Source organism: Leucobacter komagatae (assembly GCF_000834055.1).
GTDB classification, from domain to species: Bacteria; Actinomycetota; Actinomycetes; order Actinomycetales; family Microbacteriaceae; genus Leucobacter; species Leucobacter komagatae_A.
This window is the reverse complement of sequence record NZ_JXSQ01000022.1, coordinates 1-54,240: the sequence shown is the minus strand read 5'-3', so window position 1 is coordinate 54,240 and position 54,240 is coordinate 1. Positions and strand designations below refer to the sequence as shown.

Sequence of the window (54,240 nt, the reverse complement as noted above, 5' to 3'; positions counted from 1 at the left end):
CGGAACACCCCAAGGGGCGCTCACCGTGCGCGGCCTCGCTGTGGAGTTGGCAGTTGTTGCCGGTTCCGGCTCCGCCAAGCGACAACAACTGCCAACTCGGGCGCTGGTGGGCGGGGTGAGCTTCGAGGTTGAGCCGGGGGAGGCCCTCGGTATCGTCGGCGAGTCCGGGTCGGGGAAGAGTCTCACTCTGCGCGCAATCGCCGGGCTCCTACCGCCAAGCACCAGGCAGGCGTCAGGCGAGGTCGCACTCGGCGGCCGTTTTGGCATGGTCTTCCAAGACCCGATGAGCGCGCTCGACCCGCTCACCCGCGTCGGCACCCAGCTGCGCGAGGCCTGCGTCGCCGGGGGCGCGGCGGACGCTTCAGCGCGCGTGCGTGAACTCCTCGCCGATGTGCGGCTCCCCGTCATCGAACGCATTGCCCGCTCCTACCCGCACGAACTCTCGGGCGGCCAACGGCAGCGCATCGTCATCGCCATGGCGCTCGCAGGAAACCCCGCCGTGCTCCTCGCCGACGAGCCGACCACCGCGCTCGACGTGACGGTCCAGCGGGAGGTGCTCGACCTGCTCGGCGCACTGCGGCGCAAGCGCGGGCTGACCCTCGTGCTCGTGAGCCACGACCTCGCGGTCGTCGCCGACGTGTGCGAGCGGGTCGCGGTGATGCGTGACGGGCGGATCGTCGAATCCGGCGAGACCGCTGCGGTGCTCGCGAGCCCGGCTCACCCCTACACGCGCGAGCTGCTGGCCGCGGTGCCGGAGCTCCCCCCGGTGGGAGAACACCCACCGGCGCCCTCCTCGCAGGTCGAGGCGCCAGGTGCAGGCACCCGTGCGCCCGCGCTCGCGGTTCGTGACCTCGCGGTCAGCTACGGCGGCACGGATGCGGTAGCCGGGGTCTCGTTCGAGCTCCGCGGCGCGCTCGGCCTCGTCGGCGAGTCCGGGTCTGGCAAGACGACGATCGCCCGCGCCATCGCCGGGGAGCTCCCAATGTCTGCCGGTGAGGTGGCATTCGCGGGGTCACCGCTGGCGGCTGGCAGTGGATCTCGGCCGCCCCGCCGCACCAAGGCCGAACGCGCCGCGATTCAGCTCATTCCGCAGGACCCTGTCTCCTCGCTCAACCCGCGCCTGCGTGTCGGGTCTGCCATCGCCGAGGTGCTCACGGCTCACGACGCGGCACGTGCGAGCTCGGCAACCACAGCTGCCCGAGTCACCGGACTGCTCGCAGAGGTCGGCCTCGAGGCTGCGCACGCGGACGCCTACCCGCACGAACTCTCCGGGGGACAGCGGCAGCGCGTCGCGATCGCCAGAGCGCTCGCCACGTCCCCGCGCGTGCTCATCGCCGACGAGGCAACGAGCGCGCTTGACGTGTCAGTGCAGGCGGAGATTCTTACGCTCCTCACCCGGCTGCGGATCGAGCGGGGTATCGCCCTGCTCGTCATCTCGCACGACCTTGCCGTGGTCAACGAACTCTGCGACACGGTGGTCGTGTTGCGCGGCGGACGCGTCGTCGAACAGGGGCAGCACGTGCTCACTGCGCCCGCCGCGGACTACACGCGAGCGTTGCTCGCTTCCGTGGTGCGGCTCCCTGGGAGTTCACCCCGTGGCCGTCCGTAGCCCGATCCTGTAGCCTCGGAGCATCTGAGCGCGAAGGAGGGTCAGTGCGTAATACTCGGCAGGCCCTGCAGCGTGGCGAATCGGTTCGTGAGCGCCGGCTTCTGCTTGCCCGAGCGCACGAACGTTTCGTCGCCGACGACGCCCTTGTCGCCGACCCGGAGTCGCGCGAGACCTTCGCTGCCCAAGCGGAGCTGCGGCCCGTCGTACTCGACTCCTGGCTGCGTGCACGGCGCCGCGCAGTCGATCCGAACCGCACGCCGGGGGAGGGGCAGCTCTCGCCCGCGGAGCTTGAAGAACTGCAGCGGTTGCACCCGATCGCGCGCGTGCTGCCCGTGATCAACCGGCTGCTGCTCGACGAAGCAACGCAGGCGGGATTCGTCGTCGCTGTTGGTGATGCGGCCGGGCGGATCCTGTGGATCGATGGCGACCGGAGGCTGCGTGCAAAGGCCGAGAGCATGGGCTTCGCTGTTGGTACGGACTGGTCGGAGGACGCGGTCGGAACGTCGGCTCCTGGCGCAGCGCTGCTGCTCGACGAATCTATCCAGGTGCTCGGCGCCGAACACTACAACCGGGCGGTGCACCAGTGGAGTTGCACAGCGGTTCCCGTCCACGAACCCGAGACCGGTGCGGTCATCGGGGTCATCGATGTGACCGGGGACGACGGCGCAGCAACCCCGCACATCCTTCCCCTCATCGAGGCGACGCGCGCCGCAGTCGAAGCGGAGCTCAAGCTCAACGCCATGCGTGCCGCACTCGAACGTGAGCACGGCCGCGAGCACGGCCGCGAGCGCGGCCACGGTGCCCCGCGGCGGATCACGATGGGCTCAGCCGATCGCGCAGCGCGGCAGGCGGCGCCCAGGCTCATGCTCCTCGGCCGCGACCCGGCCCTCATCGAACACGGCGGGCGCTTTGTGACCGTCGCGCGTCGCCACGCTGAGATCCTCGTCGCCCTCGCGCAGGCCCAGCACGGTTTGAACGCAGCAGCCCTCGCCGAGGCGGTGTACGGCGAGGGGGTCGCCGAACACAGCCTGCGGCCAGAAGTCGTTCGGTTGCGCAAGTGGCTCGCGCAGCAGCGGGTCGGCATCGAGCTGCTGTCGCGGCCATACCGCCTGAGCGGGCCGCTCAGGCTCGACGCCCTCGAAACGCTCGAGGCGCTCGAACGCGGCGCCCATCGGCTCGCGCTCGCCGCATACGAGGGGCCAGTGCTGCACTCCTCCGAGGCGCCAGCGGTTGAGCAGTTGCGCAACGAGGTCGACGCGACGCTACGGGAGTCAATGTTGCAGGCCGCAGCCGTCGAACTGCTCTTTGAGTACGCACACAATTGGGCGTTCGAGGACGCCCAGGTGTGGGAAGCGCTCCTGCACGAGCTGCCCCCGCTCTCACCCAAACGCACGCGCGTCGTCGCAAGACTCGAAGCGATCGCCGCCAGCAACGACCGGTAGCGCGCGCAGCGCGTGCTCCGCAACCTAGATGCAACCTTCCGCGACCTAGTGTTGCCGTACCAGGGCCGGCAACACCAGCCAGGGGACTTCGACAACGACGTCAGAGAGAGGTAGCACCATGACTGTCTACGCATTCCCAGGACAGCCCGATTCGCTCGTGAGCTTCAAAAGCAGGTACGAGCACTACATCGGCGGCGAATGGGTTCCGCCCGTCAAGGGCCAGTACTTCGAGAACATCACCCCGATCACCGGCCAAACCTTCTGCGAGGTCGCGCGCGGCACCGCGGAGGACATCGAGGCCGCCCTCGACGCCGCGCACGCTGCGGCGCCTGCATGGGGCAAGACCAGCCCGGCGGAGCGGTCGCTCGTGCTCAACAAGATCGCCGACCGCATGGAGCAGAACCTCGAGATGATCGCGGTTGCCGAGACGTGGGACAACGGGAAGGCCGTGCGCGAAACCCTCAACGCAGATATCCCGCTCGCCATCGACCACTTCCGCTACTTCGCGGGCGCGATCCGCGCGCAAGAGGGCAACCTTTCGCAGATCGACGAAGACACGGTCGCGTACCACTTCCATGAGCCGCTCGGGGTTGTTGGGCAGATCATCCCCTGGAACTTCCCGATCCTCATGGCTGTCTGGAAGCTCGCCCCGGCGCTCGCCGCAGGCAACGCGATCGTGCTGAAACCGGCCGAGCAGACGCCCGCATCGATCATGGTGCTGTTTGATCTCATCGGCGACCTGCTGCCGCCTGGCGTCGTGAACATCGTGAACGGCTTCGGCGCTGAGGCAGGCAAGCCGCTCGCCTCGAACCCGCGCATCCGCAAGATCGCTTTCACCGGCGAGACGACGACGGGCCGGCTCATCATGCAGTACGCATCGGAGAACATCATTCCGGTGACCCTTGAGCTCGGCGGGAAGAGCCCGAACATCTTCTTCGACGATGTCGCGGCGAAAGACGACGCGTTCTGGGACAAGGCGCAGGAGGGCTTCACAATGTTCGCGCTGAACCAGGGCGAGGTCTGCACCTGCCCGTCGCGCGCGCTCATTCAGGAGTCCTTCGCCGACGACTTCCTCGAGAAGGTTGTTGCGCGCACCGAGCTCATCAAGCGCGGCAACCCGCTCGACACCGACACCATGATCGGTGCGCAGGCGTCGAACGATCAGTTCGAGAAGATCAAGTCGTACCTCGACATCGGCCGCCAGGAGGGCGCGAAGGTGCTCACGGGTGGTGGCGTCGATGACCTCGGCGGCGAGTTCGCTGGCGGCTACTATATTCAGCCAACGATTTTCCGCGGAGACAACTCGATGCGGATCTTCCAGGAGGAGATCTTCGGGCCCGTCGTGTCTGCGACCACGTTCACCGACTTTGACGACGCGATCCGCATCGCCAACGACACCCTGTACGGGCTTGGCGCTGGCGTCTGGAGCCGCGACGGCGGCACCGCGTACCGCGCAGGCCGCGCGATCCAGGCGGGCCGCGTCTGGGTGAACAACTACCACGCGTACCCAGCCCACGCGGCGTTCGGCGGCTACAAGTCGAGCGGCATCGGGCGCGAGAACCACCTGATGATGCTCGACCACTACCAGCAGACGAAGAACCTGCTCTGGAGCTACAGCCAGAACTCGCAGGGATTCTTCTAAACCCGCACGACCCCGGTGGCGGATCCGCGCGCGCCGATCCGCCACCGGGGCTCCCAGCAGTACCAGCAGTACCAGCCGACCTTCGGCACCACCACACCGCTGCAGCGTCGCAGCACTGAGAAAGGAACACCCCCATGACCACATCCACGATGCGCGCCGCCTCTGTGCCGGCGTTCGGCGAGCAGCTCAACCTTGGCGACCAGGCCGTTCCAACGCCAGGGCCCGGGCAGGCACTCGTTCGTGTCCTCACCACCGGCGTGTGCCACACAGACTTGCACGCCGTCGAGGGCGACTGGCCTGTGAAGCCCGCTCCGCCGTTCATCCCGGGGCACGAGGGTGTTGGCTATGTCGAAGCGGTCGGCGATGGCGTCACGAACGTTGCGGTTGGCGACCTGGTCGGCAACGCATGGCTGTGGTCCGCGTGTGGGCACTGTGATCACTGCCGTACGGGGTGGGAGACGCTCTGCGAGCAGCAGCAAAACGGCGGCTACTCGGTCGACGGCTCGTTCGCCGAGTACATGCTCGTGGATGCGACTTATGCTGCGGTGGTGCCGGCTGGTTCGGACCCTGTTGAGGTGGCGCCCGTGCTCTGCGCTGGCGTGACCGTGTACAAGGGCCTAAAGGTGTCTGGCGTGCTGCCCGGCCAGTGGGTCGTCATCTCGGGCATCGGCGGGCTCGGCCACATCGCGGTGCAGTACGCGGTCGCGATGGGGATGCGGGTCGCTGCCGTTGATATCGCTGACGACAAGCTCGCGCTCGCGAAGAAGCACGGCGCCGAAATCACCGTGAACGCGCTCACGGAGGATCCCGTCGAGGCGATCCAGCGTGAAACCGGCGGCACGCACGGCGTGCTCGTCACGGCGGTGCACCCCTCGGCGTTCGGCCAGGCGATCGGGATGACCCGCCGCGGTGGCACGATCGTCTTCAACGGGCTGCCGCCGGGCGACTTCCCCGCCCCGATCTTCGACATTGTGCTCAAGGGGCTGACCATACGTGGCTCGATCGTTGGGACGAGGCAAGACATGATCGAGGCGCTTGATTTCTATGCGCGAGGCCTCATCCACCCGACGGTCGCCGAGCGTCCGCTCGAGGATGTGAACGACGTGCTCGATGAGATGCGCGCCGGCAAGATCGATGGACGTATAGTGCTCAGGCTCGCAAACGCCTAAGCTACGAGGCCCCGGGGATGAACCCCGGGGCCTTTTCCCATTACGACGAAGGAGGGGTTGAACATGACACAGGAACACCGCCGCACGGCTGCCGCGCCCGCGTGCGACCTCACCGACGCTGCGCCGGCCGAGCCGGCTGCGGCCGCCACACCCGAGGTGCCAGGCGCTATCCAGGCGAGGCCCGAGCTTGCTGGCGAGAGCGACAGCCGGCTCGCCTTCACCCCGGATGCGATCGCGCTCATCGACCAGTTGTGGACAATGCATGGCCCGCTCATGTTTCACCAGTCAGGCGGCTGCTGCGACGGTAGCGCTCCCATGTGTTACCAGGAGGGCGAGTTCAAGACCGGCGGGCAAGACCTTTTGCTCGGGACCCTTGAACTCCCGCCGCTCGCAGCCGAGGGCGATCCGCGCGAGATCGGGTTTTGGATGTCACGTGAGCAGTTCGGCGTCTGGTCGCACACCCACCTCACGATTGACGCGGTGCCCGGCCGCGGCTCCGGCTTCTCGCTCGAGGCACCGGAAGGGAAACGCTTCCTGATTCGCTCCAGACTCTTGTAGCGCGCACTGCGTGCCCTTTGATTGCTACGCTTGGGGCAATCGAATGAGCAACGAACGAGGTGCGCTATGGGAGCGATCATGAACTGGCTTGACCGCCTGCTCGATGGGTCGTTGCTCGCCGGCGGGATATTCCTGGTCATCGGCGTGGTCGGCGGCGTGCTGCTACTGCTCTCGCTGGTGCTCGACGGCATCTTTGACGCGTTCGACTTCGGTGACGGGCCGCTGAGCCTCACGACGATCGCCGCGTTCACCGCGATCTTTGGCTTCACGGCTTTCGGCCTCGTCGGAGTGGGGGTCGCGACACCGATCGCGGGGCTTCTCGGCGCGGCGGCCGGGGTCCTTGGCGGGGCTGCGGCCTGGTGGCTGAGCAAGGTCATTCGAAGCGCCGAATCATCAACAGCGGTGACGGGCGACGAGCTCGTCGGGTCCGAAGCCGGCGTCGTGCTCGCGATCCCAGCCGGCGGCCTCGGCGAGGTCGCGCTTGTCCGCCACGGGGAGCGCGTGTCGCTCGCTGCAACCGCGGACGCGGCGATTGCGCGCGGCACCACCGTGCGGATCGTGCAGACGATCACGGCGACGTCGGTGCGCGTCGAAGTCGCTCAGGCTCCCGCCGGAACCGGTACCTAACTTTCAGCGGCATCGCTGGCACTCGCACAACTCAATTTCCTTGGAGGGAACATGTTCTTCATAACCCCAGCGATCGTGGGAGTATTTGGCGCGGTGATCGCGCTCGTGCTCATCGCGCTCGTCATCATCAAGCGGTATCGCATCGCGAAGCCTGACGAGGCGATCATTGTCACAGGTGGCAAGGGCAAAGAGGTAGCTGCCGCGCAGGGCGGGACCACCCGCGACCTCTCCGGCCAGAAGGTCGTGACGGGCGGCGGCGTCTTCGTGCTGCCGTTCGTGCAGAAGTCGTTCACGATCTCGCTGCGGTCGCGCAGGCTCTCGATCACGACCGAGGCGCAGACGACCGACGGTATTACGATGCAGGCGCAGGCTGTCGCGGTCGTGAAGGTCGGCGGCACGCAGGAAATGATCCGCGCGGCAGCTCAGCGCTTCCTCTCGAACTCCGACGAAATCGACGAGTCGACGCAGGAGGTGCTCTCGGGCTCGCTGCGTTCCATCATCGGTGGCCTGACGGTGCTGCAGATCATTCGCGACCGCGCGGTCGTTGCGCAGAGCGTGCTTGAGGCAGCCGAAGAGGCGCTCACGAAGCAGGGCCTCGTGGTCGATACGCTGCAGATCCAGGAGATCCGCGATGGCGCCGACTACATCGCGAACATCGGCCGCCCGGAGGCCGCGAAGGTTCGGCAGCAGGCGGACATCGCCGAGACGAACGCCTACCAGGCCTCGGAGGAAGCGAAGATCGCGGCCGAGAAGGTGCTGCTCGATCGCAACCGCGAGCTGAAGCTCCGCCAGGCCGAGATCCAGGCCGAGACCGACAAGGCAAACGCGCAGGCGCAGGCAGCCGACCCGCTCGAGCAGGCGATCCAGCAGCAGGCCATTGTCGAGCAGCAGCAGATCACCGCGCAGCGCGAGGTGTCGCTGCGAACCGAGAAGCTCAACGCAGATGTGCGTGCCGTTGCCGAGGCTGAGGCGTACCGGCTCGAGGCGCTCGCGAAGGCAGAGGCTGCCGCAGCGGTGTCGGCCGCTGACGGTCGCGCGCAGGCGGTCGAGCGTGAGGGTCTCGCGGCTCGTGCCGCCCGTATCGCCGCGTCTGAGGCGGTCGCGGCGGAGGGCCGGGCAGAGGCCGAGGCCATCCAGGCGAAGGGCACCGCGGAGGCCGTCGCCGTCGAGGCGCGCGCTCGCGCGCTCGAGACGCAGTCGCAGGCCGTGCTCGCGCAGGAGCTCATCCACCGTCTCCCCGAGATCGCGGGCGAGTACGCGCAGGCGATCGCTGGCATCGACAGCATGACCGTCGTGTCGGCTGACGGCACCGCGCGCGTCGCTGGCGACGCGATGGGCAACCTCAAGGGGCTGCTCGAGATGGCACGCGAGACCGTCGGTGTGGATCTCGTTGGCATGCTCAACGGGGTCGTCACGGGAAGTGCAGCTGGCGCAGCAGCAGGCCGCGCCGCGAACACGGACCGTAAGTCCGTCGCTGATGCGTTTGAGCCGGAGACGGCGGACGCTGGCGACCGGCAGGACGCCTCCGCTGGTGTCGCGGCTCACGAGGACGCGGTCGAACGGGCAGCGACTGAGGCAGCGCTCGCTGAGGCTCGACAGAGTCTCGTGAGTGACGGCGACCAGGCGTAGTCGGTACGCGAACGGCGCGGGGCCCTGTGGCGGTGAGCTCAGGCCTCGCGCTGTTGCGTTGACGGGCACGGGGAGGCCTGCGAGCGCCGCAGAGCGCGACAGGGCAGAATAGGGGTATGCGGCGTACCCGGAACACTCAGGAGACTACGGTCCTCCCTGCCAAGGCTTCGCCCCCACTGGTCGGCGCGGAATCCACCCCGTGGGGGCTTCCGCGCGGCGGCGAGCAGGAGGGTGCGCAGGCGCCCCAGCTTGCGCCTGAGGAAATCGTGGTGCGCGTGCGCCGGCACGGCAGGCACCTCACGCTGCCCGTAGCGGTGCTCTTTATTGTGGCGGCAGCCGGTGGCTTCTTTATCGGAACGCTGCCCGAGCTGTGGATGAACGTTGGGGCGGCTGCGCTCGGGGTGTTCCTCGTCGTCTTCGCCGGGATCGGCCCGATCCTTGGCTGGCTTGCGCGCAGGGTTGTCGTGACAACGCGTCGCGTTATTGTGCACCACGGATTCTTCGTGAGACACCGCACGGAGGTGTCGCTCGCGCGAGTTCGCGAGGTGCGCTCAAAGCAGAACCCCATTCAGCGGCTGTGGCGTTCGGGCGATATCGACCTGTATGTCGGGGCCGACGTCACCCGTATCCCCGATGCCCCCGGGCTGAATACGCTGCACGCGGCGCTTCAGGAGCTCTCGGAGCGCAGCTACGACGAGCAGATCCGGGCGAGTGGCTTCGCGGGAGGGCTCGGCCGGTAGGTGCGGACTAGGACGTCCGTGCGATGAGGACGTCGATGAGTTCGCTAGCCAGGCCCACGAGTCGCTCGATCTCAGATTCGTCGCGATCCACCCAGCGGAACTCCGGCTCTCCGACCGGAATGAAGTTCTCGTGGCGCTCCCACACCATCAGCGTGCGCTCGGCGCCGAGCACGTACTGCTGCCACCAGATCTGGCGCAGGTAATTGCGCGGGATGCCGCGCCACTCCTTATTGGTGGTCTTGATTTCCGCGAGCTCGAGCTTTCCGCCAGCGCGCTCGACGACGCCGTCCGGGGTGGCGAGGTGTCTGAGATCCGCCTCGGCATGGAACAGTGCGGAACTCGGCCGGATGCCGTACTCGCGCAGCACCCAGGCAGCGATCTCTGGCTCGCGAGCTTTGCCGTGTTCGGTGTACGCGTTGCCTGAGAACCGGCTGCCGTACATCTTCTCGCGCGCTGCGGTCTCGATCGACCGCGGTGTCGAGAGCTTCGCGACATCGGTTGCGGTGATTCCGCGCGACCGCGCATGCATCCAGGCTGCGCGGTCGGTTCCGTCAGTGACGATGCGAGCTAGCAGTGCTCCTGAGAAGAGCGAGGGGGAAGCTGCTGGGGTTGGCACCGGGCCATTCTCCCACGATCGCATGCTGACGCTCGGATGTTGACCGCGTGGCGGAGAGTGTTGCTGGTGGGAGAATCGACCGAAAATCAAGCCACCGACGCGTGCAAACTCTAGAGTATACACCTGTTGGGCAAAGAATGTGCCCAGCACTCCCCCAGACGAAGCAGGCACTATAGACGCATGGTTGCCGAGACGCTCACGAGACAAGATGGATCAATGGTGCGCGCACTCGTCGTAGACGACGAGGAGTCGATCACGCAACTCATTGCCATGGCCCTTCGCTATGAAGGATGGGATGTACGCAATGCAGCATCGGGTGCTGAGGCACTCGAAGCGATTGCTGAGTTCCAGCCCGATGTAGCGGTCTTCGACATCATGCTTCCCGATTTTGATGGGATGCAACTGCTGTCGAAAGTGCGAGCGAAGGGCGAGGTTTTCCCTGTGCTCTTCCTTACCGCACTCGATTCCGTTGAGGAGCGCGTCGCAGGTCTCACCGCTGGTGGTGACGACTACGTCGTGAAGCCGTTCAGCCTTGAGGAGCTGCTCGCCAGGCTCCGCGGGCTGGTGCGTCGCTCCCAGCTTCGGCTCGCATCGCAGCCGAACCCGATTCTTCGGGTGGGTGATCTCGAGCTCAACGAAGACAGCTACGAGGTGACCCGCTCAGGCGATACGGTCCAGCTGACGAACACCGAGTTCGAGCTGCTGCGCTACCTGATGCGCAACTCCGGTCGTGTGCTGTCAAAGGCGCAGATCCTCGACCGGGTGTGGAGTTACGACTTCGACGGCAAACCGACCGTGGTCGAGCTCTACATCTCCTATCTTCGTCGCAAGATCGATGCTGGTCGCCCCGCGATGATCCACACGGTGCGTGGCGCCGGATACATGCTGAAGCCCGCCGACTAGTTCGGGTTTCGCCCCCGTGGCCGCGATTTTGCCTAGCGGCCAGTAAACACGGGCGCACGCTTCTCGAGGAAAGCCGTAGCAGCCTCGACCGCGTCAGCGGTTCGGCCGCTGAGAACGTTGCGGCGGGCCTCCTCGGCGTTCGCAAGCAGGAAGTCCGGGGTGGTCTCGGTGAGGTTCTGCTTGATGTGCCGCAGGGCAAGCGGTGGTTTCGCCGCGAGCTGTTCCGCGAGGATGAGGGCGCGCGCGAGCAACTCGCTGTCTGAGACGACCCGTGTGACGAGGCCGATGCGCAATGCCTCAGTGGCATCGAGTTTCTCGTTGAGCATGAATAGCTCCTTCGCCTTCGCTTCCCCGAGCAGGCGAGTGAGCAGCCACGTTCCGCCGAAGTCGCCCGACAGCCCGGCGTCGAGAAATGCGGTGCGAAACACCGCAGTGTCCGATGCGATCCTGAGGTCGCACGCGGCGGCGATCGACAGTCCAGCGCCCGCGCACGCGCCACGCACAGCGGCGATTGTGACGAGACGGCTCTCCCTGAGCTGCACCGAGAGCTGCGTGCCTCGGAGGAGCTCGCGCACGCTCGTCTCCAACGCGGCGTCGTTGCCTGAGAAGCCGCCGGCCGCGAACGAGTCGAGGTCACCACCAACGCTGAAGTGCTTGCCTGCGCCAGTGAGTACCAGCACTCGCACCTCGGGGGTCTCGATGAGCTGTTCGACGGCGGTGAGTGCGTCGAGCACGAGCCCGTCGCTGAAAGAGTTGCGCCGCTCCGGGCGGTTCAGGGTGAGTGTCGCGACGGCGCCGCTGACCTCAACGGTCACCGCTGCGCCGACCGCTCGGTCGATCTTCTCTGCCATGGGAAGCTCCTTTGCTTCGAATTGTGGTGTGCGATCGGGCTCCCGTTCTCAGGGTGCCCTGGCAACCTGAGAGTGGGCGGATTGCACCGCGAGCGCAGCGAAGTTTCCGCCCCCGCGAGAGTGTGATAGTATTTCCGATGGCCCAAGACCGCCGGTAGAGTTCGCAAGAACTCCGGAACGCTCACGGATTCCAGCAATGGAAGAGGTGGGGACCAGCGCAGGTACTGAACTCCTTGAAGCGTGACTTTGTTCCGTGAATCTCGAAGCTCCGTGCGTGCGCGCCGGAGCTTTTTCCATTTCCTGGGAGTTGCTTCGTGCGGCACGGCCACCGTGAGGTATTCGCTTCACGGGTACGACAACCAAGGGAGCGCCATGGCTACGAAGGACGCTACGGTCGCCGATCTTCAGAAGCAGTTTGAAGAGTCGGGCGCCGTTCTGCTGACTGAGTACCGCGGACTCACGGTTGCTCAGTTGCAGGAACTCCGCAACAGCATCCGCGAGCACGCGACGTACGCTGTGGCGAAGAACACGCTGACCAAGATTGCGGCTAACAAGGCCGGAATCTCCGCGTTTGACGACGAGCTCGCTGGCCCGTCGGCACTCGCATTCGTGCACGGCGACACTGTCGCTGTCGCGAAGGCGCTGCGTGACTTCGCCAAGGCAAACCCTCTTTTGGTGATCAAGGCTGGCTATTTCGATGGCAAGCCCTTGACCGCCGCTGAGGTAGGCAAGCTTGCCGATCTCGAGAGCCGTGAGGTGCTGTTGGCTAAGGCTGCCGGCGCAATGAAGGCTTCGCTGATCGGTGCTGCACAGCTGTTCAACGCTCTGCCCGCCAAGGCCGCTCGCGGCTTCGGTGCGCTGCAGGAGAAGCAGGACGCTTAAGGACCGGCACCCGCCGACCTAAAACACACTGTTCCTGCGCGATGTGCAGGGCAAACATCAAGGAGAATCACCATGGCTAAGCTTTCGACTGCAGAACTGCTCGAGCAGTTCAAGGGTCTCACCCTCATCGAGCTCTCGGACTTCGTAAAGGCGTTCGAGGAAGAGTTCGACGTTTCGGCTGCTGCTCCCGTCGCAGTTGCTGCTGCTGCAGCTCCTGCTGCTGAGGCTGTCGAAGAGAAGGACGAGTTTGACGTCGTTCTCGAGTCGGCTGGCGACAAGAAGATCCAGGTCATCAAGGTTGTGCGCGAGCTCACCGGCCTGGGCCTCGGCGAGGCAAAGGCTCTCGTTGAGGAAGCACCGAAGACCGTTCTCGAGGCTGCAAAGAAGGACGCAGCTGAAGAGGCAAAGGCTAAGCTCGAGGAAGCTGGCGCTGGCGTAAAGCTTGCGTAAGTTCTCGCACTAGCGAACGAAAGTGGGCCGTCCCGGAAGGGGCGGCCCACTTTTACGTTGCGGGGTATGACCCGCCGCGACTACGCGGGGAAGCGGCTAGACGCTGAAGCGCACTTCCGCGCCGAGCGGCTGCCCACCCGGGACCTCGTCGCCGCGGAGCGCGAGTACGCGCCCGCCGCTTCCGAGGACCTTCGATGCGAGCTGATCGACGAGGCTATACCCCGGTGTGCTTTCGGCGACGAGTCCGCCCGACTGCGGGTCGAGTGTCCCCTCGGGGTGCGCGTCCATGTCGACGTACAGCGTCGAGATTGCCCCTGCCACGGCTGCCCTTCCGATGTCGCTCAGGTCGGTGACTGCGCGGCCGGCCGCCTGGAGGCTGCCAAACTCCTCCTGGCGTTCAGCGAGCTCCGCGGCGTAGTAGCGGTCGAGAATCTCGCGCGCTGCTGCATCGAGGTCTGACGCGCTGAGGTTGTCTGGGTTGCCTGAGATGCCATCCTCGAGCAGCTTCGCGTTTCGCGTCACCGACCGGAAGAGGCTGTCGATGGGCTGCGCGGCGGCGAGGATGAGCGGTCCGCGCGTGCCGCGGAGCACGGGAGCCGTCGCGCGATCGACCGCACGGGCGAACCCGAGGAGCCTGGCATCCTGCCCTTCTGGGCCGTGGAGCCTGCGACGGTGCGAATCGACACCGGGATCCTCAACGTTGAACGTGTCGAGTAGGTCGCTTGGCAGCTCGGGGACCGGCAGCTCATTGCCGCGGTGGTCTGGCCCGATTGCGATGAGCCTGACGTCGTTTTGGCTGAGCGCGAGCACGGTTGCGTCGTGCGCGAAGGTGATCGTGCGCAGCAGCGGCACGACGCGGAAGTGGTTGCCAGAGAAGTACTCAGACTCGAGCTCGTTCGGCAGCCGGTAGGCAATGGTGCGTTCCGGGGTCGCGAACACCACGAGGCTGTGCGAGAGATAGCGCCAGAGCTGGGTGTCGTCGAGCAGGGCGCGCAGCCCCGCCTCGGTTGCAGCGATTTCCGCCGGATCCCCACCGTGAGCGGTGTGTTCTGCGACGGCCTCGCTGACGAGGTTCCCGAAGCTAATTCTGCTCGCCTCTGACTCCGTGGTCACCGGCGACGTGCGCAGCACGATCGTGATGAGGTTCGGGCGTTCAGTTTCGGCGAGCTGCTCGATTTCGGAGCGGAGCGGAATATCGGTGTGCATGGGCGATCCCCCTTCGACGTTGACGTGGGGCGCAGGTTCACGCCCCACTTCGTAATGCCCCCGAAGCGAAACTCCCTGAGGGGCCTTGTCCCTACCTTGCCCGATGAAGCTCAAAAAGGGAATGCTTTACCCGTGCAACGCGCGGACGCGCGCGAGGGGCCGCCCAAGATCTTCCTAGGGAAAACCTAGCTGAACGCTGCGGATAGGTGTGTGGGAACGCCGCCGATGAGCGTCGCCTCGACAGTCGGAACGCGAAACGGCGCTCCCTCACGCGCTGGGGCGAGCGGATCGCGATCGAGCAGCACAAGGTCGGCGATACCTCCGGCGACCGGGCGCAGCGGGCCGCGCATCGAACAGGCAAGCGCCTGCGCCACGGTCAACCGCTCCTCTGGCACCCACGCAGGCAGCCCCGACGCGGCTCGCGTCACCGCGGCAGAGATCGCGAGCCACGGGTCGAGCGGGGCAACGGGCGCGTCCGACCCGAATACCACCTTGGCGCCGCTCGCGAGCAGCGACGCTAGCGGGAAGGCGCGCTGCGCACGATCCGACCACACCGCGCGCATACTCGCGACATCGTCGAGCAGATGCGCGGGCTGCACGCTCGCCGTCACCCCGACCTCGGCGAAGCGCGCCACGTCAGTAGACCGGAGGAGCTGCGCGTGCTCGATGCTTCCGGCGATCCCCGTCGCTGCGAACGCATCGAGAGCCTGCGCGTTCGCGCGATCCCCGATGGCGTGCACGGCGGCCGAAAACCCCGCCCGTCTCGCGCGGGCGAGGAGCTCGGCAAGCTCCTCCGGCGCCACGAGTTGCCTGCCAAAGTCCCCGTCAGGGTACGGCTCGCAGCAGAGCGCCGTTCGAGTACCGAGCGAGCCGTCGGTGATGACTTTCAGCGGACCGATCGAGATGAGCCCGCTCTCCCCGATCGGGGAGCCGGTGCGCAGGCCGCGCGCGATGGCCCGGTCGAGCTGCTCCGGGTAGACGGCGCTCTCGACCCGCAGCGCCGAGAACCCTGCCGCCTCGCGCCGCACCCAGTCGTCAGCCGACCAGCGAATCTCGAAATCAACGACCCCGACGACGCCAAGCGCGGCCGCCCGGCGCGACGCCGTTGCGACGGCGGCGTCAAGCTCGGCATCGGTGACCCTGTCGAGTTCGGAGACCAGCGCGAAACACTCGTCCTCGACGACGTGCGCGCCGTGGTCGGGGGCGAAGCCGTGCCGCGCGAGCGCAGCGCTGTTCAGCCACGCACCGTGCAGGTCGAGCCCGACGAGCACGACGGGTACGCCGCCGGTGCCGGCCCCGGTGCCGCCGCCGGTACCGACCGCGGCCGCCCCGCTTACGGCATCGAGCTGCTCACGGGTGAGGCCGCCCCAGTCGCCGCCTCGCAGTCGCATCCCGATGAGTTCGCTTGGCACCCGTCCCGTGGCGTCGGGAGCAAGCAGGGTCTCAACGAGGCGCAACGCCTCAGCGGGGGAGGCAGCGTCGATGAAGTCCGGCCGGCCCGCCTGCTGGGCCCACTGCCCAAGGTGCACGTGCTCATCCCAGAGCCCAGACGTGAGCACCCGCCCGTCCGCGCGCAGCGTCTCCGCCGCGGATACGGCTCGTCCGTCGCGCCCGGCTCGTCCGTCGCGCCCGGCTCGCCCGTCGAGGGCGCCGGCTGGGGTAACCGCCGTGATCCGCCCGGTGTCCCCGATCCACGCGTCGACAAGCGAGTCCGAGCCGGGCAAGCGTGCGCCGGAGATGAGGTGGATCATGGAGTTACCGTATCTGGCATTGGGGGCCGGCCGCGAGCCGCGTGCCGCGAGCCGCGTGCCGCGAGCCGCGTGCCGCGAGCCGCGTGCCGCGAGCCGCTGGCCGCTAGTGAGCGCGGTGTGACACCTTGCCGCCGACGACGGAAAGGAGCACGGGCGACTCCGCGAAGCGCTCGGGATCGGACGTCAGCGGGTCGAGCGCAAACACTGCGAGGTCGGCGACGGCGCCGGGGTCGACGATGCCGGCGTCGGGGCGGTCGATGGCGATCCAGCAGTTGTGGGTGATCGCTGCGAGGGTTCGCTCGGGAGTGAGCGCCTGGTGGGCGTCGACGGCCGGGGCGCCAGATCCGTGCCGCTTCCGGGTGATGGTCGCGGCGAACACTCGCCTCGCGTCGAACTCCTCCACTGGCCAGTCAGAGCCGAGGGCGACGATGGCTCCCGCCCGGTCGAGGTCGGCGACGCGCCAAGCATTGTTCGCCCGCTCGGAGCCGGCGCCGAGCAGCGTCGTCCACATGTCGAGGCCGTCCGGGCGCTTGCAGAACGCGTGGATCGGCTGCATGCTCGCGGGCACTCCGAGCTCGGCGAAGCGCGGAACGAGGTGGTCAGGGATGGTCTCGATGTGCTCGATGCGGTGCGTCACACCGCGCGCGTGCTCGGGGAGCGATGCGACGGTGTCGAGCACGAACTCGACCGCGCGGTCGCCGATCGCGTGGGTCGCTGTCTGGATGCCGCGCTCCGCGAGCGTGTGGATCGTGCGGGTGAAGAGCTCCGTCGGCGACCAGTACGGGTCGAGCCCGCCCCCGCGGGTATCCGGCTCAAACAGCCAGGCTGAACCGTTGTCGATGCTGCCGTCGAGCATGAATTTCACGCCCTCGACCTCCCACCGGCGGCCAGCGGTGCCCTGCAAAGCGACGATACGCTCGAGCGTTTCCTCCCACGGGTCGCTCGCCCGCCACAGCGGCGAGACCCGCACGCGCACGGCGAGCTCGCCGGTCTCCTCGATCGCGCGGAGCACGTCGATGTCGCCCTCCTCCATGTTCATCTGGTGGAGTGACGTGTAGCCGGTCGCAGCGAAGTCGGCGAGCTTGTTGCGTACGGCCTCGACGCGTTCAGCGAATGGCATTCGTGGGAACAGATCAGTGACGAGCAGCTCAGCGTCTGACTCGATGAGGTAGCCGGTGGGAGTGCCGTCGGCGTAGACCTCGATTGACGAGTTGTTCCCGAAGTCGCGTGGCCCGTCGATGCCGGCGAGTTCGAGCGCGCGTGGACTCGCGATCACGGAGTGTCCGTCAAATAGCAGGAGGTATCCTGGCCGGCCGCCGAATGCTTCCGCGAAGGGCGCGTTGGTGAGCTCGGAGCCGACGAAGAGGTCGAACGACAGCCCGAAGCCGCGGATCCACTCGTCGGGGCCGCGGTGCGCAGCAAACTCTGCGATGCGCTCGGCGACCTCAGCAACCGACTCGCAGCCGTGCAGCATCAGGGCCTCGTGCCGCGACTCGGCGCCGGACAGCGGGTGCACGTGTGCGTCGACGAAGCCAGCGGTGATGGTTGCGTCGCCGAGATCGATGACCTCCGCGCGAGTGGCGTCCCACGTCGCCGCATCGGCGCGGGAGCCGACCGCCGCGATGCGGCCGTCCCGCACGCCGACGGCCTCCGGCAGGGCCGAGGTTCCCGGCAGGGCAGGATCCCCCGCCAGAGCAGCCGCGCCGCCCGCTGCCGTTGCCGCCGCCGCTGCGCAAGCGACGCCGCTGTGCACCCGGCCGCCGAGGAGCACGAGGTCGAGGGGCTGGATCGGTGCGCTCATGCGTTCGGTCCTTCCTGGCCGACGGTGAGGATCGGCTGCGCGACATCAGCAGGGTGCGCTCGGCGCAGCCGCTGCACAGCTGGATCGGGCACGGGAACGGCTGCGATGAGCCGCTGCGTGTACTCGTGCTGCGGCGCGTGGAGCACGCGCTCGGTCTCGCCAATTTCGACGAGCTCGCCCTGCCTGAGCACCCCGACGCGGTGCGCGAGGAGCTCGACGACGGCGAGGTCGTGGCTGATGAAGAGCGACGCGAAGCCGAGCTCGCGCTGCAGCGCGGTGAAGATGTCGAGCACCTTCGCCTGGACGGACACGTCGAGCGCGCTCGTCGGCTCGTCCGCGATCACGAGCTCGGGCTGGAGGGCGAGGGCGCGAGCAAGGCCGACGCGCTGCCGCTGCCCACCAGACAGCTCGAAGGGGTGGCGATCCGCGTAGCTCGCGGGGAGCTCCACGGCGTCGAGTAGCTCGAGTGCGCGGGCGCGGTGCGCCTTGGCGCCGCCAGGGGCGCGGTGGATGCGCAGCGGTTCCGCGATGCACTGCTCGACGGTCATGAACGAGTTGAACGATGCGGCCGGGTCCTGGAACACGAATCCGATGCGTTTGCGCAGCTCTCGGAGCTTGCGGCCGCGGAGCTTCGCGAGATCCTCACCGAAGACGCGGAGCGAGCCAGCCGAGACCGCTTCGAGCCCGCCGATTGCGCGCCCGATCGTCGACTTCCCCGAACCTGATTCGCCAACGAGGCCGACGACCTCGCCGCGCGCGATCGTGAGATCAACCGCGTGGACGGCCTTGACGGGGTGCGTGCCGAAGCCGCTGCGGTAGACGATGTCGACGCCGTTGAGCACGACAGTTGGCTCGCCCTGCTCGGCGATGTAGCCCTGCTCGACGATCCCACCATGCTCGGCGATGTAGCCCTGATCGGCGATCCCGCCCTGCTCCGGCATCGCCGCTGCAGTGCGCTTGCCGCTTCCGAGCCGGGGAACGGCAGCGAGCAATTGCTGAGTGTACTCCTGCTGCGGGTTCGCAAACAGCTCCTCGACCGGCGCCTGCTCGACGAGGTCGCCGCGGTACATCACGGCGACCCTGTCGGCGAGATCGGCGACCACGCCCATGTTGTGGGTGATGAGCACGATCGACGCGCCAAACTCGTCGCGGCACTCGCGCAGCAGGTCGAGAATCTCGGCCTGCACGGTGACGTCGAGCGCGGTCGTCGGCTCGTCGGCGATGATCACCGAGGGGCGGAGCGCGAGCGCCATCGCGATGATGATGCGCTGCTTCTGGCCGCCGGAGAACTGGTGCGGGTAGTCGTGCATGCGCCGCTCGGGCTCGGGGATCCCGACCGCGCGAAGCATGTCGACCGAGCGCTTGCGCCGTTCGGCCCTGTCGCTGACACCGTGCGCGCGCAGGCCCTCCTCGAGCTGCCAGCCGACCGTGAAGACCGGGTTGAGCGCGGTCGACGGCTCCTGGAAGATCATCGCGGCGCGGTTGCCGCGGATCTCCCGCAGCTCGGCGTCTGACGCGCTGAGCACGTCGGTGCCAGAGAGCAGCACGACGCCTGATGTGCGGGTGCGCGGCGGGAAGAGGCCGAGCACGGCACGCGCGGTGAGGGTCTTGCCCGACCCGGATTCCCCGACGATCGCGAGGATCTCGCCAGGGTGTAGCTCGAGCGACACGTTGTTCACCGCGTGCACGACGCCGTGCTGCGTGTCGATGCTCAGCGAGAGCCGGTCGATGTCGAGGGGGAGCTGCGCGGTGCCGGCCGCTGGCGCGCCTGCGGCGGTGTGTGCTGTGGCGGTCATACCGTGAACTCCTTCTTGATGCGGCCGGGCGCGAAGACGCTGACGGCGCGGGCGAAGATGCCTGGGCGGCCAACGAACGAGCGCGAGCGCTGGTCGACGAGGTCGCGGAGGCCGTCGCCGACGAGGTTGAGCGCGAGCACGGTGACGATGAGGAACGCGCTCGTGATGAGGATCATCTGGGGCGCCTGCATGATGACGGCCTTGCCGTCGTACAGGATGTTGCCCCAGCTCGCGTGCGGCGCTGGGACGCCGGCGCCAAGGAAGCTCATTGCGGCCTCGGTGATGACCGATTCCGCGAACGTGAACGTCGCCTGCACGACGAGCACGGAGAGCACGTTGGGGAGGATGTGGCGGATCATCACGTGGAACATACCGGCGCCCTGCATCGTGCTGGCGGTGACGAACGTTTCCGACTTCACGGCGAGCGCGCGCGCCCGCACGAGCCTGGCAATGCCAGGCGTGTAGACGATGGCGAGGGCGATGATGAGGTTCGTGACGCTCGGGCCGAGGGCCGCGGCGAGCGCGACGGCGAGCAGGATCGCGGGGATCGCCATGAGGCCGTCACAGATGCGCATGAGTATCGCGTCGAGCACGGGGCTGAACACGGCGACGATGCCGATGAGGGTGCCGATCACACCGCTCACGAGCGCGACGACGAAGCCGACGAGCAGCGACGTCGATGCGCCGGAGATGATGCGCGTGAACAGGTCGCGGCCGAAGTTGTCCGTGCCGAAGAGGTGCTCGGCCGACGGCGGCGCGAGCCGGTTCGCGGGGTTCACCGCGTACGGGTCGAGTTGCAGCAGCGGCGGCAGCACGTAGGAGATGACGAAGATCGCGATGATGATGAGGAGCCCGGCCATGAACCCCGTGTTCGACAGCATGCGCTGCCAGATGGAGTTCTTGGTGGCCGATTCTGGGCGCATCGAGAGCACCGTTGTGCTCGGGACGGGCGAGTTCTGCGTTGAGGGTGCGGACATGTCGCTTATGCCTTTCCGACGCGCACCCGCGGGTCGACGATGCCGTACAGCAGGTCGATGAGCAGGTTGGTGAGCAAGTAGATCAGGGTGATGAACAGGATGACGCCCTGGATCACGGGGTAGTCGCGGCGCGAGATCGAGGTCACGAGGAGCTGCCCGAGGCCGGGGATGTTGAAGATGGTTTCGGTGACCGCGGCTCCGGTGACGAGACCGCCGAGCGACAGGCCGATGATCGTGAGGATCGGGAGGCTCGCGTTCTTGAGCGTGTGGCTGAAGAGGAGGCGACGCTCGGCGACGCCGCGTGAGCGGGCCGCGTCGATGTAGTCGGCGCCCAGCACGTCGAGTACCGCGGCGCGCGTCGTCCTGGTGATGAGCGCTGCGGTGATCGCGCCGAGCGCGATGCCAGGCATGAGGAGCGTCTTGATGCCGTCGCCGAAATGCTCGAACGGGTTCACGTACCCGGAGATCGGGAGCCACCTGAGGGTGAGGCCGAACAGCAGCATCATGCCGATCGCGAGCACGAAGCTGGGGACGGTCATGCCGAGCAGGGTGAAGCCCGTCACCACCCTGTCGAAGGAGCCACCGCGGAACTTGGCTGCGATCGTGCCGAACGGCACCGAGAGCAGCACAGCGACGATGATCGCAATGAGGGCGAGCTGGATCGTCGGGACGGCGTTGTCACTGATCGCCGCAACGACGCTCTTGCGGAGGAAGTAGGAGTCGCCGAGGTCGCCTGTGAAGACGCCGCCGACCCACTTGAGGTACTGCATCACGATCGGCTGGTCGAGGCCCATCGTTGCGTGGAGCGCCGCGACCTGATCGTCTGAGGCCTTCTCGCCGAGGATGCGCCGTGCTGGGTCGCCTGGGGTGAGGTGGATCAGCGAGAAGATCACCACCGAGACGACAAACAGCACTGGGATGAGGCTGAGGAGCCTGCGAAGTATAAATCGAAGCATCTGCGTTCCGTTGTCGATGGTCGTGAGTGGGAGGGGTGACGCTGGCGGTGGATCGGTGCCTGCGGTGGATCGGTGCCTGCGGTGGATCGGGGCGCAGCGCGCGCCCCGATCCACCTGGCCGGTCTAGCTCGGCCTGGCCGGTCTAGACGAGCGGCTTGGCTAGTTCTTCCACTTGGCGTTCCACCACATGAAGTGGCCGTCAAACCACGCCGGGTCGAGATCCTTGTTCGCTGCGTACACGTTGTGCGCGTCGCCGATGCGGCTCATGGGGCGGGTCTCCTCGACCCAGGCCTGCATGTCGTCGAAGAGCGCGCTCGCCTCGGCCTGCGTCGGGGCGCCGCGGAACTTCGCGAGCAGGGCCTGGAGCTCCGGTCCGTCGAAGTAGCCGGCTCGGGTCGGCAGGAAGCCGATCGTCTGGGTCGGGTCGAGCTCCGTGCCGAACGGGAAGACGACGAGATCCCACTCGTCGCGGCGCTCGCGGTACTTCTCACTGAACGCACCCCACTCGTAGGCGTCGAGCGTCGCGTCGACGCCCATGCCCTTGAGCTGCTCGACAACGACGACGGCGCCGTTGTAGGCCTCAGAGTAGTCCTTGTTTGCGAGCACGGTGACCTGCTCGCCGTTGTAGCCGCCCTCCTTGAGCATCTCCTTGGCCTTCGCCACGTCGACCTTATTGAAGTCGGCCTTGCCAACCTCGGTATCCCAGATTGCCTGCTGGCCGAGGGTCATGTTGTGGTGCACGAGGTCGTAGAGATCCTTCGAGCCGACGGCTGAGAGCATGATCGGGTCGCGGTCGAGTCCGGTGTTGATCGCCTGGCGGTTGATCACGTTCGAGAACGGGCTCGAAGCGTCGTCGCTGTAGACGAGGTTGATCGGGCCGACCATGTAGGTGTCGAGCACGATGTTCTCGTCATCCTTGAACTGGTCGAGGCTGTCGAATGGCAGCTCGGTTGTCGCGTCATACTGGCCCGACTGGAGGCCGAGGGTGCGCGTCGAAGCATCGGGAACGAAGTTGAAGACGACCTCGTTGATGGTGGCCTCCTTCGCTCCGGCGCGGCCGCTCGAAGGCTCGGTGCGCGACTGGTAGTCGTCCCACTTCTCGATGACGATCTTCTGGTCCGCGTCCCACTCGGTGAGCTGGTACGGGCCGGTGCCGATGATGTCGGCGACCTCCTCGATGGGGCCGTCGCCGACCTTGTCGAGCACCTCCGTCGGGAGGATTGCCGGGTACGCGGTCGAGACCTGCGAGAGGTAGAGGAGGTGGAGGAAGCTTGGCGCGGTGACGTTGAGCTTCACCGTGAGGTCGTCGACCTTCGTCCACTCGGAGCCAGCGAAGGCCTCCTGTGCGGCGACCGAGACGCGGGTCCAGCGGTTCATCGAGGCGACGACATCGTCGGCGTCGAGGTCGCTTCCGTCCTGGAACTTTACGCCGTCGCGGAGGGTGAAGGTGTACTCGAGCGAGTCGTCGCTCACGACGTACGACTCGGCGAGCATCGGCTGCACCTGGAGGTCGGCGTTGGTGGTGACGAGCGTCTCGAATACGGGCCCGGTGATTTCGCCCATGATGGAATCGGTCGAGATCTGTGGATCGAGACTCTCTGGCTGCGCAGGCGTGACGAGGTTGACGATGTCTTTCGCCTCGTCGCTCGGTGCGCTTGTGGACGAGCAGCCAGCGAGGACGAGCGCGCCGACAGCAACTGCCGCGGTCGCGCCGCCCAGGCGTCGCAGCGCACCGGCGCGCTGCGAGGTAGGTGCTGGAGTGATCATGGGGTAGCTCCTCAGTGAGTGGTTGAGATGGGAGTAATGGAGATGATGAGGTCGGAGAATCCGCCCGTTGGGAGCGCGAGCGTTCGCTCGTCCCTGCGCAGTGTGGTGCGGTAGCCGGGGTGCCGTTCGACCGAGCTCTCCCCGCTCGCGGCGAGCTCGGGTGAGGCGAGGAGGCTCTGGGCGAGGGTGAGCAGCGGCCTGCTGCCGTCGTCTGCCCAGAGATCCACACCCGCAGCAGGGGCGAGGGGCAGCTCAAGGTCGGCGAGCATGTCGCCACGCTTCGTCGTCCCCGAGGCAAAGTCGTGGCTGTCGCCGGGCACGAGGTAGCTCCAGCGGGTGCCGATGATTGTGTCGCCCGCCCCCTCGCAGCCGTCGAAGTTCAGCAGCGAGACGCCGCGCATGCCGATGACCTCGGAGGTGCGGGTGGCCCGGTCGTAGACGAGCGCGGTGTGCTCGTCTACGCCGACGCACGCGCTTCTGCCGAGTGCGCGCGCGAGCCTGATCGAGCGTGGCGGGCGGGCCCACTCGCTGAAGTGCGAGTCGAGGAGCGCCTCGGGAAAGAGGCCGAGGCCACCGGCCGGCACGTGTGTGAGGGCGTCGCGACCCTCGCGTTCGATGTCGTAGCCGGGGGTCGCGCCGTGCTTCCACGCGTTGTGGATGTCGGCGCCGCCGCTCACCATGTCTGCGCCCTGCTGCACTGCGAGGCCCGCGCTTGTCCCGGCAACGACGCCGCCGAGCGCGAGCACCTCGCGGATGGCGGTGAGTGCCGGCGTATCGGTGCGCGCTCCGAACGGCGGTTCGCCCGCGACGCTCGACGTGAAGAGCGCGAGCACGTAGTTGGTCTGGTCGCCGCCTCCGAGGAAGACGCCGTCGGCCCCGCGGATGAGTTCGGCGGTGTCGGCCTGGCTTGCCGTGGCGCGGGAGTATGGGGAGCCGGGGTAGGCGGGCTGCGCGCTTGCGCCGATGGGGATCGGCACCCCGACGGCGCCGTGGCGCTCGAACAGCTCCGCATAGTAGCGGCCGTCGGCCTCGTCGCTCTCGGTCGTCGGATCCTGCGCGGCTTCGGCGGATGTCGCGGGTTCCGAAGCGGTGGTGAGGATCGCGATGCGCGGAGCCCGTGTGCCGCGGCGTGCGCCAGCGAGCTCGATGATGCGGGTGAGGATCTCGGGGCTCTCGTCGAGCGCGCCGCCGATGAGCACGAGGTGGCCGTTCGGGGCGAGGTGTGCCGCGTCGGTGCCGCCAGGCGCCCCGACAGAGGGCGACGCGGTGAAGCGTTGCGCTGTGCGTGGGTGCGTGTTCACGTTTCCCCTCCTGAGGCCTCGGCAATGAAGTGTCGAAAGCATTTCACAAATACGGCAAGGGCGCAAGATCTGAAACATACATTTCATATTCGCCACGAATCCGGGTATGGTTCTCGTATCGGCGCCGAGCGACACCCAATGCGCCCCTCATCGTTGAGGGTATTGGTGCTCCGCTCGCGCGCTTCCGGCAATAGCTTCCGACAATCGAGCCACTTGGCTGAAATCAGAAGTCCATAACTGCGCATCTGGAACGAGATTTGAAATGAACACTTCCGCGGGAAAGCTCTCCCTGAGTCTCGCCGAACGGCTCCGAGACGCTGCGCAGGCAGCGCAACCGAGTTACGAGCGAGACCTCGCGGACATCGTCGCAATAGATTCCGGCTCGCACGACCCTGCCGGCGTCAACCGGGTCGCCGACTGGGTCGCCGCACGGCTGACGGAGATGGGCTTCAGCGTCGACAGGAAGTCCTCACCCGACGGCTCGACGGGCGACGCCCTTGTCGCGCGCCGCGGCGGTAGCGGCGGGAAGCGGATCGCGCTGTTCGCACACATGGACACCGTCTTCGCTGCCGGCGACGCCGCCCTCCGCCCATTCCGCGTCGACGAGCACGGGCACGGGCGCGGGCCGGGCGTGACCGACGACAAGGCAGGCATCATCGCCGTGCTCCACGCCGCAGCGCACCTCGCCGACCTCGACACGGAACGATTCGGCGAGCTCGTGCTCGTGTTCACCCCTGACGAGGAGATCGGCTCCCCGTTCGGTGCCGGCGTGCTGCGCGAGGCAACCGAGGGCGTCGATGCCGCGCTCTGCATGGAGTGCGCGCGCGAGAACGGCGACCTCGTGACCTCCCGGAAGGGGGTTGCGGACATCGAGATCGCGGTCAAGGGCAAGGCGGCCCACTCTGGGATCGAGCCCGAACGCGGCGCGCACGCTGGGGTCGAGGCAGCGCACCTCACCCTCTTCATGCAGGCTCTCGCCGACCACGCGAACGGCGTGACGGTCAACGTCGGAATGCTGCGCGCGGGCGAACGGCTGAACATCGTCCCCGATCGGGCATCGCTGCAAATTGAGGTGCGTGCGATCACCGCAGTCGCGCTCGAAGCGACGCTTGCGAAGATCCACGAGCGCGTCGCAGCGCCCCTCACCCCTGGCACAGAGATCAGCGTTGTGAGCATTGATCACTGCCCGCCGATGGAAGAGAGCGCCGGGGGCTTTGCCCTCGCGCTGAAGGCGCTCTGCATCGCGGAGGCCCTCGGTATTACGACCGGCCTCGCCCGCACGGGTGGCGTGTCAGACGCGAACAAGATCGCGGCGAGGGGAATCCCCACTCTTGACGGCCTCGGGCCCGTCGGCGGGGGAGACCACGCAGAGTCGGAGTGGCTCGAACTCGCGAGCGTCCCAGAGCGGGTCGCGATGCTTGCGGCACTGATCGACGACATCAGCGGATCGGCGTAGTCGCGTTGTCCGATCACTCTGTGGTCGATAGTGTTCCTAGACAACGATCAACGCGGACGGAGGCTCGTACTGTGACGAAAGAAGCCGCTTCGCATGAGAGTGGGGCAGGTGGAGCCGCGGCTCAGGGCCCATCGGAGGATTCGCCAGCGACGAGGATCCGCGAGCGGATGGGGGAGTGCACCCCTGGCGAACGCAAGGTCGCGCGCGCGCTGCTCGCCGCCTACCCCGTCGCGGGATTCGAGACCGTCGCGAGCCTCGCCGAGATCGCTGGAGTGAGCGGAGCGACGGTCGTGCGGTTTACGACGAAGCTTGGCTACCAGGGATTCCCCGACTTCCAGCGCGCGCTCCGAGACGAGTTTGAGCACCGCAGCGCGTCGCCGATGGCGCTCTACGAGCGGACGAGCCGGAGCAGGCGGGCAGCGACGCCAGACGACCTCGCCGCACTCGGGGAGGGCCCGGCCGAGGACATCCGCGCGACCTTCGCCGGGATCCCGGCGCACGATTTCGACACGACCATCGCTGCGCTCTCGCAGGAGAAGCGGCGAATCTGGATCACTGGCGGGCGCTACAGCAACTTCCTTGCGGAGTACCTCGGGGCGAGCCTGCAGCAGCTGCGCCCGGCGGTGCAGATGGTGCCGAGCATGGCGAGCGTACGCGGCGCTGCGCTCGCAGACTTTGGCCCGAAGGATCTGCTTATCGCGTTTGACTTCCGCCGGTACGAGCTCGCGACGCGCGACCTCGTGCGGTTCGCGAAGTCCCGCAAGGCCTTCGTCGTGCTCATCACCGACAAGTGGGTGTCCCCCTGCGCTTCCGACGCTGACACAGTGCTCACGAGCGTCGCTGCCGAGCGGGGCCCATTCGATTCCGTCGTGCCTGTGATGGCGCTCGTCGAGGCCGTCTTTGAGGGCCTCGTGGAAAAGATTGGGAGCCCCGCCCGTGAGCGGATGGCGCGCATTGAGGAGACCGTGCAGGAGCTCGATCTCCTCTAGCGCAAGCTAATCGGTGAACCCGGCTAGATGATGTCCCTGCCCTCGCGCTTCGCCTCGCGCCAGTCCTTGATGAAGGCCCTGACGATCACGAAGAGCGCGCCGACCACGATGAGTGGCCACACGAGCACGTAGGCAGTGAGTAGAACAACTTCCCAGTTCATGGGGACTCCTTACTTCTGACCGGTCGGGAGGGCGTCGGGCTCGTGCGTCACCGCAGAGTCCTCACTGCTGCCGTCCCTGACTGTCTTGATCGAACCGGTTGCTGCGCGGGCAACGATCTCCTCGACGGGATCGAAGTCGCCCGTGCGCTCCTTGATGACCGCGAAATCGAACGGTGGCTTGTTCGAGACGAGCGTGATGAGCGTGCACAGAATCGTGCTCACCGAGTACGCGACGAGCGAGCCTGAGAGCACCGGGTACGTGTGCAGGAAGCCGATCGCGAACGGTGCGGATGCGATGATCGAGATCCCACCAACCCAGAAGGCGACGCGTTTTCCGAAGAACCCGAACGCCATGAGGCCGAGCACGACGCCGATGCCGATCGTCGCGAGCACGTCGAACGCGATCCCCACCCAGCCGTTCATGTCGATCCACGCGAAGCGCACGGGAATGAAGGCGGCGAGGGCAACGACCACGGAGATGCTGAACGCCGCGTTCGTCACGCGGTTCCAGTAGAAGCTCGCGATCACGGGGAACACGAGCGCGCCCCAGAGCGCGCCAACAAACACGAGCAGATCGAGGATGTTGAGCTTCGAGCCGGCGAAGTACATGCCGGCTGTCATCGCAACGACCATTGTGATGCGGCCGATGAGCACCATCGTGCGCGGGTTCGGCTTGCCCTTCGCGATGTTCTGACCGTAAATGTCGGCCATCACGATCGAGGAGAGTGCCGTGAGATCCGCATCCGCCGTCGACGACAGCGAGCCGATGATCATGATGAAGAACAGCGCGAGCAGTGCTGGCGGCAGGTAGGTCGCGGCCATCTGCGGGATGAGGTTGTTGACGTCGCCGCCCGTCGGCTCGATGCCAGCGTAGAGCGCGATCACGCCGAGCATGCCGATGCCGATGATCGTCGCGCCGTAGCCGAAGGTCGCGGTGACGAACGTCTTCTTGATGAGATCCTCGCGCACCGCGAACAGGCGCTGCGCGATTGTCTGGTTGCCGATCGCGTAGGCGAGGACGGCCGCGATATACGGCGCACCCTGGTTGAAGAACGCATCAGACGAGAAGAAGTTCGACTGCTGCGGGGTGAGGTTGTTCGCGCCCGTGACGAAGAGGTCTGGGCCGCCAGCCGCGAAGAACACGACCGGGATGATGATGATCACGGCGCCGAGCATGAACAGCACCTGCATGAAGTCGGTGAGCACGGAGGCCCGGAATCCCGACCACAGCGTGTAGAGGAGCACGCCGGCGCCGATCGCGATGACGCCCTGACCGAACGTGAACGGCGACAGCATGGCGATGAGTGCGCCGCCCGCGATGAGGTTCGACGTGAGGCTGATGATTGAGCCGAGCACGTTTGAGCCGGCGAGCATGAGCTGGCTCGAGCGGCCGTGGCGGGCGAACATGACCTCGGCAATGGTGTGCGCGCGCGGCGCGACTTTGCGAATCCTGCGCCCGAAGGGGTAGATGAGCAGAATCATCAGTGCGCCCCAGAGGCCGTAGTGAATGGGGCCTGAGAGGCCGTAGGTGTACCCGGAGGTGGCCGAGGCGTACATTGACGCGGCCCAGATCCAGGTTGCGGTCATTGAGGCGGCAGAGATGCCGAAGCCGACGCGACCGCCGCCGGTCATGTAGCCGTCGGCGTTTTCACGCTTCTGGCTGATGCGGAGGGAGATGACGAGGCTCGTTCCGAAGAACGCGAGAAACAGGGCGACAACGATGGGGCCCGAGAGCTGCTGAAGCTGCTCTTGCATGGGTGCTTCCTTTCAAATTGCGGGTCGGCGGATGCCGGGGGACCGAATACGAAGTGAAGGAAGCTAGGTGGGGAAGCGGTGTGCGAGAAACGGAGAGTCGGGGAGGTAGGTGTTCGCGGAGTGCTCGCGTCTGTGCGCTGAGCCGAAGTGTGTCGAGGGTGAGATAGGGCTGGTCCTTTCGGGTGGCCGCAGGGAGCGCTACGCGCGGCTGCGGGTACACTGAAACCATGAGCAGGTGACGGTGCACGGCGAACGTCTGGCTGCGCAGCACCCGGTTCTGTTCCTTCAGAACGGCGCATGCGAACTACCTGACCTTTTAAGTAGTACAGGAGTTTCGCAGGAACTTCCAGCCCCGTGCGACTCTGTGACGTACCGAGCGGGCGCCGAAACGCACTGGATCCCGCGGACCGCGGCACTGCAGTTACAGCAAGCCCACTGGCGAAACGTAGCTTCTCTGGGGGAAGCCTGCTAGGTTTATCCGGCTGATTCAGCTCATTCGCTGAGCCAGCGGTCGCCAACATTCGAGCTCATCAGCGACGGAAGGAAGCCTGTGGCCCTTATCTCCTTGGCACTCAGACACGCAAAGACCTACTGGGTGTTTATCGTCGTTGTGCTCATCATGCAGTTGCTCTCGACGATCGCCACGCTGTTGCTCCCGAGCCTCAACGCGCAGATCATCGATAAGGGCATCGCCGTCGGCGACACCGGCTTTATCTGGCGCACCGGCAGCATCATGCTCGTTGCGGCGCTCGGGCAGCTCGTCGTCGCCGTCGTAGCCGTGTACTTCGGTGCTCGCACCGCGATGGGGGTCGGCCGCGACCTGCGCCGCGAGGTGTACCGCAAGGTCGACACGCTCTCCACCCTTGAAGCGACGAAGTTTGGTGCCGCAACGCTCATCACGCGCGGCACGAACGACGTGCAGCAGATCCAGATGCTTGTACTCATGACCCTGAACTTCATGGTCTCCGCCCCGATCATGGCGATCGGTGGCGTCGTCATGGCGCTCCGTGAGGACGCGGGACTGGCATGGCTCGTCTGGGTATCCGTCGCGATCCTCGCGGTCATCGTGAGCCTGCTCGTGTGGAAGCTCCTCCCGCTCTTCCGCGTCATGCAGGAGAAGGTCGACGCGATCAACGGCGTGCTGCGTGAGCAGATCATGGGCATCCGCGTGGTCCGCGCATTCGTGCGCGAGCCCTTCGAGACGAAGCGCTACGACGTCGCCAACCGCGACATCACCGACGTCTCGCTGAAGGTCGGCAACATCTTCGTGTTGATGTTCCCGATCATCATGATGGTGCTGCACCTCGCTACCGGCGCCGTGCTCTGGTTCGGCGGCTACCGCGTGGATGCCGGCCAGATCCAGATCGGATCGCTCACGGCCTTCCTGCAGTACCTCATGCAGATCCTCATGGCGGTCATGATGGGCGTCTTCATGACCATGATGATCCCGCGCGCCGTCGTCTGCGCTGAGCGCATTAAGGAGCTGCTCGACACCGAGTCCTCGCTCGTCTTCCCTGACTCGGAGACGGTAGCAACCCCCGCAGCAGGCAGGATCGAGTTCTCAAACGTCACGTTCGGGTTCCCCGGCGCAGAGACGCCCGTCGTCAAGAACGCGAGCTTCGTCGCGGAGCCGGGCAAGACGACCGCGATCATCGGTTCGACCGGCGCAGGCAAGACAGTGCTGCTGAACCTCATGCTCCGCCTCTACGATCCGCAGGAGGGGGCCGTGACAATCGACGGTGTCCCAGTTTCCGCGCTCACCCGCTCGCAGCTCGCCGAGACGATCGGTCTCGTCCCGCAGCGCCCCTACCTGTTCGCAGGCACGATCGGATCGAACCTGCGCTTCGGGCGCACTGGTGCAACCGATGACGAGCTCTGGGACGCCCTGCGCATCGCCCAGGGCGAGGACTTCGTCCGTGATCGTGAGCTCGGCCTCGACGAGCCAGTTTCGCAGGGCGGCACGAGCGTTTCCGGCGGCCAGCGCCAGCGGCTCTCGATTGCGCGCGCCCTCGTCGCACGGCCAAACGTGTACCTGTTCGACGACTCGTTCTCCGCGCTCGACGTTGCGACCGACGCGAGGCTTCGAGCTGCGCTTCCCGAAGCGACCGAGGGCGCGACGACCATCATCGTCGCCCAGCGCGTTTCAACCATCACCGACGCCGACCAGATTCTCGTCGTCGAGGCGGGCAAGATCGTCGGCAGGGGAACGCACGATGAGCTGCTCGCGAGCAGCGAGGTGTACCAAGAAATTGTGCGATCCCAGCTCGAGGAAGCAGAGGCAGCCTAATGGCAAAGCGAGATAAGGCCGCACAGGCCAACGCCGCAGACGCGGCCGCAACGGCCGAGGTCGAGGAAGACTTCTCGAACTTCGAGCCTGGCGTCGACGCCATGATGGGCGACGAGGCGCCGCCGCGCAAAGCGAAGCACTTCTGGCCCTCAGCCAAACGCCTTGTCGGCCTGCTCGGGGCCGAGAAGGGCAGGTTCGCGCTCGTCGTGCTCCTCGTGATCGGCTCGGTCGTGCTCGCCGTCATTGCGCCGAAGGTGCTCGGCCGGGCGACCGACGTGATCTTCAGCGGCTGGCTGAGCAAGGACCTGCCCGTTGGCGTGCCGCTCGAGCAGATCGTCGACGGCCTCAGGGCAGCCGGCGAGACGCAGCGCGCCGACATGCTCCAGGGCGCTGACGTCGTCCCTGGCCAGGGCATCGACTTCGGCCTGCTTGGCCTGCTCATCCTCGCGGTGCTCGCCCTCTACCTTGTCTCATCGTTCCTCATGTGGCTGCAGGGCTTCATCCTCAACCGGCTCGTCATGCGCATCGTCTACAAGCTCCGCGCCGATATCGAGGCGAAAATCAACCGGCTTCCGTTGTCGTACTTCGACGGCCGCCAGCGCGGCGACGTGCTGTCGCGTGTGACGAACGACGTCGACAACATTCAGTCGGCGCTGCAGCAGGCGTTCTCGCAGCTCGTGCAGTCCGCGCTAATGATCATCGGCATCATGGCGATGATGTTCGTGGTCTCGTGGCAGCTCGCGCTCATCGCGCTCATCGCGCTGCCGCTGTCCGCCGCCATCGCGGGCGTCGTCGGCGTGCGCGCGCAGAAGCTGTTCGCCGCGCAGTGGAAGAACACGGGTGCCCTCAACGGGCACATCGAGGAATCGTTCACCGGCCACGAGCTCGTGCGCATCTTCAACCGTGAGGCTGAGATGACCGAGGAGTTCGACCGCCGCAACGAGGGGCTCTTCTCCGCGGCGTTCAAGGCGCAGGCGCTCTCGGGCGCGATCATGCCCTCGATGAACTTCGTGCAGTCGCTCATCTACGTGCTCATCGCCGTCGGCGGCGCGCTGCGTGTGACGAGCGGCAACATGACACTTGGCGACGTGACCGCGTTCATCCAGTACTCGCGCGAGTTCGCGCAGCCCGTCGGCGAGATGGCAAGCATGGCAAACATGCTGCAGTCCGGCGTCGCCTCGGCCGAGCGCACCTTCGAACTCATCGACGCCGAGGAGCAGGATCCCGACACCGAGGACGCCTCGCTCCCTGAGCGCACTGAGGGCCACGTTCGCTTTGAGGACGTGTCGTTCAGCTACGACCAGGAGACGAAGCTCATCGAGGGCCTGTCGCTCGAGGCGCGGCCGGGACACACCGTCGCAATCGTCGGGCCCACCGGCGCTGGCAAGACAACGCTCGTGAACCTCATCATGCGGTTCTATGAGCTCGACGGCGGACGGATCCTCCTCGACGGCGTGAACATCACCGAGCTCACCCGCTCGGCGCTGCGCTCACACGTCGGCATGGTGCTCCAGGACGCGTGGCTCTTCGACGGCACGATCCGCGAGAACATTCGCTACGGCCGCCTCGACGCGACCGATGAGGAAGTCGTCGCCGCGGCCGAGGCGACGATGGTGGATCGCTTCGTGCGTCAGCTCCCAGACGGCTACGACACGGTGATCTCAGAGAATGCATCCTCGCTCTCTGCAGGCGAGCGTCAGCTGCTCACGATCGCCCGCGCCTTCATCGCGAATCCTTCGCTGCTCATCCTCGACGAGGCGACCTCCTCGGTCGACACGCGCACGGAAGTGCTCGTGCAGCAGGCCATGCAGGCGCTGCGCAGCGATCGCACCTCGTTTGTCATCGCGCACAGGCTCTCCACGATCCGCGACGCTGATTCGATCCTCATGATGGAATCGGGCAAGATCGTCGAGCAGGGCTCCCACCTCGAGCTCCTCGAGCGCAAGGGCGCGTACCACGCGCTCTACCAGGCGCAGTTCGCCGGCGAAATCGATGAGGAGCACGCCGAGGAGCTGCTCACCGGAGAACCCGTTGCGGCGACCGGAGCGATCCCAGTCGCCGGGGTCAGCACCGGTACCGGCGCCACACCCGTGGTCGATGACGGGCCGGTGGATGGTCTGAAGTAGTGCTCGCGATCCGCTAGACTGGATCCGCCCCTCACGTGGCGATATCTTGGTGAACTCCCCCAGGCCGGAAACGGAGCAAGGGTAGCCGGGCTCTATCGGGTGCGTGAGGGGCGCTTTCTTTGTCGGGACGCGCGCCTGCTTGGTCGGGACGCACGCCCGCCGGTGTTTGCGCCGCTACTCGTGCGGCCACGCCTGTGCGAGCTTTGCCATGAGCCTGAGCAGCTCGGTGCGCTCATCCGGCGCGAGAGCCGCGAGCGCCGAAGTGGCGTCGTGTCGCTGTCGGTCGCGCACGCCGTGCACGAGGTGTTCACCGGTGTCGGTGAGACGCACCCGAGTGCGACGGGCGTCGCCAGGGTCTGCCTCACGGACGGCGTGGCCGAGCTCCACCGCCTGCTGAACAAGCCGGGAAGCCCGCGGCTGATCTACCCCGATGCGCTCCGCGAGCTCGCTGATCGAGAGGGGTTCCTCGGCGTGCGCGAGGGCTCCGAGGAGTCGCAGGAGGGCGGGGCCACCCGCCCGCTCGCGGTGGCCGCGAGGCGATCCGGCGCCGTGGCCGGGCCATCTCCGGTCCCCGCCAAAATCTGGGCGGCGCGCACCGTGCTCATGCTCATGCTCACGCTCACGCTCATGTTCGTGCTCGTGCTCGCCGGAGCTTCTCGTTTCTCGGGGGTCTTGCGACGTTCCCGGCCGCAGCCCACCGTCCCATTCGCCTTGGCCGCGCCAGCCCCCTGGTCCTCCCTTGCCACCCCAGCCGCCCGGCCCTTCCGGCCCGCCCCAGCCGCCTGGCCCTCCCGGCCAGCGCCGCCCGCCTGGTCCGCGTCGTCCTCGGAGGCTGCTCAGGGCGTCGACGAGCGCATCTGCCTGTTCCGGGGTAGGCGCTTGGCCCGCGCCGGGCTGGGCGGAGTCTGTGGTGTTCATAAAGAAAACTTTACATGTCTCTTGACATGAATTGAATTACATGTCACCATACATATGCATGCACAGTGACATGGAAAGTGTGTTCGCCCGAGAACGGGGGCATGCACAGCGGGAGAGGCTCCCGCGGGAAAGGACTTCTCATGAGTAACACTCACGACTTCACAAACTTGAATAACAACGATGACCGCAGCACCGAAAACTCGGGCGACACCGGAAACATCGACGGCGTCAATGGCGTCGGCACCTCCGACAACACCGAAAACGCTGACAACACCGGTGGCATCGACAGCACCGCAAGCACCGACAGCACCGCAAGCGCCGACAACACCGGCAGCATCGCCGACGCTGACGGAGCAAGCACCACCAAGAACGGCGACCACCCGCAGAGCGTGCGGGCGCTTCGCCGCTGGCTTCGTTCGGTAGACGGGCTCGTCGCCCACGAATTGGACGAGCGCTTCGCTGAGGCGGGCGCATCGCGCCGCGACCTTCGGGTGCTGAACATGCTCACCCGCGACGATGATCGCTCTAAGGGGCGACTCGAGCGGCTGGAACGCCACGGAAAGCGGCTGTGGTCGCTGGCGGATCGCGGATGGATCGAACACGACAACGATGGTTGGCGCGTGAGCGCGATGGGGATCGAAGCCCAGGCGCGGCTCACCGCGATCTCTGACGAGGTGCGCGAGCGCATCGAGAACTCGGTGTCCCCAGCGGATCTCGCGGTGACGCTCACGTCGCTCGAGGCCATCGCCCGAGAGTTCGGGTGGACCGAGGACATGCGGGGCCGCCGCAACGGTCGCGGGCCGGGCTTCGGTCCAGGCCGCGCACACGGAGACGGTCAGGGTTGCGGACACGGACACGGACACGGTCGCGGTCGCGGTCGCGGACATGGGCGTGGACACGGCTTCGATCGAGGCGAGCGCTTCGATCGAGGCGAGCGCTTCGATCGAGGCGAGCGCTTCGGCGGTGGCCGAGAGTTCGGCCAGGGCCCCGAGCGTGGCTTTGGTGCCGAGCGTGGCTTCCGCCCTGAGCGTGGCTTCGGTGACAGGCAAGCCTTTGGTCGCGACCGCGGATACGAGCACACGCACGGACATGACCACGGTCACGACCGCGGACATGACCACGGGCACGGTCGCGGCCATCAGGACGGGCACCGGCGTGGCTTCGGCCGTGGCCGCGGGCCAGGTTTCGGCCAAGCGCAGGAGCGTGGCTCCGCTGCCGATCGCGGGCAGGGATGCAACTGTGGCGGAGGCGCCGCAACGTGGGAGCACACTCGAGGTGATCAGCGCCATCGCGCTGGACGCCGAGAGGTATTTGAGCGAGGCTTCTCAGCCGGCTTCACTGCGGCGCGCACTGGCCGCTAACTCCCACAGGCAACGTCGAGACCTTGATGGCCCCGGCTGATGCGGAATCACCACTGAGCGGAGGCTCGGCCCCACGTAGGGTCGAGCCTCCGTTTGGTGTATCCGCCGCTGATTCCACTGTTGTGGGCCGTCTCACCCCACAGCCTGAACGGCGAGGCATACACTGAGATCGTGGCAGCAAGTATCTATCTCACATCCGCAGAGGGGCGCACGGGAAAGAGCGCGGTTGCGCTCGGCGTGCTTGATGCGTTGAAGGCCGACGTGCCCCGCGTCGGGGTCTTCCGGCCCGTCATCCGCTCTCGAGATGAACGTGACCGCGTACTCGAACTGTTGCGTGGCCGTGCGACGTCTGAGGCTTCGTATGAGGACTGCATTGGAGTGACCTACGAGGAACTCGCCCGCAATGCGGAGGACGCGATGGCCGCAATTGTGAGTGCCTACCGTGCGCTCCGGGAGCAGTGCGACGCGATTGTCGTCGTCGGTTCTGACTACACCGATGTCGCAGCGCCAACGGAGCTCTCAACGAACGCGCGGATCGCAGCCAATCTCGACTCGCCCGTCCTGCTCGTCGTTGGCGGCAGGGATATGGCAGACCAGGAAGTGCTTGGACAGTCCAGCGCGCGCGATGCTAGTGAGCTCGCGAAGGTCGTGGAACTCGGCGTGGCCGAACTGCATGAGGAGCACGCGAGCGTGCTCGCAACACTCATCAACCGCGCTGACGCTGAGGCGCTCGAGAGCATCGTCGCGGCCGTTGGCGCGGTCGTGCCGGAGGGATCAGCCGTGTGGGCCATCCCGGAGGAGCCGATGCTCGTCGCGCCACCCGTATCCGAAGTGATGCGCGCCGTTGACGGTCATCTCGTGCGGGGAAGCGAAGAGCTGCTCAGCCGCGAGGTGACCCAGATCGTGATCGCTGGAATGTCGATGACGAACGTGCTCCCGCGCCTCCTCGAAGGGTCGGTTGTGGTGATCGCCGCCGACCGAGCGGAGACCCTGCTCGCGGTATCGATTGCGCACGAGGCCGAAGGCTTCCCGACGCTCGGCGCGATCGTCCTCAACGGAGACTTTGATCTGTCGGAAGACGTCGAGCGCTTGCTCGACGGGGTAGGGGCAGTGCTCCCGGTGATCCGCACACCGCACGGGACCTTTGAGACAGCCCAGCGCGTCGTGCATTCGCGCGGGCTACTCACTGAGGAATCTCCAGTGAAGTTCGACACCGCGCTCGCCCTGTTCCACGAGCATGTCGACACACAGGACCTGCGTGAGCGGCTGCGCCTGCACCGCGGAAGCGTCCGCACCCCGGCGATGTTCGCGTATGAGCTCTTTTCTCGGGCTGCGCAGGCCGACGCGCACATCGTGTTGCCTGAGGGGAGCGACGATCGGATCCTTCGCGCTGCGAGTACGTTGCTCGCGCGCGGTGTTGCCCGGTTGACGCTCCTCGGTGAGGAGAGCGCGATTCGCAAGCGCGGGGCGGAGCTCGGGCTCGCAATCGACAGCGCGACAGTGATCGACCCGGAAACATCGCCGCTGCGTGAGGAGTTCGCGGCAGAGTACGCGCGGCTTCGCGCGCACAAGGGGGTGAGCCTCGAGGACGCCCGCGACCGCATGGCTGACGTGAGCTATTTCGGCACGATGCTCGTGCACCTTGGTCTCGCGGACGGGATGGTCTCGGGTGCAGCGAATACCACTGCCCACACGATCCGCCCGAGCTTGGAGTTCATCAAGACCAAGCCAGGAGTCTCTGTCGTGTCGAGCGTGTTCTTCATGGCCCTCGCCGATCGCGTGCTCGTTTACGGCGACTGTGCGGTGAACCCCGATCCGAACGCGGCGCAGCTCGCCGACATTGCTGCATCCTCCGCGGAGACAGCTGAGCAGTTTGGGGTGGATCCGCGGATCGCAATGCTGTCGTATTCGACCGGCGCTTCGGGTTCTGGCGCGGAGGTGGACAAGGTGCGGGAGGCGACCGCGTTGGTTCGCGCTGCCCACCCTGAGCTGCTGGTCGAGGGCCCGTTGCAATACGATGCGGCGATCGACCCGGAGACCGGTGCCTCAAAGCTGCCAGGCTCGCAGGTCGCGGGGCATGCCACCGTCTTCATATTCCCCGATCTGAATACCGGGAACAATACGTACAAGGCCGTGCAGCGGTCTGCTGGCGCGATCGCCGTTGGGCCCGTGCTGCAGGGACTGAACAAGCCAGTCAACGATCTTTCGCGAGGGGCCACCGTGCAGGACATTCTGAACACCGTCGCGATCACCGCTGTGCAGGCTGGTGAGCGATGAACGCCGTGCTCGTCGTCAACTCGGGTTCTTCATCGATCAAGTATCAGGTCATTGACGAGCGCTCGGGAGAGCGGCTCGCGCAGGGTCTCGTCGAGCGGATTGGTGAGCGCGGCGCTGGTCATGTGGTGCACCGCGCCGCGGCCAGCGAGTTGGCGAGGGACGCCGACATCCCCGACCACTCTGCCGCGTTCGCGGCAATCGTTGAGAGCTTCGTTGCCGCGGGTACACCGGTCGATCAGCTCGGGATCGTTGCCGTTGGACACCGAGTCGTGCATGGCGGGAGCGAGTTCATTGCCCCAACGCTCATCGACCGCGCAGTTGCAGACCGGATCCTTGATCTCGCCGAACTCGCGCCGCTGCACAACCCTGGCCACCACGCCGCTATCGTCGCAGCGCTCGGCGTTTTCCCCGATCTGCCGCACGTCGCGGTCTTTGACACCGCATTCCACCAGACCATGCCGGCGAAAGCATATACCTATGCGCTTGATCGTGATCTCGCGGCTGAACATGGCATTCGCCGCTACGGATTCCACGGCATCTCACACGCGATCGTTTCGCGGCGCGCGGCGGAGCTGATCGGGCGTCCCGTTGAAGAGCTCAAGCAGATCGTGTTGCACCTCGGCAACGGCGCATCAATGTGTGCGATCGACGGCGGTCGCTCCGTTGACACCTCGATGGGGCTCACCCCGCTCGAGGGGCTGGTCATGGGGACGAGGTCAGGGAATGTTGACGCCGGTGCGATCCTTCACCTGCTGCGCCGCGGCGTGAGTATCGAAGAGGTGGATCGCGAACTCAACAAGCGTGCCGGATTCGTCGGGATGACGGGCAGCAACGACTTCCGCGACGTGCGCGCCGCTGCAGCGGGCGGTGACGAAGCGGCAAAGCTCGCGATCGAAGTGTACGTGCATCGCGCTCGCCACTACCTTGGCGCGTACCTCGCTGTGCTCGAGGGGGCCGACACGGTCGTGTTTACGGCTGGGCTTGGCGAAAACGGGCCAGATCTGCGCGCGCTGATCTGCGCCGGCTTCGAGTGGTGTGGGTTGCTGCTTGACCCCGCCCGCAACGAGGCCGATGTGTCTGGGTCGCGCGTGATTAGTGCCGAAGGGTCGCGAATCACGGTAATGGTCGTGCCGACCGACGAGGAAGCGGAGATCGCGCAGCAAAGCATCGCGCTGGTAGCGTCCCTATAAAGCACATGGCGTGTTGCGGTGGGCGGCGATTGTTCCCGGGCAGCGATTGTCCCGGTGAAGCGATTGCTCCCAGGGCAGCGCCTGTCGCTCGGCACTGTGAATAACCGGAAGGATTCTCGTGAAGATAGCAGCGATCCAACTCACCCCGACGACCGACCCGAGTGCGAACATCGACGCGATGCGGGTCCGCGCTGCTGAGGCTGCGGCGCTCGGTGCGAAGGTGATGGTGTTCCCAGAACAGACGATGGTGCTGCTGCAGTCAGTGACGGTCGACGGCCTCAACGAGATCGCCGCAGATTGGTGGGAACGCTTTGCCGCGGTAACTGCCGAGCTCGCGGTGACGCACGACGCCGTGGTCGTCGCCGCAGGCTTCGAACCCTCCCCAGAGGGGCTGCCGTTCAACACCGTGATCGCGGTAGACCGCGACGGATCTGAGCTCGCTCGCTACCGAAAGCTCCACCTCTACGAGGCATTCGCGCAGAGCGAGTCCGCCCATACGCGCGCTGGTGAGGCGCTGCCTCCCGTCTTCGACGTTGAGCGCGACGGTGAGTTGCTCCGGCTCGGCCTCGCAAACTGTTACGACCTACGCTTTCCGGAGCTCTTCCGCAGTCTCGTGGATCGCGGCGCGAACGCGCTCATCTTGGTCGCGGCGTGGGCGTCTGGCCCGGGGAAAGAAGATCACTGGTCGCTTCTCACTCGAGCGCGCGCCCTCGAGAACGTGTGTTGGCTGGTCGCGAGTGCGGCCGTCGGCGGAGGCTCGCGCAACGTCGCTACGACGGGCTTGAGTCGTATCATCGACCCGCTGGGGGAGGTGGTTGCTGCTGCTGGCCCACGTGAGGAGAGCATCGTGATCGCCGACGTAGTCCCAGGTGCAGTGGACCGTGCCCGCGAGGTCCTTCCGGCGATCGCGAACCGCCGACTTCGGCTCGGGTACGAGCTCACGTAGCGAGCGGAAGCGCGGGCCTGTGTGGTGCTGCAGATTCCGGGAGCTAAACCAGGCTAGGGCTGCTGACCGGAACCCGCGGGGGATGCTCAGGCCTCCGTGAAGCGCACTTGGCTGCGTCGCTCGGGGAGGTGTTCGCGTGGCCGGTCGGTATAGCTCCGACCGGTGGGACTTTTCCAGGTGAGCACGCCGCCCGGCCCCTGCGTTGGTTGCCAGTCGCTGTGGTGTTTCAGGGTGTGGTGCCCGCGACACAAGTGCGCCAGATTGTCAGTCGCCGTGCTGCCGCCACGCGCTGCGTCCACGGTGTGGTCGATGTCACACCGCCGCGTCGGCACTCTGCAGCCAGGGAATCTGCAGTGTCCATCGCGTGCAGCGAGGGTGCGTCGCATCTGCTCGCTCGGTCGGTACCTGTCGACCGCAATGACGCCTCCGGTTGCATCATCGGTGAACACCCGGTTCCAAGTGGGTGATGCCGCCGCGAGCCGAAGTGCCTCCGTCGAACTCATTGGCCCGTAGCCGCGCAGTTCGCACACGCCCTCCGACGCGCCCGCGTCCGCAGTGAGGGCGGAGAACGGAATGACGATCTCAACGTGTGCGCGAACCTTGGGAGGTGATGCCGCGTCAACATTCTCTCCCTTGGCTTCTCTCTGAAGCCTTGGCGCACCGGCCGAGGGCGCCTGGCTATTGCGGGAATCATCACCGGTGACCGGCTGGTGCGGCCTGCCCTTCGGCGAGCTAAGCAGGAGATCCCGGAGTGCATCTGCCCTGAGTTGATCGAGGGAGAGCTTCGCGGGATGCTCGCTGCCTTCGCTGCCCGGTAGTTGCTTGCCTTCAGCCGTGCCAGAGGGGTCCTTCCGATCTTTGGCCATCGCACGCGCGGACGCCCGGGCTATGTCTGTGAGATGCTCGCGGATCGCGTTGGCGTCGACCGCCGAGATGTGCGCGATAAGGTCCGCCATCCCATCGTCGTGGGAGACGACGGTGACAGTGCGGCGCTTGGCGGCCAGCAGGTGCCGCTCCTCAATGGGTGTCGCCGCCCAGTGCTCGGCGATGCGCCGAGCCGCTGGCTGCAACCTGTTTGGCGTCTCCTGCAGCGCGATGTTCAGCACGGCTGCTTCGAAGTGGGATCGCCTTGAGGTGGTTTCCTCATCGTCACCGGCTCCAACAAGGTAGCCGGCTTCGACGATGACACGCACGTGCTGCAAGTCGAGCTGACCCGCAGCTAGCGCCTGTGCGGTGTTCGGGTACTGCTCTGAGAGGTCGTAGGCGAGTGACATTTCTCGTTCGGCTCGCTGCTCGCTGATCCGCAGGAGAGCGGCGATCTCTGCGCGGGCGGCACGATACTCGAGCTCGCGTCGCGAGGTGTCGCGCTCCTGCTGTGACCAGGCGACCACTTGCGAGATAAGGTTCAAGCGATCCGCCTCGAGAGCGCGCTGCTTGCGGACATTCTCCTCAAGCGCATCAGTGAGAGCCGCTAGCGAGTTGCCGCCCGCCGAGCGAGCCTGACTCGATGGGGCCGCGGCTGGGCGGTCTCCCTGGGCGATGTCTCTCGTTTGGATCATGTGTTGAGTAAAACACAGACGTGCGACATTTATGTTTTGTTTTCCACAGGTGGTCAGCTCGGGCGCGAACCGCATAACGAGCGTGTCCTCCCCAGGGAGAAATAGGGGCGGAATCCGTGCCTGACTTTTCCACAGTCACACCTCGCCCACGTAAATGTCGGCCCTCGCAGGTAGCATGGGTGACGTGGTAGCAGCACTGTATCGGCGGTATCGGCCAGAGTCATTCTCAGAGATGATTGGGCAGTCTCAGGTGACCGATCCACTCATGACGGCACTTCGAACGGGAAGGGTCGGCCACGCGTACCTATTTAGCGGCCCGCGAGGCTGCGGTAAGACGACGAGCGCACGAATTCTTGCGCGCTGCCTGAACTGCGTTGAGGGTCCGACGGACACTCCTTGCGGCACCTGCCCGAGCTGTGTCGAGCTCAGCCGCGCGGGCGGCGGATCCCTCGATGTTGTCGAGATTGATGCTGCGAGCCACGGCGGTGTCGACGACGCGCGCGACCTGCGTGAGCGAGCGGTATTTGCCCCCGCGCGAGATCGCTTCAAGATTTTCATCATCGATGAGGCCCACATGGTCACGGCGGGCGGCTTCAACGCCCTGCTGAAGATCGTGGAGGAGCCGCCGCCGCACGTGAAGTTCATCTTCGCGACGACGGAGCCAGAAAAAGTCATCGGCACGATCCGATCCCGCACGCATCACTACCCGTTCCGCCTGATCCCGCCCGCAGCGCTCATCGATTACGTGCAGCAGCTGTGCGACAGCGAGGGCGTCATCATCGAGCCAGGCGTGTTGCCTCTCGTGGTTCGGTCGGGCGGTGGATCGGCGCGTGACACACTCTCGATCCTCGATCAGCTCATCGCTGGTTCTGAGGGCAACACGGTCTCTGCTGAACGTGCGGCAGGTCTACTCGGGTTTACACATACCGAACTGCTCGACGACGTCGTCGCGGCCCTTGGCTCCGGTGACCCTGCCGCCGCGTTTGCGGCTACTGACCGGGTCATCCAAACAGGTCAGGATCCGCGACGGTTTGTTGAGGATCTGCTTGAGCGGCTCCGCGATCTCATCATCGTGAATGCGACGTCAATTGATGGCGCCGCCGCAGTACTCAGAGGCGTGCCACAGGACCAGCTTGATCGCATGTTCGAGCAGGCGCGGGCATTTGGCGCGCGGGAGCTTTCGCACACAGCCGACACCGTGCGTGAAGCGCTCGACCAGATGACGGGCGCGACGCCGCCGCGGCTGCACCTCGAGCTCATGATCGCGCGCGCTCTCGTTGGCCTCGCGGAGAGCAACGATCCAGCAGGCGTGCAGCCAGGCGCTGCCGCGACGTTCGCTCCAGCAGCGGGTCGCCAGCCCGCCGCACAGCAGCGGCCAGCGGCGCCGACCGGGCAGCAGCCGCCGCAGCGGCCAGCGCAACAGCCGGCACAGCCGGCAGCACAGCCTTCTCCACACGAACAGGGCGTCGGGCAAGGCCAGCCAGCCCAGGCGATTGAGACCGGCAGCGCTCAACAGCCTGCAGCCGCAGCCCAGCCACCTGCGCAGCCGGCTGTGCAACCCGAGCGAGTCGCTAACGCTGCCGAGACGGCAGCGTCGATCCGCGAATTCCTGCGCAACGAGGACTCCGGGGCCCAGCACACGCCCGCTGCACCAGCACCAACGCCTGCGGCAGCACCAGCACCTACGCCTGCGGCACCTGAGCAGACGTCCGCACAGACATCTACACCGACATCTGCACCAGTGCAGGCGCCGAATGCCGGAGCTTCGGATGCTCCCCGCACTGGCTCTGAGCGTGGCACGCATCCCAACGAGGCGGCGGCTGGCTTTGGCCGTCCCATCTCAGACGTCTTGAGCGCATCGCAGATCGCTTCGATCGGCACTGAACAGGTCGCGCCCGCTGCGCCGACAGAGGCGAGCCCCGTCGCACCCGCGCAGCAGGCCGCACCCGCGGCCGGTGCACCAAGCAGTGCCGCCGGATCCGCGCCGACCCCCGCTGACCGCTCTGCAACGCCAGGCGAGGCAGCACCGGTAGGCCAGCCGCCTGCTGCTGCCGCCGACGCGAACCCCGCGGCGACCGCCGGCGCACCGGCTGGAGCCGCCGCAGAGACGGATGCCCCCGACGGAAGCGACGCTGCAGAAGCAGAGACTGATGGCCTTCCCGGGTTTGATGACTTGCTCGAGATGTGGCCGGACCTGCTCGAAGAGCTGCTCGAATCCAATCGCGAGGCTTGGAACGCCGTGCGTCACATTGAGCCTCTCGGGCTCGAAGAAGACTTGCTGCTCGTAGGCGTTTCGAACCGCTCCGAGCTTGACGCGTTCAAGTCGGCTGGCGCCGGCCCGCTCCGCGAGACGATTCTCGAGGCGACCGGGATCCGCGTACGCTACGCGCCGCGACAGGTGAGCGCTCCGCGCGAAACCCAGGCCCAGCCACAGCCAGGAGCCGGCCCGGCCGACTCCGAGGAGCCTCATCGAGGGTCTACAACACCCTCGCCCGAGGCCGCTGCCACTCAGCAGCCGAAGGCCCCCGTTGACGACCTAGCCGAACGCGCAGCGGCACGACTGAGTTCACTCGGTCCAAAGCTCGCCGCGCCGGCATGGGCCGACCCGGTGCCGCCGCCCGTGCAGGTCGCGGCCGAGCCCGTAGCGACTCCGGGGGCCCCATCCGCTTCGGACCAGCAGACCAAAACCGACAACGCATCGCCTGCTGGTCAGCCACGCTCCGACGAACGGGAGCAGCCGCGGCAAGAGCCGCAGGCACCGTCCGACGCGACGCAGCCGCAGCGCCCGCAGGAGCAGACTCAGCGTTCGAAGCAGCAGCCCCAGCCCACGAAGCAGGCACCTGCCGCGCCGGAAGCTCGCCGTCCAAGCAACTCGAATGCTCGGGACGACGGCTACGGCGACAGCTCTCCCTACGGCGACGGTCCGAGCTACAGCGACGACGATTACGGCTACCCCGACAGTGATCCGTACGCCGGAATGGGAGGCGCAGGCGCTTCAGGAATGCCCGCTCCTGCTGCCGCAGCGCCGACACCAGCCGTGCCGAGCGGAGCCTCGCCCGCGGCCACGCCAACCCAGACGGCCCCCGCAGCACAGGCTTCCCCCGCAGCACCGTCGGCTTCCGGCGCGTCATCGGCCCCCGCCACCTTCGCTGCGCCTGCAACCGGGAACGCAGCGGCACCCGCGGCGGCGGTCGCGCACGCCCCCGAAGTCGCACCAGCGCCAGGCTCAACACCAACACCAGCACCAGCACCTGCGCCTGCTCCCGCAAGCGTGGCAGCACCAGCACCAGCACCAGCACCAGCACCAGCACCAGCATCACCCGAGGACACGGCGGCAGCGCCGTCGGCAAAGCCCGCCCCGAAGTTCACCCGATACGGGGAAGCTGTTGTTCGCGAGGTTCTCGGGGCCATTTTCGTGGAGGAGCGTCCGCTCCCCGAGCCAAGGAGGTAGTCGATGTACGACGGAATCGTGCAAGACCTGATCGACGAATTCGGCAGGCTCCCCGGGATCGGTCCGAAGTCCGCGCAGCGGATCGCGTTCCATATCTTGCAGACGCAGAGCTTCGATGTCTCACACCTGGCCACCCTGCTGACTGAGGTGCGCGAACGCGTGCGGTTCTGCGAAGTGTGCGGCAACATCACTGAGCAGACGCGTTGCAGTATCTGTAGCGATCCGCGCAGAGACGCAACGCTCATCTGCGTCGTGGAAGAACCCAAGGATGTCGTGGCGATCGAGCGCACCCGTCAGTTCCGTGGGTTGTACCACGTGCTCGGCGGCGCGATCAGCCCCATTGATGGCATCGGTCCAGACGACCTCAGCATCCCTGCGCTCATGCGGCGGATCGGTGAGGCGACGGGCGAAGAGCAAATCCGTGAGGTCATCATCGCCACCGACCCGAACCTTGAGGGGGAGGCAACCGCGGCCTACCTGTCGCGTCTGCTCACGAGTATCGAGGTGCCGGTTTCGCGGCTCGCGTCTGGCCTTCCGGTCGGTGGAGACCTTGAGTTCGCGGACGAGGTCACACTCGGTCGCGCCTTCGAGGGCCGCCGTGTCGTCGAGTAACCGCACGTAACCCACGGGGGACGGCACGGTTCGGGCATGTGCCTCGGGCTAGAATAGAAGCTGGCCCAGAACCAAGGAGGACCCTCGTGGCATTGATCGTGCAGAAGTTCGGGGGGTCGTCTGTCGCCGACGCGGAGAGCATCAAGCGCGTCGCGAAGCGGATCGTTGAGACGCGTCGGACAGGCAACGAGGTTGTTGTTGTGGTGAGCGCGATGGGCGACACTACTGACGAGCTGCTCGACCTCGCCGCGGCATGCACGCCGATTCCTGCTCCGCGAGAGCTCGACATGCTGTTGACGTCGGGGGAGCGCATCTCGATGGCGTTGCTCGCGATGACGATCAAGGGCATGGGAATCGACGCCTTCTCCTTCACAGGGAGCCAGGCCGGAATGATCACCACGCCAGACCACGGTTCGGCGAAGATCGTCGACGTGACGCCTGGCCGTGTGCGTGAGGCCCTCGATCAGGGGGCGGTCGCGATCGTCGCCGGGTTCCAAGGCTTCAGCCGCGACTCGCGTGATATCACGACGCTTGGGCGCGGAGGGTCGGACACCACAGCCGTCGCTCTCGCCGCCGCGCTCAACGCAGACCGCTGCGAGATTTACACCGACGTTGACGGGGTCTTCACGACCGATCCGCGGGTCGCGCCCCTTGCGAAGAAGATCGACGCGATCTCCTCGGAGGAGATGCTTGAGCTTGCCGCTTCCGGCGCGAAGGTGCTGCATTTGCGGGCCGTCGAGTACGCACGCCGTCACGGCGTCGAACTGCACGTGCGATCGTCCTTCTCGGGCGAACCGGGAACCGTTGTGTACACGCCCAAAACCGGGCACCCGAAGGGAGATCTTGTGGAAGAGTCGGTCATCACTGGCATTGCCGCTGAGGCGAGCGAAGCGAAGATTACGGTGGGCGGCGTACCCGATATTCCGGGCAAGGCAGCGCAAATCTTCGAGGTTGTTGCGAGCACAAACGCGAACATCGACATCATCGTGCAGAACATTTCGGCGATCGACACGAACCGCACAGACATCTCCTTCACCGTTCCGATGGAGGAGGGGCGCAAGGTCACTGAGGCGCTTGAAGCTGAGCGCGAGGGTCTCGGCTTCGAGACGCTCCTGTACGACGATCAGATCGCGAAGATCGCGGTCGTTGGTGCCGGCATGCGTACCAGCTCAGGTGTATCTGCACAGTTGTTCCGCGCGCTGTTCGAAGCCGGGATCAACATTGAAATGATTTCGACGTCTGAGATTCGCATCTCGGTGGTCACCCGTGCAGATCTCATGGAGAAGGCCGTTCGCGTGCTGCACACCGCGTTCGGGCTTGACTCTGACGAAGCGGCTGTTGTCTACGCGGGCACCGGTCGCTAAACCCACACATCTCTTGGCCGCAGCGCGCGGCCGCACCTTTCGCATCCGACCCACGAAGGACAGGATCCACACATGACTGAACAGCAGGGGTATTCCGTCGCCATTGTTGGCTCGACGGGGCAGGTTGGCACCGTAATTCTCGCGCTCCTCGACGAACGGGACTTCCCGGTAGCGTCGCTTCGGCTTTTCTCGAGCGCGCGCTCCGCGGGGAGCACGCTGACGTTCCGTGGCGAGAGCATCGTCGTGGAGGATGTCGCTACAGCTGACAAGAGCGGTCTCGACATCGTCTTGTTCTCGGCTGGTGGGGCGGCGTCAAAGCAGTACGCGCCCGAGTTCGCTGAGGCAGGCGCTATCGTCATCGACAATTCAAGCGCATGGCGTCTCGACCCGAACATCCCGCTCGTCGTCAGCGAGGTGAACCCCGAAGCGCTCGACGCCACTGTCGCGGCGCGCAAGGGCATCATCGCGAACCCGAACTGCACGACGATGGCGGCAATGCCCGTCATGAAGGCACTCGACGGTGAGGCCGGGCTTGAGCGCATGAAGGTGACGACATTCCAGGCAGTGTCAGGGTCGGGGCTCGCGGGTGTCAGCGAACTTGCTGGACAGGTGACCGCCGCGGTTGAGACTGGGAACATTGAGCGGCTCGTGCACGATGGCGCAGCGATTGAATTTGTTGCACCACGCGTCTACGACAAGACCATCGCGTTCGACGTTGTGCCGCTCGCCGGCTCGATCGTTGACGACGGCGAGGGCGAGACGGACGAGGAGAAGAAGCTGCGCAACGAGAGCCGCAAGATTCTTGGACTCCCCGACCTGCTCGTCGCCGGAACCTGCGTGCGCGTGCCCGTGTTCACGGGGCACTCCCTCTCGATCCACGCGGAGTTCGCTTCGCCGATCACCGCTGCCCGCGCGCGGGAAGTGCTCGCCACCGCACCGGGGGTCGAGCTCAGCGATGTGCCGACGCCGCTCGAGGCCGCAGGCAATGACCCAACCTACGTCGGCCGTATCCGCGAGGATCAGTCGGCTCCAGCAGGACACGGCCTCGTGTTCTTCGTTTCCAACGACAACCTGCGCAAGGGCGCTGCACTGAACACCGTGCAGATCGCCGAGGTTGTCGCAACCAAGCTCAGCGCCTAAACACAGAACGGACAGGATCTCCCCGATGATCACCAACAAGAACTTCGGGGAGATTCCCCAGTCGTATCTTTTCAGCGAGGTAGCGGAGCGGGTGCGGCGCTTCGAGCAGCAGCACCCCGACGCGCGCGTGCTCAGGCTCGGGATCGGCGACGTCACCCGTCCGCTCGCCCCCGCCATTGTCGAGGCACTGCACAGTGCAGTCGACGAGCAGGCCGCCGCCGCCTCATTCCAGGGCTACGGGCCTGAGACCGGCTACGGATTTCTGCGAGAGGCGATTGCCGCTGGCGAGTACGCAGCAATCGGCGTGGACGTGTCACCGGATGAGGTCTTCGTTGGTGACGGCTCGAAGTCGGACTCGGCAAACATTCAAGAACTGTTTGCGGATTCCGCTCGGGTGGCTGTGACCGACCCCGTCTACCCGGTCTATGTCGACTCGAACGCGATGGCCGGGCGGCTTGGCACCTTCGATGGGGATCGATGGTCAAACCTCAGCTACATCCCGTGTGACGACAGCAACGACTACCGGCCGGCCCTCCCGGAGGAGCCCGTCGAGCTGATCTACCTGTGCTCGCCGAATAACCCGACGGGCACGACGATGTCGCGGGAGGATCTCGAGGCGTGGGTCGCGTACGCGCGCAAAACGGGAGCGGTGATCCTTTTTGACGTTGCGTACCGCGCGTTCATCACCGGGGACGACGTGCCGCGCTCGATCTACGAGATCGAAGGCGCGGACGAGGTGGCGATTGAGTTCGGGTCGTTCTCGAAGACCGCCGGATTCACCGGGCTGCGCTGCTCGTGGACCGTTGTACCGAAGAAGCTGCAGCGCGATGGCGTTTCGCTCCACACGATGTGGCTGCGGCGCCAGTCCACCAAGTTCAACGGGACGCCGTACATTGTGCAGCGCGCGGCAGAGGCGACGTACAGCCCGGCTGGCCGTGAGCAGGTGCGCGCCGACGTTGAGTACTACCTCGCAAACGCTCGGCTCATTCGGGAGACCCTCGAGAACGCTGGGGTGAAGGCCGTTGGTGGCGAGCACTCGCCCTACGTGTGGTTCCGCTGCCCAGCGGGGATGGACTCGTGGGAGTTCTTTGATGCGCTGCTTGAGCAGGCTCAGATCGTCGGGACTCCTGGTGTCGGCTTCGGCCCGACGGGAGCCGGCCATTTCCGGTTGAGCGCGTTCAACACCGCTGAAGCGACCCAGGAGGCCGCAGGGCGGCTCGCTGAGCTGCTGCCAAAGCTCGCCTCGTAAACGCCGCCTGAACGGCCTGTGTGGGGCGCTGGTGGCCCCACACAGGCCCGACGGGATTGGTGTCTACCGGTCGGGTGCTGTGAGCGTGATGAGGCTTGCCTCAGGCTTGCACGCGAAGCGCACGGGCGCGAAGATCGAGTTGCCAAGCCCAGCGCTCACGTTGAGGTAGGCGGCGCGGTGCGCGTCGTACCAGACGCTGAGTCCGCGTGCTTGATCATTGGGGAGGTCGCTGTTTGACGTGAGCGCCCCGATACCCGGGACACGTACCTGGCCGCCGTGCGTGTGGCCGGCGAGGATGAGGTCGGCCTGAGCGCTGAGGAGGTCTCCGAGCGCGGCCTGGTAGGGCGCGTGCACCACGCCAAGCCGCACGGCAGCCGGCGCGCTTGCGGCGGCCTGAACGCCGCTTGAGGGCGAACCGGGCGAACCCAGCGAGTCGGCTGCGGCGAGGCCCTGGTCGGCCAGTGCGGCGCGCATCTTCGTTGCGTCGTCGTAGCGAATATGCGGATCGTTGAGACCGAACACGGTGAGGTCCGTGCCGCGGACCCGCAGCGATGACGCCGAGTTGTTGAGGTCTATGAAGCCGAGGCCCGTGAGCCCCTCGGTGAGGCGCGCGTTGTCGATGTCCTGCGTCCGCGTGCTCAGCCTGCTCGGCTCGCGAAGGTAGCGCAGCGGGTTCTTCAGCCTGGGGCCGTAGTAGTCGTTTGAACCGTGCACAAACAGCGTCGGGATGCCGGAGAACGGCGCGAGCGTGTGCAGCAGTGCCGGCCGTGCGCCGGTGTGCCCCATGAGGTCGCCGGTGAGCACGACGAGATCTGGCTTGAGCTGGGCGAGACCGCGCACCCAGTTCATCTTGTTCGTCTGCCAGGGCGCCAGGTGCAGGTCTGAGAGCTGCAGTACCCGGATGGGGGCGGCCGCTGGCGCGAGGATCGGGACGTCGTGGCGCCGGACGGTGAAGAGCCGGCGTTCAATGACGGTCGACCAGAGCAGCACGCCCGCTGCGGCCCAACCAAGGGCCGCAGCGGCGCGCGAGTTCTGCTGACGCCCCACGCTACTTGCAGTCCACCGTGAGGGTGATCTTCGCGTTCAGTCGTGCTTCCTCACCTGCGGCGGGCGACACTGACTTGACCTTGTGCTTGCCGGCGTCGACGCTGCCGTCGCCGGAGCAGGTGAGGGTGACCGACGTGAAGCCCGCGGATCGGAGCGAGCTTTCCGCGTCGCGGGCGAGCTTGTCGCCAAGGCCTCCGGGAATTTTGCCCGAGTTGCCGAGTGAACGGTACAGGGTGATCTCTGTTCCGAGCCCTGACTCGGTGCCTGCCGACGGGTCGGTGCGGGCGATCATGCCCTTCGGCTCTGACGAGTCAACCTCGCCGCCGTCGCGGTACGCAAACTTGGCGTTCGCGAGCATGCTCGCTGCCTCGTCGAACGACTTGCCGGCTACGTCGGGGACGGTGACGGTGGTCTGCTTGAGCGCGGTGCTCGCCGGATCGCCGAAGCCCTCTCCGCCGAACTTCTCGTCGGCGACGTACATGACCGAGGGCCAGATGCGGCTGTCAGCTGCGGTGAGGCCCTGGTAGCCGCCGAAGTTACGCGTATCGACGCGCTCACAGCCGGGCTGTCCGAGGCACTGCGGGTTTGGCCCGACGTTACCGACCCAGGTAGCCGTGGCAACCTTGCTCGATGCGCCAACAGTCCAGTTGTCCTTGTACTCGTCCGTCGTGCCCGTCTTTGCGAGGTGCGGGGTGCCGAACGCAGACAACGCGTGGCGGGCGATGCCGTTCGTGATCGTGTACTCGAGCGCATAGGCAACGCCTGCTGCGACCTCGGGTGACATTGCTTCAGAGCACGAGCTCTTCTTGAAGGGGACCGGTTCGCCGTCCGGGCCGGTGATCGAGTCGATCGCGACCGGGGTGCAGACCTGCCCCTTGCCAGCGAATGCGCTGAAGGCGGTCGCCATGGTGAGCGGCGACATCTCGTCGGTGCCGCCGAAGGTGTTCGACGGGTTCATGGTGAGGTCGTAGCCCTCGTAGTTCGGGAACTCCTCGTTCTGGGCCGGTGACGCACGGTGCATTCCGAGTTTCTCTGCCATCGCGAAGGTGTCGCAGAGGTCCATCTGCTGCTGCATCGACACGAGGCCGCCATTGAGCGACTGACCGATGGCGGTGAGCACGGACTGGTTGCCGCGGACACCCATGTTGTCGTTGTTGAATTCCCAGTTGCCGTAGCCGTAGACGCCGCCGTCCATGCACGAGGCGCGGAAGCTTTGCAGCGGAACGGTTCGCCCGTTCACGTTCACAACGTCGCGCACGGAGTGGCCGGTGCGGATCCACTCTGCGAGGGTCACCGCCTTGAACGTTGAGCCGACCTGGAAGCCCGATGAGCCGCCGTCGCTCTGGTCGGTGCTGTAGTTGATTGCCGTGTAGCCCTGTGGCGCGAGCGCAGGGTCCGTGCTGAATGGCCGGTTCTGCGCCATCGCGAGCACGCGGCCGGTGCCGACCTCCTGGCTCACCGTTGCGCCACCGACGTCGATGCCCTCCATCACCTGCGGAACGTTCTCGCGAACCGAGCTGACGGCTGCGCGCTGCAGATCGAGATCAACGGTGGTGTAGATGTTGTAGCCGCCGCGACGCATGTTGAACTCGCGAGTCTCGGCGTCCGGGCCGAATTCGGGGTCCTTCTTCATCTGGTTCTGCACGTAATCGCAGAAGTGGCCGAGGCCGTAGTTCTCCTCTGCGACAACGCAGCCCTGGACGCGCGGCGTGATCTTCGGCTCGACGGGGCTTTCCTTGGCCTCATCGTGCTGCTCGGCAGTGATCTTCCCCTGCTGGACCATTTTGTCGAGAATGAGGTTGCGGCGGGTCTTGTTCGCCTCGAGGTTTTCCTCGATGTCGAGCTGGTAGGCGGTCGGCCGGTTCACGATCGCGATGAGGCTCGCTGACTGCGCGAGCGTCAGATCCTTCGCGGTCGTTCCGAAGTAGTAGTGGGCGGCAGACTCGATGCCGTAGACGGTGCGGCCGAACAGTGCGATGTTCAGGTAGCCGGTCATAATCTCGTCTTTGGTGAACTTCTTCTCGACGCCGATCGCAAGCTTCATCTCTTTGAGCTTGCGGTCCATGGTCTGGTCCATGGCCTCGGCGTAGGCCTTCTCCTGCTCCTCGGGGTCGGGGATAGCAGTCGACTCCTGCACGAGCACGTTTCGCACGTACTGCATGGTCACGGTCGAGGCGCCAGACATTCCGTCCCCGCCTGCAACGTTCTGGAGTACCGCACGCGACGCCGCGAGGGCGTCAACGCCGCCGTGGGTGTAGAAGCGCGGATCCTCAATTGCGACGAGCGCGTCCTTCACGAAGGGCGAGATCTCGTCCCACTTGACCGGAACACGGTCCTGGTCGTAGAACTCGGTGATCTTGACGTTCTTGTCGCCGTCCTTGGCCCAGATCGTGCTTGGCTGGGCCAGCGCGCCAGGCGTGAGGTTGCTCGGGAGATTCTCGAAGATGCTCACTGCTGAGGTCGCCGCGGCTCCGGAGAGCGCGACGACGGGCGTGACGGCTGCGGTAACGAGGATGCCAGCGATGGCACTCATTGCGACAGCACCGATGATTCCGCCGAGTACGCCACCGACTGAACGAGGTTTAGCCGTGGGCACGCGCGAAGACTTTGAGGCCTTTTGGGTCATAGACTCAAGGGTAGGCGATAAAAGCTGGCAATCAGCGCCGCTCGCGCCAACATGAAGCGTTTTCACCAGCAATTTTCAAGAAGGAGTCTTCCGTGAGTGATCCAGAAGAAGGACCGCGTTGGGAGTACTTTGTGACTCCACTGCTGCTGCACAACGAAGCTCAGATCCTCAACAACTGGGGAGCCAAGGGTTGGGAACTCGTGCAGATCATTGAGGGCCCCGCCGGTGGGAACGTTGCTTACCTGAAGAGAAAGGCCTGACATGTCATCAGTTATCGAGGAGCGCATTAACGAGCTCGGGCTCGAGATCCCCGAGGTCGTTGCAGCGGTAGCCGCCTACGTTCCCGCGGTGCGCGACGGCGACTACGTGTACACGGCAGGACAGCTGCCCTTCGCAAACGGTGAGCTCGTAGAGACCGGCAAGGTTGGCGTCGGCGAAGGCCTCGTTTCTGCTGAGCGTGCAGAAGAGCTCGCGCAGCTCTGCGCCCTCAACGCGCTCGCAGCCGTTCGCGGCGTCATCGGCTCGCTCGACAAGGTGGAGCAGGTCGTCAAGGTGACCGCGTTTGTGGCCTCAGACCCCACCTTCACTGGTCAGCCAGCTGTCGCAAACGGCGCATCGCTGTTCCTCGGCAAGGTGTTTGGAGACCTCGGTATTCACGCACGCTCCGCAGTGGGCGTCGCGGTGCTCCCGCTCGACGCTCCCGTTGAGGTTGAGTTCATCTTCCGCGTGCGCGACTAGTTCCGCCCACACAGCGAAGGGGCGGCGGATCCACATGGATCCGCCGCCCCTTCGCCTGTGTGCGTGGTGGCTACTTGGCGCCACCACGCTCAGCGACGACGCGATCTGAGATGAGCTGCATCACCATCGTGTCTGCGAGCGTCGTGGTGTCGCCGATCTTGCGGCCCTCAGCGGCGTCCTTCAGGAGTCGTCGCATGATCTTGCCGGAGCGAGTCTTCGGGAGCTCGTTCACAACGTAGACATTGCGCGGCCTGGCAATCGCGCCAATGTTCGCCTGAGACGTGCGCCCTGAGCTCCTGCTCCGCCTGATCCTCG

Annotated in this window: 42 protein-coding genes, 1 other RNA gene and 1 pseudogene; 27 read left to right on the top strand and 17 right to left on the bottom strand. The window is 66.2% G+C overall.

The window, feature by feature from the left end; all coding sequences use genetic code 11:
* From SD72_RS13260 to SD72_RS13225, 8 genes are all read left to right on the top strand, one after another.
* A partial coding sequence (locus tag SD72_RS13260; protein WP_198141973.1) for an ATP-binding cassette domain-containing protein occupies nucleotides 1-1,609 on the top strand: 1,609 nt, incomplete at its 5' end.
* A 44-nt stretch (nucleotides 1,610-1,653) separates the two neighbouring features.
* Nucleotides 1,654-3,051 (top strand): hypothetical protein, encoded by a 1,398-nt coding sequence (locus SD72_RS13255; protein WP_052492694.1) that lies wholly within the window; start codon nucleotides 1,654-1,656, stop codon nucleotides 3,049-3,051.
* Nucleotides 3,052-3,169: 118 nt separating this feature from the next.
* Nucleotides 3,170-4,693 carry an aldehyde dehydrogenase gene (gene adh, locus SD72_RS13250; RefSeq protein ID WP_042544928.1) on the top strand — a complete coding sequence of 508 codons (1,524 nt, stop codon included), beginning with the start codon at nucleotides 3,170-3,172 and terminating at the stop codon, nucleotides 4,691-4,693.
* Nucleotides 4,694-4,842: 149 nt separating this feature from the next.
* Nucleotides 4,843-5,862, top strand: coding sequence for an alcohol dehydrogenase AdhP (gene adhP / locus SD72_RS13245; protein ID WP_042544943.1), 1,020 nt, complete (start codon nucleotides 4,843-4,845; stop codon nucleotides 5,860-5,862).
* A gap of 63 nt (nucleotides 5,863-5,925) precedes the next feature.
* Entirely contained in the window at nucleotides 5,926-6,420 is a 495-nt protein-coding gene (locus tag SD72_RS13240; protein WP_084767215.1) for a DUF779 domain-containing protein, read from the top strand.
* Nucleotides 6,421-6,498: 78 nt separating this feature from the next.
* Nucleotides 6,499-7,047 carry a hypothetical protein gene (locus SD72_RS13235; protein WP_042544941.1) on the top strand — a complete coding sequence of 183 codons (549 nt, stop codon included), beginning with the start codon at nucleotides 6,499-6,501 and terminating at the stop codon, nucleotides 7,045-7,047.
* Between the two features lie 51 nt (nucleotides 7,048-7,098).
* Complete coding sequence (locus SD72_RS13230) at nucleotides 7,099-8,676, top strand: flotillin family protein (protein WP_084767214.1); 1,578 nt, start codon at nucleotides 7,099-7,101, stop codon at nucleotides 8,674-8,676.
* 116 nt (nucleotides 8,677-8,792) lie between these two features.
* On the top strand, nucleotides 8,793-9,416 hold the full coding sequence (locus SD72_RS13225) for a PH domain-containing protein (RefSeq protein WP_084767213.1): 624 nt from the start codon (nucleotides 8,793-8,795) through the stop codon (nucleotides 9,414-9,416).
* Between the two features lie 7 nt (nucleotides 9,417-9,423).
* Here SD72_RS13225 and SD72_RS13220 read toward each other — a convergent pair whose 3' ends face one another.
* A complete protein-coding gene (locus SD72_RS13220) occupies nucleotides 9,424-9,945 on the bottom strand; it encodes a YqaJ viral recombinase family protein (protein ID WP_042544938.1) in 522 nt (173 codons plus the stop codon).
* A gap of 267 nt (nucleotides 9,946-10,212) precedes the next feature.
* Between SD72_RS13220 and SD72_RS13215 the strand changes: the two genes are divergently transcribed.
* A complete protein-coding gene (locus SD72_RS13215; protein WP_042544927.1) occupies nucleotides 10,213-10,935 on the top strand; it encodes a response regulator transcription factor in 723 nt (240 codons plus the stop codon).
* Nucleotides 10,936-10,967: 32 nt separating this feature from the next.
* Here the strand turns inward: SD72_RS13215 and SD72_RS13210 are convergent, their stop codons facing one another.
* Nucleotides 10,968-11,786, bottom strand: a complete 819-nt coding sequence (locus tag SD72_RS13210) for an enoyl-CoA hydratase-related protein (protein WP_052492690.1) — start codon at nucleotides 11,784-11,786, stop codon at nucleotides 10,968-10,970.
* Between the two features lie 372 nt (nucleotides 11,787-12,158).
* Here SD72_RS13210 and rplJ point away from each other — a divergent pair, with 372 nt between their 5' ends.
* A complete protein-coding gene (rplJ, locus tag SD72_RS13205) occupies nucleotides 12,159-12,668 on the top strand; it encodes a 50S ribosomal protein L10 (protein ID WP_042544926.1) in 510 nt (169 codons plus the stop codon).
* A gap of 72 nt (nucleotides 12,669-12,740) precedes the next feature.
* The gene (rplL, locus tag SD72_RS13200) at nucleotides 12,741-13,118 is read left to right on the top strand and encodes a 50S ribosomal protein L7/L12 (RefSeq protein WP_042544925.1); all 378 of its coding nucleotides are present in this window, start codon (nucleotides 12,741-12,743) and stop codon (nucleotides 13,116-13,118) included.
* Between the two features lie 96 nt (nucleotides 13,119-13,214).
* Here rplL and SD72_RS13195 read toward each other — a convergent pair whose 3' ends face one another.
* The 8 genes from SD72_RS13195 to SD72_RS13160 all read right to left on the bottom strand — a co-directional run bounded on the left by SD72_RS13195 (nucleotide 13,215) and on the right by SD72_RS13160 (nucleotide 24,673).
* The gene (locus SD72_RS13195) at nucleotides 13,215-14,324 is read right to left on the bottom strand and encodes a baeRF11 domain-containing protein (RefSeq protein WP_042544924.1); all 1,110 of its coding nucleotides are present in this window, start codon (nucleotides 14,322-14,324) and stop codon (nucleotides 13,215-13,217) included.
* Between the two features lie 185 nt (nucleotides 14,325-14,509).
* Entirely contained in the window at nucleotides 14,510-16,075 is a 1,566-nt protein-coding gene (locus SD72_RS13190) for an amidohydrolase (protein ID WP_042544923.1), read from the bottom strand.
* A 103-nt stretch (nucleotides 16,076-16,178) separates the two neighbouring features.
* The gene (locus tag SD72_RS13185; protein WP_052492689.1) at nucleotides 16,179-17,876 is read right to left on the bottom strand and encodes an amidohydrolase; all 1,698 of its coding nucleotides are present in this window, start codon (nucleotides 17,874-17,876) and stop codon (nucleotides 16,179-16,181) included.
* Complete coding sequence (locus SD72_RS13180) at nucleotides 17,873-19,672, bottom strand: dipeptide ABC transporter ATP-binding protein (RefSeq protein WP_042544922.1); 1,800 nt, start codon at nucleotides 19,670-19,672, stop codon at nucleotides 17,873-17,875. Before SD72_RS13180 ends, SD72_RS13185 begins: the two co-directional genes overlap by 4 nt.
* The gene (locus SD72_RS13175) at nucleotides 19,669-20,649 is read right to left on the bottom strand and encodes an ABC transporter permease (RefSeq protein WP_157000589.1); all 981 of its coding nucleotides are present in this window, start codon (nucleotides 20,647-20,649) and stop codon (nucleotides 19,669-19,671) included. The genes SD72_RS13180 and SD72_RS13175 overlap by 4 nt, the downstream gene beginning before the upstream one ends.
* Before the next feature lie 5 nt (nucleotides 20,650-20,654).
* A complete protein-coding gene (locus tag SD72_RS13170) occupies nucleotides 20,655-21,605 on the bottom strand; it encodes an ABC transporter permease (RefSeq protein ID WP_042544921.1) in 951 nt (316 codons plus the stop codon).
* Between the two features lie 159 nt (nucleotides 21,606-21,764).
* Nucleotides 21,765-23,372, bottom strand: a complete 1,608-nt coding sequence (locus SD72_RS13165; RefSeq protein WP_042544920.1) for an ABC transporter substrate-binding protein — start codon at nucleotides 23,370-23,372, stop codon at nucleotides 21,765-21,767.
* Between the two features lie 11 nt (nucleotides 23,373-23,383).
* Nucleotides 23,384-24,673, bottom strand: coding sequence for a cyanophycinase (locus SD72_RS13160; RefSeq protein ID WP_042544919.1), 1,290 nt, complete (start codon nucleotides 24,671-24,673; stop codon nucleotides 23,384-23,386).
* Nucleotides 24,674-24,935: 262 nt separating this feature from the next.
* Here SD72_RS13160 and SD72_RS13155 point away from each other — a divergent pair, with 262 nt between their 5' ends.
* Both SD72_RS13155 and SD72_RS13150 read left to right on the top strand, forming a co-directional pair.
* The gene (locus tag SD72_RS13155) at nucleotides 24,936-26,129 is read left to right on the top strand and encodes a M20 family metallopeptidase (protein ID WP_042544918.1); all 1,194 of its coding nucleotides are present in this window, start codon (nucleotides 24,936-24,938) and stop codon (nucleotides 26,127-26,129) included.
* A gap of 71 nt (nucleotides 26,130-26,200) precedes the next feature.
* Nucleotides 26,201-27,118: a MurR/RpiR family transcriptional regulator gene (locus SD72_RS13150; RefSeq protein ID WP_232299781.1), complete on the top strand. Its 918-nt coding sequence runs from the start codon at nucleotides 26,201-26,203 to the stop codon at nucleotides 27,116-27,118.
* A gap of 23 nt (nucleotides 27,119-27,141) precedes the next feature.
* Here SD72_RS13150 and SD72_RS18025 read toward each other — a convergent pair whose 3' ends face one another.
* Both SD72_RS18025 and SD72_RS13140 read right to left on the bottom strand, forming a co-directional pair.
* Nucleotides 27,142-27,279 (bottom strand): putative transporter small subunit, encoded by a 138-nt coding sequence (locus SD72_RS18025; RefSeq protein WP_042544916.1) that lies wholly within the window; start codon nucleotides 27,277-27,279, stop codon nucleotides 27,142-27,144.
* A gap of 9 nt (nucleotides 27,280-27,288) precedes the next feature.
* On the bottom strand, nucleotides 27,289-29,034 hold the full coding sequence (locus SD72_RS13140) for a sodium:solute symporter family protein (RefSeq protein ID WP_084767212.1): 1,746 nt from the start codon (nucleotides 29,032-29,034) through the stop codon (nucleotides 27,289-27,291).
* Nucleotides 29,035-29,584: 550 nt separating this feature from the next.
* Here SD72_RS13140 and SD72_RS13135 point away from each other — a divergent pair.
* The 3 genes from SD72_RS13135 to ffs all read left to right on the top strand — a co-directional run bounded on the left by SD72_RS13135 (nucleotide 29,585) and on the right by ffs (nucleotide 33,566).
* On the top strand, nucleotides 29,585-31,321 hold the full coding sequence (locus tag SD72_RS13135) for an ABC transporter ATP-binding protein (protein WP_042544915.1): 1,737 nt from the start codon (nucleotides 29,585-29,587) through the stop codon (nucleotides 31,319-31,321).
* Complete coding sequence (locus tag SD72_RS13130; protein WP_084767211.1) at nucleotides 31,321-33,447, top strand: ABC transporter ATP-binding protein; 2,127 nt, start codon at nucleotides 31,321-31,323, stop codon at nucleotides 33,445-33,447. Before SD72_RS13135 ends, SD72_RS13130 begins: the two co-directional genes overlap by 1 nt.
* 22 nt (nucleotides 33,448-33,469) lie before the next feature.
* An RNA gene (gene ffs / locus SD72_RS17505) (signal recognition particle sRNA small type) lies at nucleotides 33,470-33,566 on the top strand.
* 55 nt (nucleotides 33,567-33,621) lie between these two features.
* Here ffs and SD72_RS18020 read toward each other — a convergent pair.
* Nucleotides 33,622-34,365 (bottom strand): MarR family winged helix-turn-helix transcriptional regulator, encoded by a 744-nt coding sequence (locus SD72_RS18020; RefSeq protein ID WP_198141972.1) that lies wholly within the window; start codon nucleotides 34,363-34,365, stop codon nucleotides 33,622-33,624.
* 140 nt (nucleotides 34,366-34,505) lie between these two features.
* Here SD72_RS18020 and SD72_RS17090 point away from each other — a divergent pair, with 140 nt between their 5' ends.
* The 4 genes from SD72_RS17090 (at nucleotide 34,506) to SD72_RS13095 (ending at nucleotide 40,139) form a co-directional block, all read left to right on the top strand.
* Nucleotides 34,506-35,726 carry a hypothetical protein gene (locus tag SD72_RS17090; protein ID WP_052492688.1) on the top strand — a complete coding sequence of 407 codons (1,221 nt, stop codon included), beginning with the start codon at nucleotides 34,506-34,508 and terminating at the stop codon, nucleotides 35,724-35,726.
* Nucleotides 35,727-35,897: 171 nt separating this feature from the next.
* Entirely contained in the window at nucleotides 35,898-38,003 is a 2,106-nt protein-coding gene (pta, locus tag SD72_RS13105) for a phosphate acetyltransferase (RefSeq protein WP_042544932.1), read from the top strand.
* Entirely contained in the window at nucleotides 38,000-39,193 is a 1,194-nt protein-coding gene (locus tag SD72_RS13100) for an acetate/propionate family kinase (protein ID WP_042544910.1), read from the top strand. Before pta ends, SD72_RS13100 begins: the two co-directional genes overlap by 4 nt.
* 118 nt (nucleotides 39,194-39,311) lie before the next feature.
* Entirely contained in the window at nucleotides 39,312-40,139 is an 828-nt protein-coding gene (locus SD72_RS13095) for a nitrilase-related carbon-nitrogen hydrolase (RefSeq protein WP_042544909.1), read from the top strand.
* 86 nt (nucleotides 40,140-40,225) lie between these two features.
* Here the strand turns inward: SD72_RS13095 and SD72_RS17085 are convergent, their stop codons facing one another.
* Nucleotides 40,226-41,698 carry an HNH endonuclease signature motif containing protein gene (locus SD72_RS17085; RefSeq protein WP_052492687.1) on the bottom strand — a complete coding sequence of 491 codons (1,473 nt, stop codon included), beginning with the start codon at nucleotides 41,696-41,698 and terminating at the stop codon, nucleotides 40,226-40,228.
* A gap of 184 nt (nucleotides 41,699-41,882) precedes the next feature.
* Between SD72_RS17085 and SD72_RS17080 the strand changes: the two genes are divergently transcribed.
* From SD72_RS17080 to SD72_RS13065, 5 genes are all read left to right on the top strand, one after another.
* Nucleotides 41,883-45,149, top strand: coding sequence for a DNA polymerase III subunit gamma and tau (locus tag SD72_RS17080; protein ID WP_442914942.1), 3,267 nt, complete (start codon nucleotides 41,883-41,885; stop codon nucleotides 45,147-45,149).
* 3 nt (nucleotides 45,150-45,152) lie between these two features.
* The gene (recR, locus tag SD72_RS13080) at nucleotides 45,153-45,761 is read left to right on the top strand and encodes a recombination mediator RecR (protein ID WP_042544908.1); all 609 of its coding nucleotides are present in this window, start codon (nucleotides 45,153-45,155) and stop codon (nucleotides 45,759-45,761) included.
* Between the two features lie 86 nt (nucleotides 45,762-45,847).
* Entirely contained in the window at nucleotides 45,848-47,125 is a 1,278-nt protein-coding gene (locus SD72_RS13075; RefSeq protein WP_042544907.1) for an aspartate kinase, read from the top strand.
* A 72-nt stretch (nucleotides 47,126-47,197) separates the two neighbouring features.
* Entirely contained in the window at nucleotides 47,198-48,265 is a 1,068-nt protein-coding gene (locus tag SD72_RS13070; protein WP_042544906.1) for an aspartate-semialdehyde dehydrogenase, read from the top strand.
* A gap of 25 nt (nucleotides 48,266-48,290) precedes the next feature.
* Nucleotides 48,291-49,514: an LL-diaminopimelate aminotransferase gene (locus SD72_RS13065; RefSeq protein WP_042544905.1), complete on the top strand. Its 1,224-nt coding sequence runs from the start codon at nucleotides 48,291-48,293 to the stop codon at nucleotides 49,512-49,514.
* Between the two features lie 63 nt (nucleotides 49,515-49,577).
* Here the strand turns inward: SD72_RS13065 and SD72_RS13060 are convergent, their stop codons facing one another.
* Nucleotides 49,578-50,561 carry a metallophosphoesterase gene (locus tag SD72_RS13060; RefSeq protein WP_042544904.1) on the bottom strand — a complete coding sequence of 328 codons (984 nt, stop codon included), beginning with the start codon at nucleotides 50,559-50,561 and terminating at the stop codon, nucleotides 49,578-49,580.
* 1 nt (nucleotide 50,562) lies between these two features.
* Nucleotides 50,563-53,187 carry a transglycosylase domain-containing protein gene (locus SD72_RS13055; protein ID WP_232299779.1) on the bottom strand — a complete coding sequence of 875 codons (2,625 nt, stop codon included), beginning with the start codon at nucleotides 53,185-53,187 and terminating at the stop codon, nucleotides 50,563-50,565.
* 92 nt (nucleotides 53,188-53,279) lie between these two features.
* Here SD72_RS13055 and SD72_RS17790 point away from each other — a divergent pair, with 92 nt between their 5' ends.
* Nucleotides 53,280-53,447, top strand: a complete 168-nt coding sequence (locus SD72_RS17790) for a DUF4177 domain-containing protein (RefSeq protein ID WP_157000587.1) — start codon at nucleotides 53,280-53,282, stop codon at nucleotides 53,445-53,447.
* Nucleotide 53,448: 1 nt separating this feature from the next.
* A complete protein-coding gene (locus SD72_RS13050; RefSeq protein WP_042544903.1) occupies nucleotides 53,449-53,925 on the top strand; it encodes a RidA family protein in 477 nt (158 codons plus the stop codon).
* Nucleotides 53,926-53,995: 70 nt separating this feature from the next.
* On the opposite strand, the pseudogene SD72_RS13045 reads toward SD72_RS13050, so the two are convergent.
* Nucleotides 53,996-54,240: pseudogene (locus tag SD72_RS13045) on the bottom strand (AMP-binding enzyme); the annotation flags it as partial.

Bases quoted from the DNA above. Each gene is read 5' to 3' on its own strand.
- adh (WP_042544928.1), top strand. From the start codon at position 3,170: ATGACTGTCTACGCATTCCCAGGACAGCCCGATTCGCTCGTGAGCTTC.
- adhP (WP_042544943.1), top strand. From the start codon at position 4,843: ATGCGCGCCGCCTCTGTGCCGGCGTTCGGCGAGCAGCTCAACCTTGGC.
- SD72_RS13240 (WP_084767215.1), top strand. From the start codon at position 5,926: ATGACACAGGAACACCGCCGCACGGCTGCCGCGCCCGCGTGCGACCTC.
- SD72_RS13235 (WP_042544941.1), top strand. From the start codon at position 6,499: ATGAACTGGCTTGACCGCCTGCTCGATGGGTCGTTGCTCGCCGGCGGG.
- SD72_RS13230 (WP_084767214.1), top strand. From the start codon at position 7,099: ATGTTCTTCATAACCCCAGCGATCGTGGGAGTATTTGGCGCGGTGATC.
- SD72_RS13225 (WP_084767213.1), top strand. From the start codon at position 8,793: ATGCGGCGTACCCGGAACACTCAGGAGACTACGGTCCTCCCTGCCAAG.
- SD72_RS13220 (WP_042544938.1), bottom strand. From the start codon at position 9,945: ATGCATGCGCGGTCGCGCGGAATCACCGCAACCGATGTCGCGAAGCTC.
- SD72_RS13215 (WP_042544927.1), top strand. From the start codon at position 10,213: ATGGTTGCCGAGACGCTCACGAGACAAGATGGATCAATGGTGCGCGCA.
- SD72_RS13210 (WP_052492690.1), bottom strand. From the start codon at position 11,786: ATGGCAGAGAAGATCGACCGAGCGGTCGGCGCAGCGGTGACCGTTGAG.
- rplJ (WP_042544926.1), top strand. From the start codon at position 12,159: ATGGCTACGAAGGACGCTACGGTCGCCGATCTTCAGAAGCAGTTTGAA.
- rplL (WP_042544925.1), top strand. From the start codon at position 12,741: ATGGCTAAGCTTTCGACTGCAGAACTGCTCGAGCAGTTCAAGGGTCTC.
- SD72_RS13195 (WP_042544924.1), bottom strand. From the start codon at position 14,324: ATGCACACCGATATTCCGCTCCGCTCCGAAATCGAGCAGCTCGCCGAA.
- SD72_RS13190 (WP_042544923.1), bottom strand. From the start codon at position 16,075: ATGATCCACCTCATCTCCGGCGCACGCTTGCCCGGCTCGGACTCGCTT.
- SD72_RS13185 (WP_052492689.1), bottom strand. From the start codon at position 17,876: ATGAGCGCACCGATCCAGCCCCTCGACCTCGTGCTCCTCGGCGGCCGG.
- SD72_RS13180 (WP_042544922.1), bottom strand. From the start codon at position 19,672: ATGACCGCCACAGCACACACCGCCGCAGGCGCGCCAGCGGCCGGCACC.
- SD72_RS13175 (WP_157000589.1), bottom strand. From the start codon at position 20,649: ATGTCCGCACCCTCAACGCAGAACTCGCCCGTCCCGAGCACAACGGTG.
- SD72_RS13170 (WP_042544921.1), bottom strand. From the start codon at position 21,605: ATGCTTCGATTTATACTTCGCAGGCTCCTCAGCCTCATCCCAGTGCTG.
- SD72_RS13165 (WP_042544920.1), bottom strand. From the start codon at position 23,372: ATGATCACTCCAGCACCTACCTCGCAGCGCGCCGGTGCGCTGCGACGC.
- SD72_RS13155 (WP_042544918.1), top strand. From the start codon at position 24,936: ATGAACACTTCCGCGGGAAAGCTCTCCCTGAGTCTCGCCGAACGGCTC.
- SD72_RS18025 (WP_042544916.1), bottom strand. From the start codon at position 27,279: ATGAACTGGGAAGTTGTTCTACTCACTGCCTACGTGCTCGTGTGGCCA.
- SD72_RS13140 (WP_084767212.1), bottom strand. From the start codon at position 29,034: ATGCAAGAGCAGCTTCAGCAGCTCTCGGGCCCCATCGTTGTCGCCCTG.
- SD72_RS13130 (WP_084767211.1), top strand. From the start codon at position 31,321: ATGGCAAAGCGAGATAAGGCCGCACAGGCCAACGCCGCAGACGCGGCC.
- SD72_RS18020 (WP_198141972.1), bottom strand. From the start codon at position 34,365: ATGAACACCACAGACTCCGCCCAGCCCGGCGCGGGCCAAGCGCCTACC.
- SD72_RS17090 (WP_052492688.1), top strand. From the start codon at position 34,506: ATGAGTAACACTCACGACTTCACAAACTTGAATAACAACGATGACCGC.
- SD72_RS13100 (WP_042544910.1), top strand. From the start codon at position 38,000: ATGAACGCCGTGCTCGTCGTCAACTCGGGTTCTTCATCGATCAAGTAT.
- SD72_RS17085 (WP_052492687.1), bottom strand. From the start codon at position 41,698: ATGATCCAAACGAGAGACATCGCCCAGGGAGACCGCCCAGCCGCGGCC.
- recR (WP_042544908.1), top strand. From the start codon at position 45,153: ATGTACGACGGAATCGTGCAAGACCTGATCGACGAATTCGGCAGGCTC.
- SD72_RS13070 (WP_042544906.1), top strand. From the start codon at position 47,198: ATGACTGAACAGCAGGGGTATTCCGTCGCCATTGTTGGCTCGACGGGG.
- SD72_RS13065 (WP_042544905.1), top strand. From the start codon at position 48,291: ATGATCACCAACAAGAACTTCGGGGAGATTCCCCAGTCGTATCTTTTC.
- SD72_RS13055 (WP_232299779.1), bottom strand. From the start codon at position 53,187: ATGACCCAAAAGGCCTCAAAGTCTTCGCGCGTGCCCACGGCTAAACCT.
- SD72_RS13050 (WP_042544903.1), top strand. From the start codon at position 53,449: ATGTCATCAGTTATCGAGGAGCGCATTAACGAGCTCGGGCTCGAGATC.